This is a genomic window from Paenibacillus sp. JMULE4, assembly GCF_013337105.1.
In the GTDB taxonomy this organism is placed as follows: domain Bacteria; phylum Bacillota; class Bacilli; order Paenibacillales; family NBRC-103111; genus Paenibacillus_G; species Paenibacillus_G naphthalenovorans.
Map to the genome: position 1 here is coordinate 1 of NZ_SGWF01000015.1, position 57,379 is coordinate 57,379.

The following is a 57,379-nucleotide window of genomic DNA, read 5'->3' on the forward strand; positions in this document are numbered from 1 at the left end:
AAATTATTGGGACTATGTAATTTGAACAGAAAGAGATCATTGGTCTGAATAGCTTTAAATGATTGTCTACCACCCGGCTGCCAAAAATTCAGTTCATCCGGCTGTTCGTTAGCCAAATATTGAAACCAGTTATGATCCGTAACACCGATATAGAATTTCATATATCTTCACTCCGAAAAACGCAGCTTTAATAGTCCATTAGATTTATTCCACAATCCAACTGGAAACTCCTTCTTTCGACACCATGCTTTCACTATTATATAGCACTCCATTGACATTATTCTGTCAGCGAGTATATGTTCGCATAAAAAACCTCCGCCGCGTGTTGGGGATGTTTTATCCAAACAATTGCTTCGTCTTCTTTGCAGCATCTTTCAAAGCTGCTCGTTCCCCGGTACGCATCACGAAACCTTTTTGTAACTGTCGCGTCTAATATTCATCACGATTAAAGGAGCGAATCAATTTGTTAGTCACTTGCTTTTACGATAATGGATGCGATATGGGCTATATTTATTTGAAGCCACCGGAGGACGATGAGTTTGATGACTATGAGCGGAGCAGAAACGAAATTAGCAAGTACATAGACCCCGATCAAATTAACATTCCTTATGTGGTAGATGCACAAGTGGCTTCTAATCTTGATCAGATGGTCGTTGCCGCGAATACCTTTAAAGTAGACTATGAAAAAGGCTATGATACCGAGTATGGCAACGATATGGACGAGGAAGGGCACATTATTGGGATCGAATTAACGCTTAAACATGAAACATTTATCGAGCTTGTCAAAAATCAAGCTTTTAAGGTAATCCGAATAGAGTGGCGGAATAGAGAGTATCATCTGGTAACTTTCGACTACTCAGAGAATGTATTCAAACCGGAGAATGTCATTTATAAATTGACCGATAATGAAGATGCGTTTGTAATTGTGCAGCTTGTAAAACCGGAGAAGCTTGGATATCAGTACACAGATGAAATAGATCAGAAGCGCCCAATCGCTTTGTTCAAAGCTTTAATTTCAGCGAGAGATGATATTTATCCATTGGAATATTTATTGAAGCCACAATTTCTCTTACATAAAGACGAAGGATATCTCCTCGTTGAGGACAGAATATGGTGTGCTGCTCCCGACAAAAATCTTTGGAATTCCATCTCATCAGAACAACGTAGAAGCTTACTGGATAGCATTAGTTGTGAACAATGCTCGGCAAACATTGTTACACTGGACTGTACAGTTGATATGAAATCAAAAAATAGTTTTATTGCAAGACTGTATTGCAACCGATGCAAGCATCGATTTATAAAAGTTGTGGAATGGGGGTAAATATTTTGTAAACAAGCGTATGTTCGCATGAAAAAACCTCCGCCGCGTGTGGGGAGGTTGCTACGTCATTTGCTGATTAATTTTTCTATTTGTTCCTTTACCTTAAGAAATACTTCGGATTTCAAATGCCCGAATTTTCTAATGACGATCCGATTCGAGAAGGTGTAAATCTTATCCGCTCGGATTAATGAATCCACTTTTAATTGTCCCTCATCGAGATCATTTGCAGTAACATAAATCGAATAATCTTTATCCGTCACATTTGAAGTGATTGCTGCTACGACAATGTCTTGGTGCATTCCGTTATAAATTGTATTGGATAAAACGAGAACAGGACGTTGCTTCGTTGCCATTAAATCGGTATATGGAAAAGGGATAAGCAAAATATCACCTTGTTTATACATCGTTCCAAACCTCATCATCAACAGGATTATCCCAGAAGTCCATGCTGGTCATGCTTGCTTGTTCGAGATTCATTAATGCCTCACGTTCGCGCTTCATGTTCAAATAACCGATAAAATCAAGCACTTCTGCAGCTTCTTGTTCGGTAATACGATCAATCATGCGTTTCAATTCTTCGCGGTTCATACTCATGGATCACACCACCTTTTTCGTCCTGAAACCATTATAACACAAGTTCAGGAGATTTCAGACTTAAGCGATTCATTCCTCCCGATATATCCTTACCACGCACTCCACATGTGTTGTGCTGGGAATAGGAATGCACTTTCCCCCTTTCACTTCGCATGGACTTTTTTTGCTTATGCATCTTGCTTTGGATGCTGTTATGAAAGCCGGTTTTATAGACGAAGGTCAATTTGTACGGCTCGGGACTACCTTGATCGGGGTTCTCCCCAATAATCACTTTATCGACAATGCTTTCGAATACGTTCCGGTCGAATGCGGTCAGAAGCTCATTCGTTTGAAGCACTTTGCGAAAATGTTCAAGCCGTTTTCCCAAGTCAATTTCATCTTGCGCGGATTGCTCTAACTGTTCCTTTTCTTCGAGCAATTTAGTAAGCGAAGTATCGAGCTCCGCATACTTCTGTTCGTAAGTAGCCCTGTCTATTTTCTCATCCAGGCACAAATCAATCAGTTTGCAACGTTTTTGCTCCGTAGCCTGAATATCGCTGATAATTTTGTTCAGTCGCTTTTGATTATTCTGGTCGCTAAACACGGACTCCATTCTTTTCATAAGCTCGTCTAGCACATCCGAATTGTTGCGGCACACCAATTTGTACGATTCGACAAAAGCACCCTCAATCAGCTTTTCCTCCAAGGCTTTACTGAGAGAGCAGTATTTCTTCCCTTTTTTCGTGGCTGTCACACACTGCCAAATCACCTTTTCATGCGGGGTTCCGCTGTGCCAGTTCCGCCGCGAGAGATTGCTTCCGCAGAAAGCACATTCCAACTTGCTGCTGAAAGCAAATTTCCTGCTGTACTTGTCCCGCTTGCCTTTTGCGCCGCGGCGGCGATTCTCGCCTCTTCGATGCAATATGTCCTGCGCCTTTTCAAAAACTTCCTCGCTGACAATCGGCTCATGATGATTTTTGACATAAAACTGATCTTCCTCGCCGTAATTGTCCAATCTTCTCTTGGAAATGGGATCGACGGTAAATGTCTTTCCTTGCAACAAATCGCCTTTGTACTTCTCATTCTTTATGATACGAAGAACGGTTGTGTCCTGCCATTCGACTCTTCCGTACTTGGTTTTATGTCCCGCCTCAGTCAGTTCCTTTGCAATAACGTAAGCGCCGATTCCCGATGAGTATCGTTCAAAAATATAGCGGACGATTTCGGCTTCTTCTTGATTAACGGTTATCTGTTTCGTATTCACATCGTAATCGTATCCCAGACAACTTTGAAAGCCCACCAGTTCGCCGCGCTTCATTTTCATTTTCAAACCTTTTTTCACGTTGGCGGAGATATTCTCCACTTCCTGCTGCGCTACGGAGCTTAGAATGACAAGCAACAATTCGCCGTCCATCGTCAGCGTATTGATATTTTCGTCTTCAAAAAATACGGCGATGTTCTTTTCCTTCAACATTCGGACGTATTTCAACGTATCCAGCGTGTTTCTTGCAAACCTGGAGATAGACTTTGTGATGATCATATCAATTTTCCCATCCATACAATCGTTAATCATGCGCTGAAAATCCTCGCGCTTCGTTACCTGTGTCCCGGTTATGGCTTCGTCCGCATAAATATCGACAAGCATCCAGTCGCTGCGCTTGCTTACGAGATCGGTATAATATGCGACTTGCGATTTGTAGCTGTTCAATTGCTCCTCAGTGTCGGTACTTACGCGGGCATAAGGGGCGACGCGAAGAACATCCGATAACTTTCCGGCGTTGCGATCCGATATTTTCCGACTTGCTTTAATCACTTCCACTTCAAGAGCCATGGTGTTGTCCTCCATTCTTATTTACTCGCCATCAGTTTAATAAGAGATGGGCGAACCGACAAATGTGCGAATCAAGAAGTAAGGTCCGAAATGATGCCGTAATCCCGCATCGTTTTGTTCTTTATCAAATGAAATTCGTTTTCGGTAATCAAAGATAAAGCCAGTAACTGTCTTATCATAGCTATTTGCATGCTGTACCGGATGAGTTTATGGTTCATAATAACCTCCCATTAATCCATCAAAGCTGAAAATCAGAGATGCGCAACGAACATAACCGTATGTGCGCATCTCTGTTTTCGCCTCTGTTTTGGTTGCTTCTCTCAAATATCCTATCCGGCGGACAGTGGTTAGCCGTCCTCATAGGCTTCAAACCTCTTCCAGGATCGCTGCAAGCCGCCCCCATTGCGCTGAACTGTGGCTGGACGGAAGTATCATTATCCCTCCGCATGGGTCTTCGCCATAAATAGCACCACCATTTTTCATTGCATGGGCAAAATCGCTCGCAGTTTACCGCTTCTGATTTCAGGGCATGTAGAAACAAGAACCGGCAAAATGGTCATGGCGCGCCTGCAATCTGGCTTTCCTTTCAGGTCATGCGGGGAACGTACCGGATAAGATTTTATTCAGTTTTCAAGGATCAATGAGGGGTTGAATATAATGCTCCCATAGGTTGAGACACGGGAGAGTGATAAATAAGTTATAATGAAGCTATGGAAAAACGGAACCGATATACCTCAGAGTTTAAGACAAAAGTTGTGCTGGAGGTCCTCCGGGAGGAGCAGACCGTCAACGAGATTGCTGCCAAGTACGAAGTAAGCCCGGTTATGGTTAGCCGATGGAAAGCTGAATTTCTTGAGCGTGCTTCTGTCGTCTTTGAGAAGAAGACAAGTGAAGTCGACAAACTGAAGAAAGAGTACGAGAGCAAGCAAGAGCATCTAGAGAAGCTGGTTGGCCAACTCACGGTAGAGGTCGACTGGCTGAAAAAAAACTACGGCGGCATGAATAACATACATGTTATTTGAGCCATTGGTTTTCTAAATTTTTAAGATAATTTTGTGGATCGCGTTTAAACCGTTTGCGCATAACACTATCGCTCAACCGGTTATTCCATTTTTCTTTCTGTTTCTTGTAGCTTGTGTAGTCGACCATCCTTAAACGGGCGATTAGGTTTTCCTGTTTAAGTCCATCATCAACGAGCACAACCATCTCACCATTCCGTAAGATGTATTCGTTCCAGTTGCGTAGCCCGGTCATCCGACGGTGTCGTGTCTTCGTAGCTCGGAAGAAGCGTTCCAGATCGTTGTTCGTTCTTGGCACATGATAATGATCGTAGCAAGTGAAGAGTCCCTTCCAGAATCCCTTGCTGTAACTAAGGAGATTGTTAACCATTTCCAGATCATTCTCTTCGGTATAGGAAAGCCGAACCCAATCCAACAGCTTTGTCATTTCCCATTCAACTGTCTTGCTTGTCTTATCCATGCTGGGTTCAAGGATTTCTGCAATGTGACGGATTGGCTTCATCCAGCGAGCGACTTTCTCGTATTGTTGCTGAAGGGAATCGACTTTACTAAATATTCTGAAAACGTTTTGAAGTAGGGTGGCCCCCTTTTTTATCCAAGCATTTTTGAAGGGACGCTTGAATGGCTTGGGCCTGTTCATAGATACGCATACCGGGTAAATCTAATGGAGGATTTCCGTCTTCCAAGAGCAATGCACGTACGGCAGCAACGTAACCCTTCGCGATGCTTGCTTCTTGTGAATCCGACTGTTCGATTTTCCGCTCGACTTCACGAATGCCGCGCATGCTTTTCTTGAGCTCGGTCTTTAACTTTCGATCGACATCAACAACCGGTTTCGCGATGTCTTTTAAATAATGGTACTGGCAATATTGATAAGGCACATCGGGCAAAAGCGTCTCCATCGCTAGACGAATGGATTGCTGTCCATCACTAACAATACCGACGATCGGATAGCCTTGCTCGATGATCGGTTGGATGAGCGTTTGTAACTCGGCAGATGAACCACTTTTCATGTTTTTTGCTATTAAGACAGTACCGCTGAATACTTCACGAATTACATAAAGTGTCTCATTGCCTTTCTCTGGCTGGACGCCATCCATAGACAAGATAATACCGCCGTTTTGTTCTGTGACTTCAGCCAGCACTTTCTTCGTATGTTCAGTAAGACTAGCAGCAAGCAATGTTTGATACCGTTCATACAGATTTTGTGCGCTCCGTTCGGATGTCTGAACACCTCTCGCGTTCAATTCATCCGCAATCTCCTTGCGGGTCATATGCCGTTTGAAGCGAAGTTCACCAACTAGGCAAACAACGTCGAAGCCGTAAGGAGAATGCTTCATGCTTATTGCTTCTGCTTCCGCCGATTTGTAGTATACACCTGGCTTCGGGCAATCTGGATTTTCGCAATGGTAGGCCATGCTCCAAACGTGAACGACTTCTTTCAATGTGGCGATTTTCTTATTCCATGCTGTATGTGAACGACGTAATTTCTGTTGGCAGTGAGGACAATTCTTATGTTCAGGTCTAAAGTATATTCTCCGTTGTGGACGCAGACGGTTTTTGGAAAGCAATGCGGGTCAACTCCTTTGGAAATTTTGACCGTAATTACTTCGACAAACCGTTAGGAAGATCCTGTTAGTTATTCATGCCGCCGTAGAAAAAAAATCTGGCCTCAAATGAACCGCTCGAAGTTCGAAAAGCCATGGTGGAGCGTGATAACAATGAAATTACCATTAAGCGCCAGGCCGATCTGCTGAACGTGAACAGGACAAGCGTTTATCGCCCTAGTCAAGAGAAAAGCGAAAGCGAAGAGAATGTACAGATCATGCACCAGATCGATGAAATCTATATGAAACACCCTTACTTTGGTTATCGGCGGATGACCCGATTCCTTCGAGATCGAGGCTTTGAGGTGAATCGTAAGCGCGTACGGCGTCTCATGCAGCACATGGGGCTTGAAGCGTGTATTTGTCAACTGAAAATCCGGCCACATAATCATTTAATTTCCGGCCACGCGGCATAAAAATAAAGCTACGCCAACTGCTGTTTTTGCAACCACTCCTTTGTTTCTTTCATGCGATATGAATTTCCGTTCATGTTGACGATGTAAGACTGATGCGTCAGCCGGTCAATCATCGCAGCGGTCATCACCGGATCTTGAAAAATCTCACCCCATCGTTCAAAGGACAGATTGGTCGTAATGATCGTCGATTTACGTCCAGCCCGAAGTGACAGATGGGTAAACAATAATTCAGACCCTTCTTTATCAAACGAGATGTAACCCATCTCATCAGCTATGACCAGATCATACTTCTCGAAACGGTTCTGGAATGCACGTAGAGTCTGTTCCGACCGGCATTCCCTGATCCGGTTCACGAGCAGGGGGACGGTTGTAAACCATACTTTGTAACCCTCCAGGCAAGCTTTCAGACCTAACCCGATGCTAATGTGCGTTTTTCCAGTCCCTGGGTTTCCGGACAGAATTACGTTGCGCCCTTCTCGGATAAAATCTAGCGTTTTCAACAGTTTTAACTTCTTCTGTGCATCTTCCGGCAAGTCCCCGACAACCAAATCTTCGAGATATTTTTTGTGCGTAAATTCCGCCAACCGTATTCGGTTGTACCGGGACGCTTCCCGACGGGCATCGCATTCCTTTTCGAGAAGTTGCGTCAGAAATTCTTCGTAACTGGCGTCCCGTTGAGTCGCTTCCTGAATTTGCTCTTCCAAATGCTTACGAATCATCGGGAGCCGCAATTCTTTGCTGTATTCCAGAATCATTTCCTTCAACGCCTTGCGCGGCGAGTGGCTCATGCAGCGCCCTCCTTCGTTTCTGTCGGCCTAGTATCAAACAATTCATCGTACATGCGCAAATGCTCAACTGATCGCTCCGCAATCTCTTGGCCGGTTTCCGAATGTGTCGTCCGAACCACCGGCGCCAGATCTCGGTTTTTGGCACATAGCACTTTAATTTTATCCGTGGTTACATGGGCTGGGTGGATCCACTCCAATTCCTGAATAGCTTGCTCGATCTCCGCGAAACTGGCATCATCTCGAATATATTGCAATAGTTGTACAAATTCCTTGTTGCGTCTGGTATAATACCTTTCGTAGATTGTTTTTATCTTTTTGGGAGCCTGTTGCCACGCCGCGCTACCGGCGAATGCACCAGGTTTTTTCTTTAGCGTATCTAAATAATGGTTCAAGTCCAGCCGCCACTCATGGCTGCCGGTACACCGTACATGCTCCGCTACTTTCGTTTCTTGGTGAAAACAAAGCACTCGGGTCGAGTACACCTTGATCATGATCGATTCTCCAACCAGATGATCTGGTACGGAGTAACGATTTTGGTCCACCATAATCGTCGCGTATTTATCCGCCCGCCCGTAAAGTACACGGGCTGCGTCAAACGGGGGCGGGGAAGGCAAAAGGGTGGGGCGTTCTTCTTCCAGTCGTTCCTTCGCCGTCTGGCCGTTATTCTCGGTTTGCGGCTTTTGGTTGCGCTGAGTGCACACCTCCTGTAAATATTGGTTCGCTTCTTCAAGCGATTCAAATTCGTGCCGGAAGGCGAAGGCTTTCCGACGCACGACTTCTACGCTGCGTTCCACATGTCCTTTCTCATTGCCGCTGCGAATATTGCAAAACCGGAATTGAAAGCCGTAATAAAGCGACAGTTGGAGTAATCCTTGTGTCGGCTCCTTATCCGTTCCGACGAACCGTTTCACCGCGACTTTCATGTTGTCATACACCATGGTTCGATACACACCGCCGATATGCTGAAAGAACAGGGCATGTGCTTCTTGGAAGCATTCCGTCGTTTGCTTGGTGAACAGGTATGCAAAACGGTAATTCCCATATGCGGATGTGAAGACTGCCATCTGAAAAGTTTGAAACTTTCCATTAATTTTGAGCTTCACTTCACCCCAATCGAATTCGCAAATGTCCCCAAGCTCATACAGTGCCTTTATGTATGCTTCCTTTGGTTTTCGTTCCAAACTACGAACCGTCCGAAGAACAGTACTATAGCTGATTTGGATACCTTCGGCTTCTAGTGCCTCGAAGATATCTACCGCCTTCTTTTGCTGTTTGCGTTGCCCTTGGCTTCGCTTTACTTCGTTCTCATCCAGATGAGCCTGAATCTTAGCTGTCATTTCGTCGGTCAGTTTTCGTTTGGGTCGAATTCCGACTGTATACTTGGGCGCGGTAGTGAGGGCATCAATCAGTGCTTGGATATCCACCGAGTTGTTCCCCTCAGCTAGTAGCTGTTGTCTCCTTTCCTCATATTGCCTGATGTACTTCCCAACCGTCTCCCGATGGATCCCTGTCAATCTTGCAATCTCCCGGCGCGACCTCCCCTCATGAATATGCATCATTAATATTTGTTGCATCGTGTTCATCGCGATCATTCTCTCCCAGCCCCTACTTGTTGATTTTCTCTCCAAGTAGGTTTATCGGTTGTGGCCGGTTTTTCAATGATTTTGCTGGCCTGTTTTTAAGTTACCATAGACAGAAGCGATCTATCCGAAGCCGAACTTGAGCAAGCGATTCCACGCAAAATATGTTCGCCCCTACTTGCTTCGGGGCTTAACCATTAACCGGCCGAATCAGGTCTGGGGAATCGACATCACCTATCTCCGGATGGGGAAAGGCTTCATGTATCTGTTCAATATCATCGATTGGTATCGGTTTAAACCCGTAACTTTAGAGTCTTACACCCTTATTCACACGATTGCGTAATTTCTCATTGATTTACGTCGTTGTCGCTCGTTGTCGCCCTTGACATGGAGCCTCCAGCGGGCATGATTTTTCGCGATAGGGCGATGCGGATAACACATGCATCGCGAGGCTAACAAGCCTATCATGCCCGCCCCTCCATGTAAAGGGCTTTATCCATCATACCTTAATCACAAGCGGTTTTACGGCTTGCTGATGCATAGCTTGATGAAATTCCTGCGGGGATAGATCATACAAACTTCCATGGATCCGCCGCTGATTATAAAACAAGAGATAGTCAGATACGATACGGTATGCATCCTGATAACTCTCAAATTCATGCCTGGAGAGACACTCTTGTTCTAAAATGGCATGAAATGCTTCGATATGCGCATTTTTATTCGGCGTTTTCGGAGGAATACGTTCATGTTCTACACAATACTCCAGGCATGCTTCTTCAAAAGCATGGCTGATAAATTGCGGGCCGTTATCGGTACGAACCACGGGCAGCTGATCTTTCTCAAAGAGCCGCCGTTTCCATAACGCTCTCTGCAGGATTTGCGCAGCATGCTTCCCTTCACAAGAGAGGCCCATGTGGTAGTCGATAATCGATCGGTCGTAGACGTCAATCAGGCTGAGCAAGAAAAAGAAACGCTGCTCTGCTGCAATATAGCCGTATTTCACGTCCATCTCCCAAAGCTGATTCGAAGCGCAAATCTCACGGTTGTTCGCCAGCTTTCGGGGATATTGGATTCGCTTCCGGCGTTGTGGCTGCAGGATGCCCAGTTCCTGACACAGCCGGTATACTTTTTTCTTGTTAATGATCAGCCCATACTGTCGTTTCAGGCATACGGTTAATTTACGGTAACCGTAAGTCGCTTCTTCCCCGGCAATAAGCTCCATCAGCCATTCCTTGATCTGCTCATCGCTGACGGGACGCCGCTTATGATCCAAGGAAAAGCCGGGAATCGGCCGTCCGCCGTTATACACTCGCTCTTGCTTGAAGTGTTTCTTCCGGTAATAGTACGTCGCTTCACTGACGCCGACGATTCGCAGCACCACTGCAGCTTTATAACCCCGCGCAATCCATTTGTCGGCGATCTCTATTTTGTCCGATAGGCGGGGTTCACCTTTTTTACGAGATCACGAAGAATCGCAATCTCCAAATCCTTCTCGCCCAACAGCTTTTTCAATTTGTCGTTTTCCTGCTCTAACGCTTGAAACTCTTTGGATGATGGAGTGTAGGCTGCAACTTTTTTGGATTCTGGTGATGCGTTTTTCCAGTTTGCATGCTTCGATTGACGAATCCAACGAGCGAGCATTTTCCCGTCTATTCCATGTCGTCTTGCAACTTGGCTGGCATTGCCTGCTTCTAAGGCTTCTTGGATGAGCTGTTGTTTAAATTCAATGCTGTAACTCTTGCGCTGCATCTTTGATCCCTCCACTTTTGTTAATTCATATTGTAGTGGATAAGGAGAAAAGACTCAAAGGTAAATATGGGGCTTTAGAGGTATAGCCGCAAAGTGATCGACTACGAGCTATCCAGTACGCTTGAGAAAGGCTTTGTTTTGAGGTGTCTCAAGCGCGCATTTAGCCGCTGTAAGCCCGAGATCATGAACAGCGATCAGGGCTCCCACTTTACCAACGCTGAATACCTTGAGCTACTGGAGAAAGAAGGCGTCAAGGTATCGATGGATGGTAAGGGGCGTGCGACGGATAACAGCCGCACAGAGCGATATTTCCGCTCGCTCAAATACGAATGCATCTTCTTGAATGAATACGAAGACCCTCGCGCGCTGCGCAAAGGGATAGTTCGCTATGTCCAATTCTATAACCAAGAACGCCCTCATCAATCTCTCAATGAAGCAAAGCCCGATCAATTTTACGCGCATTCTATTGAAAAAACCGCATCCTAATTTACTAGATTACGAGAATGGAGGACATAACTTAATCCTCAAAAAATCGTGTCTTGACAATGGGGAGCATTACAGAATAGTGTCCCTCTAATATTCATTTCATTTTCAATGCAAAATCGGACCTTGGTTGCAAAACTATCGATCAGATCGGAGAGCGTTTTCTAAGAAAAAGGCGAGGGGGCTAAGGAAAACGAGACACGAGGATACGTTCTTTTGATGCCAGACGTGAAAGGGGTATTGCTACTCTGTCGAGATAAATAGGCACAGACTTTATTGGTTTAATGCATTACCGCCGTTCAGTAGCGTTAGACTCTTTACGCTGTGGTCGAGTCTGACTCACAAGCGCTTACGTTAATGGCGGTATTACGTCACCGACGAAGCACATAAGTTGTAAGTGCTGACAATTCTCCTGAACAAGCTAAATCCCCGGAACGATTATTATAACCCCCTGTGTCAGAATAGTTGTCGTACCCCTCAATTGAAAGTATAGTGAGGATAACAAGGACGAGGTGGGAGACAATGAACCAAGTGAATCAGGAATTGAAGCAGAGAGTCGTGCAACGAATGATGCCACCGAATAATGAATCGGTCAGCCAGTTAGCCAAAGAGTACGGGATATCTGAAACAGCGCTGTATAAGTGGAAGAAAGCGGCGAAGGCCCAAGGAACGATCATGCCGACAGGTGCACAATCTACAGAGCGATGGAGCACTCGAGATAAGTTTGCCATCGTGGTAGAAACAGCAGCATTAAGTGAGATTGAGTTGGCGGAATACTGTCGTGCCAAAGGGCTGTACGTCGAGCAAGTGGAAGCCTGGCGCGATGCTTGTATGAACGCCAATGGCGGGATCGCCGAGCAAGCGAGCAAGCTGCAAAAGGATCTCCGAACGAAAGAACAAGAAGTAAAGGCCCTAAGCCGCGAGCTTCAACGAAAGGAAGCGGCATTGGCCGAAACCGCAGCCTTACTGGTGTTGCGAAAAAAGGCCCAGGCGATCTGGGGGGACCAAGGGGACGAATGATCAGTGCCCCGGATCGTCAGCTAGCTGTATCACTGATTGAAGAAGCTGTTCAGGCCGGTGCAAGGGAACACCTCGCCTGTAAGGAGCTTGGACTGACCCAGAGAACCCTGCAGCGTTGGCGTCAGCATAAGATTAGCGAAGATAGGCGTCCTTATGCCAAGCGTCCTGAGCCCGTCCATAAGCTCAGCGAGGAAGAAGAACAACAGATTCTGGACGTCATCCATCAGCCTGAGTTTAAGAGCCTCCCCCCGAGTCAAATCGTTCCCGCCCTTGCCGATCAGGGAACCTATATTGCTTCGGAGTCTAGTTTTTATCGTGTGATGCACAAACACAAACAACAGCAACATCGTGGAAGAAGCAAGAAAAGAACCACCAAGCCGCTGACAAGCCACTGTGCTACTGGAGCTAACCAAGTCTGGATGTGGGATATTACGTGGATGCCAGGGCCCGTTAAAGGTCTGTTCTTCTACCTCTACCTGGTGCTAGATTTATATAGTCGCAAAATTGTCGGTTGGGAGATTTGGGAAGAAGAATCGGCCGAGCATGCGAGTCAGTTAATACGCAGAACGGTGCTTAGCGAGCAGTGTGTCATTCGCCAGCAGCCCCTTGTGCTGCACTCGGACAATGGCAGTCCGATGAAGGGGGCAACCTTATTGGAAACGCTATATAGCTTAGGCATCACGCCTTCCAGAAGTCGGCCCCGAGTCAGCAATGACAATCCCTATGCGGAGTCCATCTTCCGGACGTGCAAATACCGTCCAGAATACCCGGAGCAAGGGTTTAAAGACCGCACCGAGGCCCGTGAATGGGTGCTGCGTTTTGTACGATGGTACAACCACGAGCATCGCCACAGCGGGCTCAATTTCCTCACGCCCAGCCAGAGGCATAAAGGACAGGAGGAACAAGTATTTGAGAAGCGACGGCAGGTTTATGAAGCTGCGAAAGCCCTGCATCCAGGTCGCTGGTCAGGGGATACACGGGATTGGAGTCTAAAAGAAGAAGTATGGCTTAATCCGGAAAAAGCGACGCTTATTCAAGCTGTGCAGAAGACGCAATGATAGCTAACTTAATTTTATTAAATCGCGACAACTATCTTGACAAATACCGTTATCCCAGTTCACCTACTTCTAAACTGCATCGAACAATCAGCAAGCCACCCGCTAATAAGATCAATTTTTAATTCCATTACTGATGCAGTTGTAAGATATTTAAACTGTTGTTCTAGCTTATTCTGAAAATCATCGAGTATTTCGAAAAATAACTTAGAGTTAATTGAACTGTCTGTATTCATTTTAGTTTTTAGGGATACCTGCTTTTTATACGATTGCTCCAGCATGTAAATTTCTTCATAGACCTCAGGGTAAGAAACACGTAATATTCTTAGAATTTCAATGCCTTTAATGTAGGAATCTATGTAAGTATTAACAATATCATTGAAATCCTCATCAGACTCTTCAACATCTCCCATTACTGCTTTAACCTTTCTTTTAATATTGCCGGCTTTCTCAGAATCGCATTTCGACCAGTCGGGACTAGTAGTATGGTAAATTGCAAAGTTAAGTTGCATATCCGTCAATGTTGTTCGAATGATTTTAGATATTTCCACTTTAAAGTCTTCTGCTTGCTTAATGACTATTACAAAATCATCATCTATATAATCATAATTATTTGGTTCGGATTCTTTCTTCAGAAGCACTTCTTTACGTTTAGTCTCTGCATGTGTAACAATTCTTGAATCCCTGTACTGAGGAATTACAAAATGCCATTCTTTTATTTTGGGCACACCCAATTCCTTTAATCTTTTGGCATATTTGGGCGATATCAATTTGTTTATATCTGCTGTCATTTTATCTCTTAGATGATCGTGCAATTCATCATCAGAATACTCACGTTCAGGGCAATAACATTGATAAACCCTTCCATGACGTGTAAATCCCTCAATACCAGCATCACCTCCATGAACTGCTGGAATTTCGGTGAAGTGCTCATCTTGGTATTTCATCCTGTAACAAGAGGTAATTAGACTTTCCCAAGAATCACCGTTTAAAGGTCCTTCAATAAAATTTAAGATCATTTATCTGTACCACCTAATAACTTAATAGAGATAGAACTACTTTTATCTGCTTCTTGGCGCAAAACTTTTATATCAACCATAAATGTAGCGAGTGAGCAAGCGTAACGAATTTCTGCCAATTGAAAAATAGAAAATACTTTCACAACGATTACCTCTTTATCGAAAAAAAATAATCGTTCATTTACTCGAGGTAGGGTACCAGTACTCATAATATTAATCCTCCACATAGAACTGACAATGGCTGTCGTGCCAAAATACCGCCCGTTACCAGTCATATAAAGCAAGCTCGATCCGTAAAGAATTAACTGGAGAACAGTATAAAATAATTCCGACCTGTTTTGATAAAACAAATCGTCATGCATATAATTACATATGTTCATGAAGACCCACCTTTCGCTACTCCCGAAAGTTACCTATTTGACAAAAGGGGACTTTATTCCTTCTTTTTCGCAATAAACGCGCTTTCCACAGCCAAAGTTTATTGAAGCCAACACTTGATAACCGCCCGTGAACCAATTTTGTCCAGCAAGAAGATATATGCTTTATGGGGCACGCTAACGCGAATAAGGCTCAGAACTTGAGCCTTATCTTTTCGGAGGATCAATTTGCGTTCGTAGAATGCGATCTGCCAAACAGGACTTGTTTATCCAAATCGAACAATTCCTCTTAGGGCAGATGATGTTTAATCGTTTCAGGTTATTCCGGCGTAAATCCAATATCCTGTTCTTTACCTAAGATCGCTAACATGAAAGGTCGGAACTCTACGGATAGCATTTCATTGCTGTTCTCCGAAGCTGCGCATGAGAAGGTCGGAACTCTACGGATAGCCATTTCATTTATTATGTCTTTCTGTTCACTTGTAAAGCGGTATATGTCGGCCTGTTGCTCCGCAGTCCTGCTGGCAATCGTAATATGCAAAATGTACTCGTAGTTGGTAATCGTTTCTTCGCTGGTGCTCCCGTCTTCATGTTCTACCGTCATTGTTTCCTTATGTTCTATCGTTTCAACGTGAGTTTCTATTGGATTCATATCCCAAAAAACGGATTGGATTATACCGATTCTTGTTGCATCGAGCGTAGCCACATCCATTCCATTTTCAGCATCCATGACGGTCTTCACGGCGAAGACGGCTATAATATCCATCCAATTATCCATTCGAGTATTGTCCGCGCTGCCAGGATAATGAATTTCCACCCGGTCTACAGGGTCGGCTGATTGCTGTACTTCTTCCAGTCTGGCGGCAAATTCATCGTCCATTTGTTCAACAATTTGGGAAAGCGGCTTTACATCGGCGTCCGTATTTTCGCCGGATACAAAGATGCCAAAGGGAGAGGAAATGACTGCGGCTACCGCCATTACAATGCACAACAAGATGATAACGGAACTACTGATCCCCAAAAGCGCCGTCAATCCCTTGACGAGCAGGGCGGTTGCTTTTGCAACCATTCTAATGATCCGAAGATTAAATCTCGCGGCGGCTTGTGCCCTTTGAACAGATCGGCGGGCAGTCATCACCATTTGTACTGTCCGCCGTGCCGTTTTGAACGCATTCATTTTCCCTTCGGCTTGCGAATCCGGATGATTATTAGTCTGACCCAGTCGTTGCCCGGTTTTAATAAATAGGGGTAATACCTTGAATTTTCGTTCTTTACGTTTGATCGTTGAACCTGCTTGTTTTGATATAGCGGAGGGGATACGGGATAACGCTTGTCTGAAATGTCGTGGCTTCAATCTTTCCGGCGTTAGCGTTTTAGGGTGATTGCTTCGTACATTTGCTGAATGAGATGCCGCGGCGGTGATGATTATTTCATTTTTTACGACGGACTTTGGATGTCTAACGTCCATTCTTAGCATCTGGTCAGGAAAGCTGTTTTTTTGAGAACGATGCAAAAGCCGGGCATTGACCCGGCTTCGTACAAAGCGTTGTTTTCCCGGTAGTTGATCAGAAGGCAAAAGGTATTTTCCATCGAACGGCTCACGGGGTTGCATCCTACGGGTAAATCGCAGTGTACTCATGTTAGAAGCATCGGCATTCGGGGAAAGTCGGGAATCGTTAACGGGATTTTTTCTCGCCTTCATAACCCCGTCTGTCGTTTTCTTATACTTTTTTACGGGTAACCCACTCGATTGTGGATTAGCAGCATCTTCAACTGGAGTTGCCCTCTTTTTTGAATCAACCGAATCAGTCTGCTGTTGGTCTTCATGCGAATGCCCATTTGAGCCATTGTTTTAATTGACGATGCGGTGCGGTGTTGCGCAAATTCAACAGGAGATGGGGAAGTCGACTCATCGTTGTCTGTATGATTCTTGACTCGGACACCCGTTTTCCTTACTCGTTCCATTAAATTTTTGAACCTATCCAGCCGTTTTATGTTTTTTACAACAACCCTCGTTTTAATTTCTTTCATCTTCTTATGCACCCCCGACAATCGGTATCTGTTCAGCGGGTTTGTTCAGATAGCCGTTTGAAAATCTTTTCCTGACTTCGGAAATATTCCGGATAACGAAGATGAATTGCCTCGAAAAAGAAAGGGGCGTAGCTGCAATCGAATAATTCGTTGGGAGTGGAGAAGCGTTCCCCACCTGGTTCGGTCCACCCGTTCCATAGATTAAAGGCGAGCCGACATATTCGAATGGAACTGCCGGTTTGCCATGGGGCCGAAAGGCCCTTGGGATTAATGCCGCCGTTAGAAAAATCAAACAAATCACGTACATGACTCCTAGTTTCCCGGGAAATGCCCAATGTGTAAAAAAGCGCACGATGATAGCCGTCGTTGCATTTCCTTTCAGCCAGCATTTGATGATAGAACCTCTCGTGTTCTTCATCCCGAAATCGAATAGGATGCATCGATACTTGCCCCTCTCACCGAGAATGATGAGCGGCTGGATGCAACCAGCCGCTGTCTGAAAAGATCCTCTATATAACATTTCATTCTGACGGGAAAACCGGACCCAATGACGAAAAATCACATGTTTTTGAGTAGACGCTCCATTATCTTTAAGCCTTGTTTAATAGATTTACGAACGGCCCGTTCATCGACATGCTCAGCTCTGGCAATAGCGACTTTGCTCATGCCTAGAAAAAAGTGTGCATAAATTCGTCTGGCCGATTTCTCCGGCAACTGGCACAACGCTTCGTAAAGCTGTTGCCGGGAGAGCTTGCGTTCATAGTACTCCTCCGGCGAAATCGAAAGAAAAAGAACGTCCTTCTCAATTCCATCGTTTCGATCCAGCGAGTAATACGCCCGGTGACGATACGTGCGCAGTTTGTATGCGCTTTCAATTAATTCAAACCGATGCAGCTCCTGAGCCACCTCGTCATCCACTTCAACCCATACATCCGTTTTCCAAAAAGGATATATGTCTTTCAAATTGATCTTTTTCATACTCGTCCCTCCGTTTTGGTTTGTTTGATCAATCAAAACAGAGGGGGGAGAGCGACAGCCGACGCTTCCTGACAAGCGGGAAGGACAACAAAAAAGACCTTGCCGCAGAGCGTGCCAACGCTTGATTGCGACCAGGTCTGATCGTAAGACTTGATAAACTTGATTCCACGCATGCCGATGAATCATTCGCCGCTTGTTATTATGTGTCGTCGGGATACATCAACATCAACTCCCTTTCTCACCTGGCAACACCGTGCGAGAAATTGTGCGGGCCTTTGATGGTTGGCGTTGCCCTATGTTTAGTTCAACTCCTTTACATTCGGAATATAGTCGACGACTGCTGTATCAGTAACAAAATAAAAAAAGCGCCGTATTTCTTCCCACTGGGATAGCAGGGAAAGAAACGGCGCTTGATGAAAGGGACAACCAGTCTTCATGATGCTTGTGGTTGCACAACCTGTCCACACTAACATCATAACACGGATCATGTGCATAACGCGTGCAGACTTTGTGCAAAAAGAGAGCAAATCCAGTGCTGCGTTCGGTGCATGTTCGATGCAGTTCCGGCGCTTCCTTTCGAGCAGTTACTTACTTTTGTCTCCACTTCAACAAATGCTCGATGTGTTGAATCAGAAAATCTAAATCTTCTTCGGAACAATGCTGTAGCATTTGGCCAATCTGGGACAACGGCTCTGGAAGTTCGCGATTCTCAAAAACAAATAACTGAGACAAATCCATGCGCAAACCAACAGCCAGTTTATAAATATTATCCAATGAAACGTTCTTTAGCCCGCGTTCAATTTGTCCGATATAATTAGGATGGAGGTCTGCCCGCTCTGCAAGCTGCTCTTGCGTCCATCCGTATTGTTCCCGCAATGTGCGAATGCGCTGACCTAACGAATCCCGAATTGAGTTCACATTTCCACCACCTTATTCTTTCAGCTTATAAGGCAGAGTAAGTCAAATGAACATTCGATAGATTCGCTATTCTCAGTATCCAATGTATGTGTTATAATCTCCTCAATACTCATTGAATCAATTGGCGAGACATTAATCGTATTTACTGGGATTGGACGTAACGAATAAAAACGTATTAAAATGAAAAATGGACGCAAAAAAAGAAGATGCGCATATGCATCTTCTGAAACCGGTCAATCATTTTGGGACGAATCCAAATCCAACAAAACCGCCCGATCTTTGATTTTCATATAGATTTTGTGCAATGTTCGCTTTCGAAGGTAGAAGTACGCGCGGCGGGAAAGTGCTAGGCGGCTCATGGCGTCTGAAAGCGCCAGTTGATCCATATATCGTAACCGAATGAACAAGCTTTCTTCCGGGGTGAGAGCCGAGAAAGCATAGTCGATCAAACCGATTCTGGATAGCAGCAACGGGATTTCATGTTCGGTGATTTCGATACGTCGTATAACCGTCCGTAAAACCGTTTCCTGTTTTCTGCCGCTGCTGTGAGCCGCAACCATTTGTAGCGTACGCGTTAATTCAGGGATGTAGGACAGTTCTGACTGCATGTACTTCAGTCTCGCCTTCCAGTCCTTGTAAGACTTCAGCCATAATTCTACTTTCTCATAGGGGACGGGGTGCTGGGTCAGCGTCATCACAACTCCCTCCTTGCTGTGCATGCTGCCTGAAATTGTTCCGCCAGCCTGCCTGTTAATCGTCATGATTATAGGTTGTTCACGCTCCGTTTTCATTATCATCGTCCCTTCTCTAGTAAAGTGGAGGAAGCAGTAAGGATGCCATTTTTCGCAACTTAAGTCAATTTTTGATTCTCACCTCCTACAAACTTGGTAATAAAATTCCTCTGTAGATACCTGCATTTGTCCACATTTTACCAATAATACATTCGAAAGAGGAGGGTGATTTTTCCCTCATACCAACAGATCATTGGTTGTCAAACCATCGCGAAACGGCTCGAATCGGAAACGAATCGCTAACAGGTGATGCGATCTAGTTGATCGTACAAGCCCCTACGTTTCGCTTTTTCCGCTGCTTCGCGAATGGAAGATACGTCGAATTTGCGAATGATATTGCGAACATGCGTCTTCATTGTGTTAGACGTGATTCCGAGCAATTCTCTAACTACCGGTTGTGTATAGCCCCAACCGATCAACTGCAAGATTTCTTTTTCAGTAGGAGTCAGCATTCGATGCAATTCCCTTCGCTTAACAAGTCCAATTTCATTACGGATGATGGATGCAACATCGGCGTGAAGGGAGGATTGCCCTTGATACGCTTCCCTGACGGCACTTGCGACATCCACATAATTGATCTTGGTAATATAATTGATCGCTCCGGCCAGCATTGCATCCACAATGATCTCGGGCTGGTAGAGTGAAGTCAAGATAATGATTGGCAGTGATTTGATCTTCAACACTTCGGCAATTGTATCCAATCCATCCTGTTGCGACGAATGTAACACCGGGTCATGAATCATTACGTCTAAATCCAATTGCATACTGGCTCGAATAGCCGATTCTTTGTTTGTTGCAATATGAGATATACTCATATCCGGCTCAGCATCGATCAACGCCGTCAACCGTTGTTGCCATACGGGGTCGCTGTCCACCAGCAATACTTGTATCCTGCTTTCTTGCCAGCGCATGACTTCTTCAACTTTTGCAGCATAGCGTACACGCTCCTCCATATATCATCACCTCGTATTCATTCTAGAATCACGACAAAAAGACACGTACCCTCAAACGGCCGTGTCTAGTTTTTCGTAGATGTGAGATTTGTGAGGGTAACCCGGCGATCATTGCAATAGTGCAGAAGACCCGTGGCTTTGCGTCCCAGCCTTTCGATCTGGTTTGCCATTTTTCCTATTATTTCTTCCAAATCATAGCCTTATAATACCATAATTTTTATTTTTCTGGCACCGCCCTAAGTCCCACGTGTTTAAATGTGTTGATATTTGTCGATTCTATATCATTTCATATCGAATGATACAGGATAAACTATAGAAGCGTCACAAATTGTAAGTTCGCGAAAAATTTCTTGATCACACAATAGGTCTAATCAACTACTCGTGGCTCTCACTCTGCATTATTTTTCCGTTGGCACCTCCCATGATTTACATTAGAGTCCAATATGTCAAGGTATCGCTTATGCCCAGCACTATAAATAACACACCCGCAAGTTTTTGTATCCACAACCCCCACCTTTTGGCACGCTTAACAATGACTCGATCTAACCCGAAACCTACAGCAAACCCGGCAATTAGTAAAAACGGCATTGCGGTACCGATTGCAAAAACAGATGGCAACACTACGCCATATGTTGATTGCAATGCCAAAGGCATAAGCGAACCGAAGAACAAAACAAACATTGTTGGACAAAATCCTAGCGAAAATGCAATCCCCATTAGAAAGGCTCCGCTCCTTCCTCCGGTTCGATCGGCCAATTTTTCAAAAAATCCTGCCACTCGAGCCCCAAGTTGAAAAGGAAGCCGAATCCAGCCAAGCAAAAACAATCCGATTAAAATCAATAACGGCCCAAGCAGCTTTCTTGCAAAAGAATATAAAGGGATCATGTCAGTGGATATCTTTTGACCGAAAAACCAAAACAAAGCACCGAAAATACTGAATACAATCATCTTCCCTAATAAATACATGAACGTTTCGGGCCACGACAACCTTGCTTGCGCTTGACGCTGCCCAAAGTAAGTAATAGCCGCAACGTTCGCTGACATTTGACAAGGAGCAACCGAACCAACAAAACCGAGAAACAGCGCCGCAAGAAAGGCGATATCAGTGTTCGCCGCGTTAACGAATGGTTCGCTAAGGAAGGCGCTAATTTTACTAAAAAAGGAGTACATTAACTATTCACCCCCCAAAATCCGTTAAATAGATTTGGCAGTTATGCTTTCATCACACATCGAACCTTGACAAGCATCTATTATAAACTACATAACGTAGTGTTTCGCGGATACATAAAAGCAGTCTATTTTATTTCCAGAATAACTGCCGCTTTATCGTTCACCGCAGTCTCACATTTCCAATTTATTTTATTCTTGCTTCAATTACTAGGAACAGTTCCCTACACATCGACGTCGTTTGCACCACTCTGAAACCTGCTTGTTCAACGGTTTCAAGTGTATTGCGGTTTAAATGACAACCAACACATAATCGTTTCCAAACGGGCGTTAACCAGTCTTGTATTTTACCAAGGACCAGATGATTTAACCTTACGTGTTCAAAAATTAAAATCGTTCCTTCAGGCTTGCATACTCTATGGATTTCGGCCAGAGCTTTCGCCGGGTCAGGTATCGTACATAATACTAGTGTTCCAACGATTGAATCGAACGAATTGGTTGGATACGGTAGTTTTTGGGCATCTCCCGGTACCACTTCGATCGGAACTGTAGCTTCACGTGCTTTAATTAGTTGCTCCTGAAAAAGTCGATTTTCAAAAATAGTTTCGGGTTGCTGGCTGGGTTGTGAGGGGGAACTTTCCCTAATGATCGGTTTCCATGTTAGTTTTGGAGCATTTTTGCCGCTCTTTGCAGGTTGTGGGTCAGAATCCCGAAGCCGACCCAGCATTTTGAGCCGACAAAGCCCCGATACCTGCTGCGGTTCAAACCGTACTTCCGCTTGAGAAGACTAATCTTCGCTTCTCCAGCTGCACGGTAACGCTGCAAGTCTTTGAACCATAATTCGTTTTCGTACTCGGATCGGGCAATGCCTTTTTTGCCCTTTCGCGGCAAGCTAGCTCGCTTCACACCAAGTTCGGTAATGGCCGTTTCGTTCTTCTTGCTTGAGAAACCGCGGTCGGTCGCTACAGCTTGCGGCGCTTTGCCGAATTGCTTGATATGCGCCTGTACAGCGGGAACGAGCAGTTCATCATCCGAGGGGTTCCCCTCGTAGACAGCGTAGCCGGTCACAAAGCCGCTTTCCGTCTCGTCGATTCGCACCTTGTAGCCGAACTCAGTTCCTTTGGCCAGCTTACCTTTCTTAATCGGTCTTGCTTCCGGGTCAAAGAAACTGACGATCCGATCTGCGATGATTCGATTGCCGGAAACGACCTGTTTGGCTTGTTCCAACAACTTGCCGGTTAGCGTGACCGCCTCGGTCAGTTTGGTTTTACTTTGTCGAAGAGCAGCTTTGCCCTTGTCTTGCAGTTTCTCGATAACGGTTTGCGCCTTGTTCACAACGTTCTCGGCTACTTCGATTACGCTCCCAGTGATCCGGTCAACTTCTTCCCAAGATTCACGGGTGCGGCGACGTAGAACTTTCGCGATGGACAGAATCTTTTCCTTGATTTCTGCCGTACGATCTTCAAAGCCTTGAACAGTGTGGGAGGCGACTTTCCGGATTTTCTGAATCGTTCGAGTGATGACTTTTACGCCATCTTGCAACAGCGTAGCGTCTGTCGGGTGATGGATATCGGATTCCACAACCGTCGTATCCGTGCGCAATTTGCGGGTTTTCAGAACGGCTTTTTCCTCACACTGCTTTACGAGTGCGGCATTGATGTCTTCGACGATCTTGTCGCCGTAGCGTTTGCGGGCATAGATGAGCGTAGACGGGTCGGGCATCGGTTCGTCGATGGCAAACCGGCAGAACATTCGCCATGTGATGCTGTCACCGACTTCCTTCACGAGTGACTCGTAGCCCAAATTGTATTTATGCTTCAGGACCATAAGACGGATGTACTTTTCAATTGCAAGCGTAGGACGGCCGCTTTTCTTGCCTTTCGGGTGCAACTCAGTAAACGGTTGAAGAAAACGGTCGTCGTCCAGTAATTGATCTATGATTGCAAGCTCGACCGGCAACTTTCTAACAGATTCCGGGAGAATGGCATCCCAGATGGTCAATTGCTCGTCTCGAAGTTTCAACATTTTCTTCACCTCTTGGAAGGATTCCCGAGGGCTTCTGTTGAACTCCTATAGCAAAGGAATTCTTCCCTCGGGGTGTGGAACTTTGTTATCTCGACAATAACAATTTCCATTTTGAGGTGCTGAATTCCTTTTAATTATGCTCAAAACACCCTGACTTTTTCAGGGGAAACTAATTAGGGATTGCTCCAACATCATTGGATCTGGCTCTATTGCAATGACTTGATCTGCAAACTCATAGTACAAAAAGTTAATACCCGTACCTGAGCCAATTTCCAGCACTTTTCCTTTCGCCTTAGAAAGAAGCTGTTTTCTTATCCGGCCGAATATTTTTGTTTCTAGCGGCTGCATCAACCGATCATAATATTTGTTGAATAATTTATCCATTGCAGCCTCCTGATCATAAACTGCTCACGAAGCAATTATTGTAATAATCGATTTATCCGGATGAGGATATCTTGTTCTTTCATCTCACCAATAAATTTATCTTTGATCACGCCAGATGAATCTACGAAAAACGTCGTGGGATAAGACATAACATTATATTTGTTTCGGATTTCGTTGTCGTTGTCGATAATGATCGGAAACGTAATCGCGTATCGATCAATAAAACTTTGTACTGTAACCCGGCTTTCACTTAAGTTAATGCCAAGCACTACCACATTGTCGTCTTTCCATTGATCATATTGTTTTTGCAGAGCCGGCATCTCGTTCACACATGGCGGACAAAACGTACCCCAAAAATTGATTACCAGTGCTTTCCCTTCATAGTCTGCTAATTGATGAACCTGTTGATCCAAACCAAAAAGCTTAAACTCGGGGGCTTTTGAGCCAATTTTTACGGAAGAATCTGATCTAAATAACGCTGATCCAATTGTATAAGCTCCAATTACCAATACGACCGACAATACAACAATTTGAATCCATCTTCGATTACGTTTCACTGTTATTCTTAAACCCCTTTTCCTTTATCCGCAATTTTCCTCCAGTTCATCCCTTCATCCAAGGATATATATACATCCAGATTAAAAGTGGCGAAAACAAGTTCTTTGGTATTCGTTGGGTTCTGTGCAATATACGATGCTGCATCTTCAACAAGATCTGGAATATTCACCTCAACCAACTGTTTCTGTTGCAGATCCATTTGATAAATAACCCCTTTTTGTTTGTAGCTGCCAACGATTATATTTCCTTCCATACCAAAGGTAAGAGAAGTTACCTGTAGATCGGCTATTTTTTCGAATTGGTTGCCTGAATCTTTGGATACATACAACGCTTTTGTCGTTCCAACTGCAACGATTGAATCATCGGACGGGTGAACAGCTAAAGATGTCAGTTCGGACAGTTCAACATCTATTCCAGTCATTTCGCTTTTGTTCCATGTCTTTGCATCGTCTTTGGAATAATATAATCCCGTTGTTGTTAACCTAGAGTTCGGCTCCGGGTTAACTGCGTAAATGGTGTGCGTCTTGTAACTTGCACTCATTAAATGAAAATCAATTTCCCCATACAAATCCAGGATTTCAAAGCTTTTACCTTCATCTGAACTTTTTACAATTCCAAAAGGATTCCTTTTATTCGAACCCTGTGCCGGATGCCCGCTGCTATAAAAACCGTTGTCCACAGTGGTAAATCCCATATAATCGTGTTTTTCTCCTTGACCGTCTGACCATTTCCCTTGTGAGTAAACTTTCAAACCGAGGTGAGAAGGGATTAAAATTCGCTGTCCGTCCCCTGAATAACCGAGACCATGGACATGCGTCAACGTAATCGTTTTTGAAGCCGTTCCCTGCAAAGACAACACGCCGCTAATGATGACCGCGATTAGAGATGCGACCCATGCCCACCTGAATCCGGTTGCTATTTTGGTCCACTTCTGTCGCTGATATCGGTCTTCCTGCCTCTTCACATCTTTGAGCTGCTTTACTTTGTGGGATGCGTTCCAATGTAATGCAAAGAATAGAACAAATAATGCACCTGTTCCAATTAATAATGTGTTCATAATGAAATTCCCTTCTTCTGTAATGATGTAGTCAAATCTAATGCAACTGAACATTGTCTCATATTCGTTTCTTTCTATATAACAAATAAATTAATAATAAACAAAAAAGCGAAATTAATAGTCTGGGATAATATTCGCCGATGCGAATCAAATCATGTCCCACCATTGTCTCCAACGCAATGGAAGGGGCTTTGCCCAGCGAAGTAATAAGAAAAAAATCGGTAAAAGGCATTCGCGAGATCGCTGCGGCAAAAGTTATGACGCCGGAAGGAATCAGTGGAGTCAACCGAGCTATAAACAGAATCATTGCCCGACGACTGCGGCCCGCCTCGTTAAATCGTTGTAACCATTTCCAATTCTCTTTTTTTACTTTCTTTTGCTTACCGAACCCCCATCGATACAACCAGAATGAAACTGCTGCCCCAAGTGCTTCCCCTGCCAAGGAAAGAAAAAATCCAGGGATAAATCCGAATACAACAGCGTTAGCTCCTGATAAAAACAGGGTGGGAACGAGTCCTAATATACTGATCAGAATGTTGATCAGTAAACTAATCAGGATGGCCCATACCCCATAACTTCTTAGCCATTCTGCAATAACATCGACATTAAATAAAGGGGCCATCCGGTTTATTAGCCTTTCTGTAAGAAATCGGGTTTACCGCCAATCGTTTGTTCAAACTTCAAAGTGAAATTTCTATCGCAACCTATTACCAAGTCTCATTGTAGTATTTTAACCCGTTTTTATACTACTCATTGTAGTGTAATGTCGAGTTAGTGTCAATTTGCGCAGCCATGCTTACCTGTCTTATCGTTTAATTTATCTTGTAAATTTGAATGATTTATGAACACGGCAACTCTATTAACTATTAATCTCTCAATTCGTTTTCCCTATCTCTTTTTGTATATTGGAAAACATTCCATCCAACCCCCTCCTATCGCACATGTTACCATGGGTGAACAAGCAAGTTATATATCTTTAATTTTTGGAGGGATTCTATGAAAAAGATCGCAGCAATAGGGTTGATAACCAGCACTCTAGTTGTAAGTCCTCTCTTCTACCAAGGACAAGCTTATGCCGCTTCGCAAAATCAACAGGATATTAAGCTAACAAACATTTCTTCGGTCAGGCATAGTGTGATCAGTAGCGGGAAGAAATATTTAGGAACTCCTTATGAATTTGGGTCGAGCCGTTCTAACACCAGGACATTTGATTGTTCCGATTTTGTCAGACAAGCCTACCTGGAGGGAGCCAAAATTAAGCTTCCGGCTGATTCGAGAAAGCAAGGGGATTATGTAAAGAAGAATGGAACAGTCACAACAGATTGGCGAAAACTAAAACCAGGGGATATTATGTTTTTTATGTCCTATAAAGGCAGCAAAGATTCGAATTATCGCGGGATCGATAAAAGTAAGGAACGTATTACACATAACGGTATTTATCTAGGGAATGGAAAAATCCTTCACACTTATTCCAAAAAGTCGGGTGGAGTCAGAATCGATACGATTGAAGGTAAACAGTGGGAAAAGCGCTTCTTGTTCGGAGGAAGTATTTTAAAGTAACAAATAAAAATGACAATGTTATCTCAGTGATAATATTGTCATTTTTTGTTGCCCCTTCTCTTTAGACATATTCGCTTACAACTGGTCCGATACCGCTATTCTAGCGTCACCGTTTCATTCCGTGTTTTCGCGTCACGCGCATGAACACATGTTTGTTTCGAACAAAATTGTTTAATTCCGTCCCAATATCCCCAGATACAATTCTTACATTTCTTTGGTTGCTTTGGTTTTTGTCCAGCAAACAAACCTAATCCCCCTTCAAGTTTGGTTCATCAGTTAAATGTATCCATATTTGGTTTGTATTATTCAAAAAATACTTTTACAAAACTTGTTTTAGGATAGATGATCTCATAAGCCATTTGCATAAAGTGTGTCGTGCTAAATCCGAGTAGTTAGTAGAAATATAGTGTTTCAATATTTAGTGATATTATGATGCAAGTCGCACATACTCACACGTATCAATGCAATGGACAACGGAATGGATTACTGGAACAACATGATGAGAATTTTTTTAATAGTTCAGTTGTGATGCTTGAAGTGGCCAACGTCTATATAAATACTCCCATCGCCGAAAATCCCATACTTCGTTGACCGTGGCGGGTGTATTGTCGAAGAAAGTCGCATTAATTGAACTAAACATCCACAAACAACATGCAGATCGAGAAATGAAGCGTAGACGAAGCGAACGCCGAAGCCGATAGTTATTGCCGCCCGACCTTCGCTATTCGAAGCGAACCCCCCGCTTAGCTGACCTTTAAATGTAACGGAAAGTGGCGGGGCTTCTTCAATTACTTACTATTTCTGATCTTCAACAATCTAAGGCTATTTAGCGTAACGATCAACGTCGCGCCCATATCGGCGAAAACCGCCATCCACAACGTAAGCCATCCGGGAACAATAAACGCCAATGCAAGAAGTTTTATACCGAGCGAAAACGTAATGTTTTGTTTAATTATCGTTAGGGTTTTACGGCTTAATCGAATTGTATATGGTAATTTACTTAAATCATCCGCCATAAGCGCAATATCTGCCGTTTCAAGTGCCGTATCTGTACCGGCGCCACCCATTGCGATACCAACCGTTGAAGCCGCAAGCGCTGGCGCGTCGTTTACGCCGTCGCCGATCATTGCGACATTGCCGTAATCTTTGCGAAGTTGCTTGATATAGTCTAATTTATCTTGTGGCATTAGATCGGCTTTAACGTCCGTAACATTCAGTCGTTGCCCGATAGCTTCGGCGGTTGCTTGATTGTCGCCCGTAAGCATAATCGTCTTCTTGATGCCAATTTCGTGCAGTTGTTTGATAACGTCTTCACTGGAATCGCGTACTTCGTCAGCAACGGCGATTAAGGCAAGAACTTGTTGTTCAGTACCCAATACCATAACTGTTTTCCCCTGCTTTTGAAGAACTTCGATACGCTGATTCGTTTCAACATTCATATTGGAATGAAGTTCTGTGAAAAGTTTCGGACTTCCGATGTAATACAATTCCCCGTTTACCTTCGCTTTTACACCTTTGCCCGTAATGGACTGAAAGTCTTCAACGGTAAGTGATAAATCGGCGCAGATGCTTTCAGCTTTTCGAACAATCGCGGAAGCAAGCGGGTGTTGCGACCCTTTTTCGATAACTGCCGCGATAGCAAGCAATCCCTTTTCGTCTATCGTTCCGAAAGTTTCAACGTTAGTTACTTCCGGGAAGCCTTTTGTCAAAGTACCTGTTTTATCAAAAGCGATTGCTGAAAGGCGTCCAGCTTCTTCAAGGTGAATACCGCCTTTGATAAGAACGCCATTCTTTGCCGCGTTACCAATAGCCGTAACAATCGAAATAGGTGTTGAAATAACTAACGCACAAGGACAACCGACGACGAGTAGCGCCAATCCCCTATAAACCCATTCGCCCCAATCGCCACCAAGGATAAGCGGAGGAACAACGGCAATACCTAACGCCAAAATCATAATCGCGGGCGTATAGTATTTCGCGAACCGATCAACGAACGCTTGCGAAGGTGCGCGTTCCGCCTGTGCTTCTTCGACAAGGTTGATAATTTTTGAAATCGTCGTATCCTCGACTAATTTTGTAACTTTAACTTCAAGCAAACCTTCTTCGTTTAAGGTTCCCGCAAATACTTCATCGTCAATTGTTTTAGATACGGGAACGGATTCGCCTGTTATCGCGGCTTGGTTAATCGTTGATGTCCCTTTAATAACAACGCCGTCCATCGCAAGTTTTTGTCCCGGTTTCACGATCATAATATCGCCTACTTGAATATCGTCAACGTTAACCATTAGTTCAGCGGAACCGCGACGTATTAGCGCTTCTTTCGGTGCAATGTCCATAAGGGAACGAATGGATTGACGGGCTTTTTCCATCGAGTAGCGTTCCAGAACTTCACTGATAGCGAATAGAATGACGACCGTTGCGCCTTCGCCCCATTCGCCGATAGCCGCGGCGCCGATAATTGCTACGGTCATAAGCGTGTTCATATCAAAATTAAGACGGAAAAGATTCTTTATACCTTTAATGAATAATGCGTACCCGCCAATTATGATCGATGCGCCGTATGTTATTGAAGATAGAATGCTTTCTTCCCCGTATTGTTCACCAAGTAAATAACCCGCAACCAGTAGAACGACCGAAAGTAATACATTCCAGTTTGCTAACCAAAATGGTTTTTTCTTCTCGACTACACGTTCTTTTTCTGGCGTAACTTTTAAGTTCTCGAAAGCGCCAGCTTTTTCAAGTTCTTGAACGCTTGTCTTGCCGTAAACAGTTATTTTTGAAGCACCGAAGTTAACTTGTGCGTCCTTTACACCGGGTAAGTCCTTGACGTTCTTTTCAAATTTCCCCGCGCAATTGGTACATGTAAAGCCTTGCACGCGGAAAACATTTTTATTTTCTTCACTTATAGCGTTATTTTCTACATTACTTGCCATTAGTAATCAAATCCCCCGAATGTGTGGATGCTAACTGTACCAATTGACGAACATGATCGTCTTCTAACGAGTAGAACACTAATTTGCCTTCCTTACGGTTTTTCGCTAATCCAAGTTGATTTAACGTCCGTAAGTGGTGCGAAGCCGTCGCCATTGTTGAACCGATAATATTCGCGACGTCGCAAACGCAAAGTTCATCTTCTTCACAAAGGGCGAAGGCGATCTTCATACGTGTTTCGTCGGCTAATACCTTAAACATTTTGACCATGCCGTGAATATTTTGCCCTTCAAGCGATTTTTGTACCCTTTGAACCTTGGGTTCGTCATAACAGTAAATATCACAAGTGTCTTTTTCCTTTTTGCTCATTCCGTCACCCCTTCAATCAAACCTTTATTTGATTATTATCATAGCACGATCTTTTTATACATTCAAATGAAAATTTGACTGTGTTTAAAAAAGGCTTCAACCATATTTGAGTATAATTCCACGACATGGAAAAAGCGCTACAAACCAGGGAGTTTTTTTGTCCCTTGTTATAGCGCTTAGAATCGATGTAAAAATACAAAGAAGAGGCATATGCCCCTTCCGTATTTTAAACATGCTGTTTTTGTTGCAAATTTTCAACCTGTCGATGTAGTTCGTTATTCCGTTCCTTTAATTCGTTCAACTCGTTAGTCACTTGTTCAAGAGAATGACTGTTATTTGAGTTTCCGGCTTTATGATCGCCATGCATTCCTTTCATCATCCATATCATCATTATTGGACAAACAAGCATTAACAACCAGTACCAATTCATCTTACCTTCACTTCCTTTCTTGGTTATCTTATATGAGTTTTTATAACTCAATTGTAATTCCTAATTATGAGATCCCTGTGTAGAAGTTGTTGAAATCAAGTTTTTTCCACATTAATATTTAGGACATTCCATACATATTTTTAATATACAAGCTATCATTTACTGGAGGGCAAAAAATGACGAACACTTTCTTTTTCCTGGGTATTTATTCCGTTTTAACCATATGGATTCTTCGATTCATTATCGTTTTCCGCCATCGTTTATCCTGTATGGCCGGTATGATGGCTGCAATGGTGCAGGGAATGACAATCGGTTTAGGCGTAGGGACGCTGCTCGTTATATGGCTCCCGGGTGAAATCTTTCATGCAACAATAATTAGTATGTTAATCGGGGGAATCATCGGGACAGTTTCTGGAATCCCTATTAGTATTATGGCCATATTGGACGGACTTTTATCGGGTATCATGGGCGGCATGATGGGCACAATGTTTATGGTCATGATCCCTACATCATATACAATTGCAGCCATAAAAATCATGTCAGTTCTTTGTACCGGTGTGCTGTTTCTTTTATTTCTGATGTTACAGGGAGAAATAAAGCTAGAACATTTACAGAAAAGATCATCATTATTGTCCAAACCAGTCTCTATGTTTGCCGTAATCGTTTTGTTTGCAGTCATAATTATTTTGGGTGTAGGGAGCGATTTACACAATAACTACTACGGTAAACAATACAATAATACAGCTGATCCTAACGCTACGCATGAACACCAACTAGAGAAGAATTTACCAGACCTATCCAAAAATGAACTCGCAATAATAGCGAATGAATTTTCATTTTCCCCATCCACAATCCACATGAATGCGAACGAAAAAATAAAGATTATTTTGTATAACGCGGGAAATGTTGAACATGACTTTGAAATTGTCGGAACTGATATTCATGTCCATGCAAAACCAGGGCAAAGAAGCAGTGTAATCGCCACTCTGGAGAAAACAGGTGAATACCGAGCAGTGTGTACATTGCCTGGCCATCAGGAGGCTGGAATGATCTCTGCCGTTCGTGTTCATCCATTATAGAACAATATTGATATTAAGACGTAGGATTTTTATCCGTGTTAATGCTGCGTATAAATGAGGTTACATTACCCAAACAACAAGACCCTTGCGGGTTATTAACTTCACAGCCACAACGCTTGGCTTGTACCTGCATGCGTATATGTTCTATGGGGCGTTGGTTTTTTAGAGTTGCTTCCGTTAGGCGTTTTCTCGTCCATCCAAAACAGTAGCAAACCGGCACATTCAAAGCCTTGTTTTTCTGAAATACAGATATTTTGAGGTCGTCTGAAACGTAAGTTTGATCATTGCTGAAATAAACTACTTCACATGAGGAATTTGAGCAGAATGTGTATATCAATTCACTGTCTATGGTTTCTAAGGCTTTTGGTATAAGCATTGCTTTGAGTGTAATAAGAGGAACGTTCTTGCCCTTTTGCTGACAAATAGGGCAATAATTAAGATTCGACTTTTCCAACGATGATGATTGACAACATTCGTTCAATGATGACCACTCCTTAATGTCCGTAGAAACACGCTAATCTTACTCGCTCGGCTGCGATTGATCAATATGGCTCGGAATTGCATACCCGTCATAAAGTACTGATGTCATCATCCCAGAACTCGCATGGTTGAGATCGTGGCAATGAAACATCCACTCTCCGGGATTATTTGCAATGAAAGCCAACTCATACTTCTCGCCCGGTTTTACAACAAGTGTATCTTTGAAGATCGCCCCGTCTTCAACCGGTGAGCCATCCTTACTTAATACTTGAAAAAAGTGTCCATGCAAATGCATAGGATGATCGAACATCATATCTTTGCTTTCTAATGTTACTTTAATAATATCCCCTCTCTTCACATCAAGCGGATCGATATCAGGATATGTCCTTCCATTAATTGTATAGATCATCCCCATTCCTTTCATTCCATGCGACAGCACCATCTTGTATTCTTGATCATATTTATTTGATGCAAGAGAAGCATATTCTGTTGCAATCCCGGATCCAGTCAATGTAAAGATTCCGTCATACTCCGTTTCATCCAATGTTTTCTTGGATGTTCTATTAATTAATGGAATGATTAATCCATCTGCAGCAGGCGTATTTAACATCTCTCTTATAAAAAGCTGCTATCGGGCGCAGTAAATTCCACATCGTATCTTTCCCCTGGTCCAACGGGCAAAAGCTTATTTTGGATTATTTGCGGATCCATTACTGCCTGCCCATCAACCGCCACGACTCTATATTCGATCGAACCCAAGTTCATATAATGGGTTATATATCCTGCATTTATAAAACGCAACCGCACATTCTCACCCGTTTGAATTTCGTACGCAGAAATCAAATCACCAGACTTGCCATTTACAGTGAAAAGATCATCATTGGAGCTTCCCATCATACCCTTTGATCCTGCTTTTCCCTTACTATTCATCTCATCCAGGATAAACGTATAATCTCGGTCCAACTCCGTTTGCCGGTCGCCCTCCACGATCAGTGCACCATATAACCCAAGATCCACTTGCTCGGCACTTTTGTAATGGGAATGATACCAATAGGTGCCTGGAACGGTTGCTGTAAACCTGAATCCGTGATAGTTCTTCTGTGAAAAAGAAGAAAAAGAAAGGAAATCGCATCTCCGATGGTGAATTTTAAAGGAACCATGAATGATCCACTTTCACCTGCGAGGTGCTACATATGAGAATCCAATTCACCCAATCTAAGGAAATTCTGTTGACTACGCATGCTGGCCTGGCCACCGTCGGCGCCTTGCTTTCCCATACCCGATTGCCGCAGCGTCTCAATCGCTCCACCGTGAAAGGAATGGAGAACCCGATTCACAGTCATGGCGATGTCATGACCAGCTATCTTGGCTTGCTTTGCCAAGGCAAAAGCGACTTCGACCACATCGAACCTTTCCGAAAAGATCCCGTATTCCAAACCTGCCTCGGTGTCCGCAAGGTGCCGTCAAGCCCGACGCTCCGTCAGCGTCTGGATGCCGCAGCTCAAACGATGAATGCCAACTGGAACGAGATCCTGCTTCAAGAATCCGCCGATCTGATTCGAAACGTAAAAGCACCTGTAACCGGACTGACAGCAGGCGAGCATACGGTGATTCCGCTGGATATCGATGTCTCTCCGTTCGATAACTCCGGTACGAAAAAAGAGGGTGTTTCGTTGACCTACAAAGGCACGTTCGGCTACGCCCCCATTTTCGCCTACCTCGGACAGGAGGGGTATAGCGTGAATGTGCAGCTTCGGGAAGGCAGCACGCACAGTCAGAAGGATGGCGCTGATTTTCTGCGCGAAAGCATCCAGTATGCCCGGCGCATCACGAAAGAGCGCCTTCTCGTGCGGATGGATTCCGCTCACGACAGTCTGGAAAATCTGCAGGTGTGTCATGCTGAGCCAGAGGTCGATTATATCATCAAGGTCAATCTGCGCAATACATCCAAGGAAAGTTGGCTACGGATCGCCGAAGACAAGGGCATGGCCTGTGAGCAGCGCCCCGGCAAGACGGAATACATGGGCGTGATCGCCTTTCCCGAAAAAGGCTTCGATCAAGCCCTTCGTCAAGTGTTTCAAGTGATCGTACGGACGATCGACCGTGAAGGTCAGATGCTCCTGTTCCCGGAAATTGAAGTGAACGTCTATTGGACTTCTCTTACCTGCTCGCCGTGGCGTGTCATCGAGTTGTATCGCGATCACGGCACGAGCGAACAATTTCATAGTGAGCTGAAGACGGATCTGGATTTGGAGCGACTGCCCGCCGGCAAATTCGATACCAACGATCTGGTTTTGCACGCGGGGGTGTTCGCTTACAACCTGCTCCGCATCATGGGGCAGGAAAGCTTGCGCCAAGACGATGCTCCGATTCGGGGAGGCGTACAACGTCGCCGCATCCGCACCGTGATTCAAAACATCGTGTACATCGCGGCTAGAGTCAGCCGACACGCTCGTCAAACGATTTTCAATTTTGGGCGATACAGTCCCTGGTTTCAGACCGTACGACGAGTGTACCAAGCGTTTGCCTGAATCCATTTTTCGCCATCCAGACCAACCCAAACTGCTCTTCCCTGTTCCGGCCTTACCGTAAACAGCAAGGCTTATTGAGCATGCCTTGCTTGATGGATTCTGTCATTTGTAGATTTGTTTTCATCACGAATCTTTAGCTGATGGGGGGATTTCCGATTACTTTTTTCCATATACTGCCCTCTCTGGCGGAGTGGACTTAAGTTTGTCACGGATTCAGGTGTAAATGAATACTGAAAACTCTCTCCAGGTTTCACTGCGTTCTGTGTTACCCCGGGTACTCCATCCATATCTACCGGAACAGGATATCCATGCCAGTGGATGGTTACGGGCTGATCCAGCTCATTCTTCAAATTGACTTCTACCTGCTGCCCTACTTTTACACGGATTTCTTGGCCGGGTACAGTTCCGTTATAGGAATAAAGGTTTAGTTTTATTCCCGACGAGACCTCTTGTTTGTGCAACGATATTATATGTGATCTTATCGCCTTCGATTTGAGGCCTTGTATAAAAGGTATCATCGATTGGAAGTATTGAAAACTGATTAATATCCACTTCTTTCCGTTGTCTTTTTTCACTTGTGGGTTCTGATCGATTCATCATTCCCATCATTGAACAAGAACCAAGGACTGAGGCAATGAGAAGGATTAGAATTGCTTTATAAATGTTTTTCAACCGCTAGTCCTCCTTCTTAACGTGCTCGTATTTTAACGGATAGTTACTTCTCGAGGTCCCCCGTCCATTTAGCCATACCGCCGTCAAGATTATAAACCTGGTTATAACCATTCTCTAACAAAAGGTTCCCACTTTCCACTCCCATACGACCGGTATGACACACAAAGACAATTTCCTTATCCTTAGGCAGTTCAGTATACCTCAACTGAATCTCCTCAAAAGGAATGTTTATCGAGTTGGGTACTCTACTATTGGAAAATAATTCGGGTTCCCTTAAATCGACAATGACCATATCTTTTTTACTGTTGATCATATTCGTGAGCATCTTAGTATCCACGATTTGCAGTTCAGGTATAGTTTCTAGGGACTTGTTCGTTGTTAAAAACTTGATGGAGGCCGCTCCTAACATAACTACAATCAATACAAGTAAGACAAACCACTTATTTCTTATCACAAGCGACCCTCCTTTTAATGAATTTGTTCTAACTTGGGCGAAAGATCTTCGGGGTCTTTTCGTTTCTGTCTTAAAGTGAAGATCATCATGATTACCAGACTAATTACAATCACAACTACACTCGTCCATTGTCCTGCTGTCCAATTAAAAAGATATCTAGGAGAGTCACCTCTTAAAAACTCCAGCATAAACCTTCCGATCGCATACAAGATGTTATAAGATAAGAACAAAAACCCTTTAGGCCATGTTTTATTTTTCATGATCAATAAAATCGCAAATACAATGAAATCCCACTGACCTTCCCATATCTCGGCTGGCCAAAGTGGTTGCGGACCGTATTCGGCATATGCCATTGTGCCTTCCGGATAAACGATGCCAAAACTTGAGCCTGTAGGTGATCCATACGCATCTCCATTTAAAAAGCAAGCGATACGACCGATAGCCTGGCCAAATATAATAGCTGGCGCCATCGTGTCCGCCAGCTCCCAAAATGAAATCCGAGCCACTCGGGCGTAAATCGCCGCAGCGATAAATCCACCTACTAGCGCTCCTTGAATGGCAATACCTCCGTTCCAAATAGCAGGTATCTCCACTAAATGTTTGGAGTAATAGTCCCATTGGAAGAAGAACACATGCCAAATTCTTGCAACCAAGATTGCTCCGATTAGTACATAAAACATCATGTTTGGAATATGTTTGCGATATGTTGTCCCTTTTGCTAAATAATACGCCACACCCATGGCCAACATGATGGCTAAAGCAACGACCAATCCATATGATCGAACTTGGAAATCGCCAATCGAAAAAAGAATCACTCTCATCCTATACCCTACCTTGCCCTATAATTGTTTTGCAAATTAGGCGTTCGCCCAAAAAAACAGTCCCTTACCGCATCCGGGTCTAAATCCACCGCAAAGCAGAGCGCTTCAAACCATTCTGTTTGTATAAACGATAATGCATCTTGTTTAATCTGAAAATATTGTCCTGTTCTCTTTGCTCGAATTTTCAGATCGGATTTGGTCAGCAACAGCATTTCCTGGATCAGAAGATAATACCCACGCGGCATCATGTTGATCTTCATCCCTTTCGCTTATTGATGTCTGTTCATGATGTTTCAATCTGTTTAAGAACATGGAAGATATAAATCCCGCTGCCATCATCAACAAATACACGATTTGTTGTCCAGATAACCCTAGTAGAAAAATTGCTTTCGGCTTAAATAACGACACTAGCATCAAGCCTGCACCAAAATAAGTTAAAAACAGAACAACTATGTTTCCCGAACCGACCTTCGACCGTTGTCTCCACAAGTAAATGAGCATGGGAACTGTAATAAACAGCATGTAAACATTGATAGGATGATATTTAAACTGAGGGCTTTCAATCGAAATTCCCCAAGGCAACGAAGTAGCCGAACCGTATTGCCATCCAATCAAACTGTATACGAGGACTGACGTGATGGTTCCAATAGCAAGCAGGTCACCAATAAAAAAAGCCGGAACTTTCAATCGCCGTATACTTATGGTCATGTAAAATACGGCAACCGTAACTCCTATCCATAATCCCGTTGAAGAACCAATCATAGTAATTAATCGATACGGGTTACTCCATAAAATAGACGGCGAGAAAAGCAAGGGGCTGAATTTCCAGACGAAGAATACGATAATAAAACTATTGAAAAGCTTATCAAGAATTGGACGATCATAGAAAGGGGAGTTTTTGATTAGCTTTTGCAGTACATAGTAGCCAACCATTCCTGAAAACCCCATCAGCAGCCAGTCCAATTTAATCATAAAGGGTCCAAATTGCAGTATTTCCGGCATAACCCTTTGCCCCCTAACGAATAAGTCGCTTAAATTTACTTTCCAAATCTCGGGAATCTACAACTCCGATTACCTGATCCACAATGACGCCTTTCCCATTTACAAAAAAGGTTGTTGGAATTGGCCTGATCTGATATCGCCCAGACACTGTTCCTTCCGGATCCAGTAAAACGGGGAAATCAAAACCGTATTCCTCCACAAAAGCTTTTGCTCCATCAATACTGTCGCCGACAGTAACGTTTACTGCATAAATCTCGATCTGTTCATTATATTTTTCATACAGTCTCACCAAATCGGGCGCCTCAATCCTGCATGGGCCGCACCATGATGCCCAAAAGTTAATAACAACGGGTTTGCCATTCAAGTCATCAAAAGAATACGCCTTCCCATCAAGTCCAGTTAGTGAAATCTGCGGGGCTCGATACCCTACTTTGGGCAGTTCTTCCTTATTATTTGGTGATGGCGATTGATAAACAGCCGCAACGGTGAGAACAACAATAGTCGCTAGCACTATCCATTGTTTTTTCATCCTTTTCCTTCTCTCCATTACCATATTCAAAAAGTTATATTTTCCAGCATACTACTTCCTTTTAAAATCCTGTAAATCCACCGAATAACTGAATCAAGAAAATCGTAATTTTTGTCATTTGGTCCGTATACAACAGAATTCCGGTCAATACCATCAAGGCCCCACCAATTTTCATCAAGATGCCTGAATATTTAAGTATCGATTTTAATCGTCCGATAAAGAATGCCATCACGAAAAACGGAATAGCAAAACCAATTGTGTAAGCAACGGTATAGATAATTGCCTGATTCGGATTGGCCACTCCAAGCATAATCACCGCCGACAAAATTGGTCCGACGCAGGGTGTCCAACCCGCCGCATACGTTATCCCGACAAGTACGGAACCAAAATAACCAACTGGCTTGTTCTTGAAAGTAACTCTCGCGTCTTTCATTAAGAACTTGGGTGTAAAAACTCCAAGCATAACCAGACCCATAACAGCGACCATAATACCTCCAAGTTTGCGTATCAGGTCTTGATAATCAGTAAATAAGTTTCCTATGAAACTAACTGAGATACCGAGAGCAATAAAAATAATTGAGAAACCGATCATAAAAAACACCGTATGCATCATCGCTTGCCGGTGGAGCATTCCTTTACCTTCTTGCAAATCTTTTACAGAAATACCTGTAATGTATGATAGATAAGAAGGATACAATGGAAGACAGCAGGGCGAAATAAATGATAAAAGACCTGCGCCAAATACAAGCCAAATGCTTAAATCTGCAGCATTCAAAAAGGTTACCTCCCTTTTCACACTACTGATTGTAGTGTAAATTGTTTTGAAAAGGGCGGGCTTACGAACACCCACCTAAAATAATGCTACTCATAATAAATATAAGAGATAGGGTCAGTAACAACGGTTTAAAGTCAGACATGGGAACATGGATCCGCTGTTTCGGTTCAAGAACTTGCATAATTCGATAATTGATTGCATTTTCTGCAAAGTAAGCAACTGCAGTAGAGTGCTGCATCTTGCCTACTTTTGATAGCTTTAGTAGAACATTGCCTAAATAATACTCCGTCCCCATTTGCTTAATGGCGAATCGGTCGGCAAGCAATTCCTTCCATGTCTTAAAATCACGTACCATCGCCTTCATCGTCGGTATATACCCTAACCCGTCAAGGATCAAAGCTAACAGGAACATTTTCAATGGGTCACGATTCCGGCAGTGGTACCACTCATGAAGCAGAATGGCTTCTACTTCATGATTGGAAAACATGCTCAATACTCCGGTTGAAACAATAATTCGGGGCTGGAAGAATCCTATTGTTAGAGCAATAAACTTCTCATCATTAACAACAATGAACTCTGTCCCCCACTTTTTATACTTATCATTCAGTTGTTTGGTAAGTTTCGTATGTTTCTTGCTATGAAACACCCTGAGCCATTTTTGGGTTAAACGTAATTGCTTGTAAAGACGCCAGATCATTTTCCCAAACGTATATAAAATGATCACGTTGATCAAAAATTTTATGACATTATGGGCTACGGTTTCTTCCTTTAATGCACTTATACAATATTGGAAAAAGTTCCAGGGAAGGCGAACATCCCATAGTTGATGCGCTATATATAGGCCCATTTGTACTAAAATCATAACACCGACGAGTAACAAGGAACCGAAAATGAAATTTATTCGGAATACAGGATTCATAAATCTTTCCTGCTTTTCAGTTGATTTAATTTATCCGATAATTTATTGATCAATTCAGAGTCGGCATCCTCCAACGCATCAATCATGTGTCCCACAACAAGATCACCAAATTCTTGAATGAGGCCATCTGTAACCGCCTTAGTTTGTACGTGCAGAAATTGTTCTTTCGTTTGCACAGGTTCGAAAACTGTCACCCTATTCCTGCCTTTTCCACGTGTATCTTTACTAAGGTGCCCTTTTTCCAGCAATCGATTCATTACGGTCATCACTGTGTTAAACGAAATAGGACTTTCCTGATTTAAAATTGACTGCACATCCTTGATACTCATACCATCGGACAACCACAATATGTTCATAATCTTGGCTTCGAGTGGGCCGAAAAAACGATTTAATCCTTCTTCATTCACATTAAACTTCTTCACATTTGTCATTTTCTGCCCCCCCACACTACAAATTGTAGTCTATTAAATACACTGTGTCAATCGCTCACAAATCGGGCAAAAATGAATCCGGCCTCCCTACATAAGTTCTACATAATCATGTATTATGATTAGTTTGTGATAAATGTTATAGACAAAAGTATTGAGGATAGGGAGGAAGCATTATGAAGATTGGTACACGTTTTAAATTAGTATTCGTTTTTGCAATACTTGCTGTTTTGCTTACAGCCTGCTTTGATTCGAAGGATTCGATGGAAGGAATGGATCACTCGAACATGAATCAATCCGGTATGACCAATACGGATAGCAGCAATCAGTCTAATGTAAATACACAAGATAAAACATCAAAGATGACAACCTTAAAGGGGAAGGAATTTACGCTTACCGCAAAAACAAGCAATTTAGAAATCACTCCTGGAAAAACGTTGCCTGTATGGACATTTAATAACTCTGTGCCAGGCCCCGAATTTCGTGTTAAACAAGGCGACACCGTCAAAATCACATTAAAAAACGATTTGCCTGAACCCACTACGATACATTGGCATGGTTTACCTGTTCCCAACGAAATGGACGGCATTCCGGGTGTAACTCAAAATGCTGTACAACCTGGGAAGTCATTTGTCTATGAATTTAAAGCTACTGTTCCCGGCACTTACTGGTACCATTCTCATCAAGACGGTGCTAATCAAGTGGATAAGGGCCTCTACGGTGCGTTTATTGTTGAAGGAACAGATGAGAAAGTGGATCGGGATTATACGTTAGTTTTAGATGAATGGATGAGCATGGGCGATATGGACATGTCATCAATGGACAATAGCAGCATGAACATGGATATGTCATCGATGGATCATAGCAACATGAATATGGATTCTTCAAAAGACCAGGCATCGAGTGAAAATAACATGGACCATGGAAATATGGGTGATGATGCTCACGGTTCTTCGGCTGAAGGTCATGATATGAGTATGTACGATATATATTCAATCAATGGGAAGTCGGGAGACTCGATTGATAAACTTATAGTGAAAAAGGGCGAAAAAGTTCGCATTCGACTCGTTAACGCTGGATTACTTTCGCATAATATCCATTTACATGGGCACGAATTTAAAGTCGTCTCTACTGACGGACAACCGATCAACAATCCTGCTTCTATCAATGATCAGGTCATTTCGATTGCTCCGGGAGAACGCTACGATCTCGAATTTGAAGCGAACAACCCCGGGCAATGGTATATCGAAGATCACGGAGATGATCCGCGTGTGAAAGGCATGAAGGCCATCATTGCCTACGAAGGCGCAAACGCAGATACAGACAAGCCAAACGAAACTGCCGCGCTGCCAATCCTTGATTTGACACGTTATGGGCAATCATCAAATTCAGTGTTCACATTGGACCAAAAATATGATTTAGAGTACACGATGGATCTGAATACGGATCAACAGAGTGGACAGCAGGTCTATACGATTAATGGAAAAACATATCCCGACACTGAGAAAATCAAAGTCAAAAAGGGAGACCTCGTCAAAGTCCGATTAGTCAATAATTCCAAGACCGACGATCATCCCATGCACCTTCATGGTCATTTCTTCCAAGTTCTTAGCAAGAACGGTAAGCCTATAGAAGGCTCACCCATCGTGAAAGACACACTTAATTTGAAACCAGGAGAAGAATACGAAGTGGCTTTTGTTGCGGATAATCCAGGAGACTGGATGTTCCACTGTCACGAACTTCACCATGCTGCAGCAGGTATGGTTACGCATTTGCAATATACCGACTATAAGAGCGATTTTGTACCTGATCCGAATGCCGGCAATAAGCCTGAATAACCTTAAATGGCCTGATCTTACGCCTTAAATTAGCGTAAAATCAGGCTGTTTTTTGCAGGTTGTTATTTTGTTTTCGCCCAGCTCTCACCACCGTCTTTACTTTCATATACCGAATACCTTTCAGTCACAATTAACAGACGGTTGGCGTCTTTCTTCGAACCTTTGATCCCAAGCGGCATTTCTCCATTCAAATCGACTAGCATTGGCTTCCAAGTTGTTAAGTCGTTCGATCTTTGAAATCTGCTTTCATTCATAGTAATGATTTCCCCGGTTGGCGTAATAAAAATTTGAAATGTCGGCTCATTACCGATCTTCGTCTCTTTTATATTGTTATCCATTATATCGTAACGGTACAGCCCGCTTTCTGTGCCGGCAATAATGGATGAAGATTGACCGGGTGCAATTGCTATAGAATATGCAGCTTGAGGAATAACACCTACCTTCGTCCAGGTATTCCCACCGTTGTTGGATTCATACAGATTGTCTCCTGGACCAGCAAGCATTGTATAAAGATGCTCAGGGTTATTTGTATCCATGGCCAAAAGGTGCGCATCCGGTTCATTTGGTTTTTGTTTATTCGGTAGCCCGTCTTCGGCCACATCCCAAGTCTTTCCACCGTCTAATGATCGCTTAACAAAACCATGACCGGAAACTATCATTTTTTCCGGATTTGTTGGATCGATTTCCAGTCCCATTACGTCGTTACTTTGCAAAGGTTGTAATGTGCGTAACCATTTCCCGTTGTTATATTCATAAACACCTGTATGCGTTCCTAACCAGACAGTTGATTCATCTGCAGAATAGCTAAAGACATGAGGATGCGTTGCCGAGCCGGGTTTTAACTCGTCCGCTGAGCTTGTCCTATTTATGATTCCCCAGACAGCCACGCCTAAAATTCCAATCATAACGATCGAAAATACCCACCCTATACTCAAAGAAGATCCTTTTTTCTTACTGGCCATATTTATCTCTTCTCCTTCAGTTACTAATCCAAATTTTTAGGAAGTTGAATATAAACAATAGTTCCATGGTTGCTTTCAATCCATACCGATCCATGGTGGGCTTCGACTATTTTTTTCACGATTGTAAGACCAATACCTCCACCCCCGGATTTTCGATTTCGCGATTTGTCCCCCCGATAAAACCGTTCGAAAACATATGGCAAATCTTTAGGCGAAATACCTGATCCAGTATCACTCACAGTGATAAGAACACTTTCCCCCTTATCCGTCGCTTTTATTTCCACATATCTATTTTCCGGGGTAAATTCCAAAGCATTGCTTAACAGATTAACAAGAACTTGAATAAGACGTTCCTTGTCAACCTGTATGATGATTGAGGGAGCACTTTTGACTATGAGTTGAACATTTTTTTGCATGTAGGCAGCTGATACCACGCTTACTCCATGTTGGATCAACTTACTTATGTCTTCTTGTTTCAAAGATAATCGAAATTGGGAGGATTCTATATGTGTGAGTTGCTCCAAATCAGCAACCAAACGAATTAATCGCTCGATTTCTTCATAACAGGCTTGAATCCGCGACGGTGTCGGTTGCCAAACTCCATCTTGGAATGCTTGCATGTGACTTTTTAACGTTGCAAGCGGAGTACGCAATTCATGTGCAATATCTTGAGTCATTATTTTGCGCAAATGTTCCTGATTTTGCAATTGTTCTGCAAGTCGATTTAATGAGGCTCCCAGATCCGCCAACTCGTCATTTCCTTTAATGTTTGACCTTGATTCTAAATGTCCATGTGTCATTTTTTCCGCAACATGTTTCATTGTGATCAGCGGCGCAGATACTCGTTTCGCTATATATAAGCTAATACCGATGGTCAAAAGAAGCGCTACCAAAAATGTCCAAACGATGGATTGAATCAATGCTTGTTCTAAATGATAAATAAGCTGAGAAAAATCGTGAGTCATTCCCATCGACTGGTTCTGATACATCAAGAAGTGATAATGCGTCTCAAATATAAGACTTATACTAACGAATACGAGTATGGCTGCCACCGTAAAAATAAAAATGAAGGAAAGGCGGGCACGCAATCCGGTTTTTCTCATCTAGTACCACCCATAAAGCGATACCCAACACCGTAAAGGGTAACGATATATTCCGGTTTTTTAGGATCCGGCTCAATTTTTTGACGTAAATTTTTAACATGCTGATCAATGGACCGAACATCCCCCGCATAATCAAAACCATACACTTTTTCCACCAATTCTTCTCTTGTAAAATGTCTTTGAGGATGTCGGGCTAAAACCATCAGCAGTTTATATTCGTTCGGAGTTAACACAATCGGAGCTCCATTTAAATATACCTCATGGCGTAAAACATCGATAATAAGCTCGCCATCGTTAAAAGAGACGCGATCAGCAAGTAAATAACTGTCATCGGAACGTCGAAGGATTGCCCTAACCCTGGCAACCAACTCTCGAACATCAAAAGGCTTAATCAAATAATCATCTGCACCAAGCGAAAGACCTTGTATCCGATTATTTTCTGAAACCTTTGCGGTAAGCATAAGAATGGGAACGGAGCTTTGCTGACGAATTTTTTGGCATACTTCTTCTCCAGGAATATCCGGAAGCATCAAATCCAGTATGACCAAGTCGATTGCCGTTGATTCGATAAACGATAAGGCTTCTATACCCGTTCCCGCCTCAACGACGTTGTACCCCTCCTTTACCAAATAAGAACTAATGACATCGCGGATTTTTTCCTCATCATCGACTATTAAAATGCTCTTCATACCCTATCATCCTCGCAATTAATCTACTCTGTAGGATAGCGCCTGTTTTCCTAAGGCTTCCCAACTCTCAATAAATTGTTTCTTATCGACTTTAATTCCTTTTTGATTTTTTCGCGGGTCGTTTATAAACACATGATCATTGTCGTAACCGACCAAGAGCACCGTATGCTCTTGAAACGTCGTCCGGATCGGCCCAAGTGGGGAATCCCACACCATCCATTGCTTTTCAGACGGCTTCGTGTATGAAACGGTTGTCCAAACCAGAACCGGAAAACCGTCAGATACTTGTTGCTCCAGTTCATCAAAGTCTTTTCCGGTAAAATCAATTCCGGTTGGAATATATTTGATAAGTAATTCAAATAATGCCGTGTGATAAATACCGTATCCTTTTTTCTTGCCTGTTATATCTCCTACAAAACCTAAATTCGGGTTTCCCCAATAGCGGATGCTTCCGTCTTTATTATACTCAATAGGCGTAGGATCCTGTTTTAGTTCGGGAAGCAAATCCATTTTACTTTTATCGATGCCGTAAAAATTGAACATCATCGTTAATGTTGCAATTTCACATCCGTTATAAAGTTCGGGTAACTGAAGAACGACAGGTGCGTCAATAAAGGCCGATTCGAGCTTTTCTTTTTTCTGATCAACATTATCACTTTCATTATAATCATCTTTATTTTCAGTTAAGATAGCGACGGATTGTCGCATGTCATCGGGATTAGAACCTATCAAAAACTCCTGATCAGTTATCTTTAAATACAATAACAACGTAAAGAACGCGCTTGTCATAACAAGGCCGATGACTAATATTGTTGCAAATATGTACTTCAGAGTTTTCAACATACTTTCTGCCTCTCCCGTTGTACAACCACTCATAATAAATTTAAAAATTTAATACACTACATATTGTAGTATATATTTGGATAATTGTAACTACCTGTTCTCACTTATTTATAAACCAATTTCGGATGCACAATGTATAGCAATCCGTAAACAGCGGCCCCGATCATCATTGCAACGGTAAATCCCATTGTCATGGAAATCATTACGGAAAGAAGGGAACCGGCTACTGTCATCAATCCGTTTATCGCCCAACTTACCGCCGTCTGCCGTTCCGAAACTTGAGTTAAACCATAAGGAAAGGGCATACCCATAAAAAAGCCCAGCGGGAATAACAATATCGCTGCAACTGCTATTCGATAAATCAAAGGCAAATAAAACATTTGCTCATTGTACCAAGTAATTCCCGAATTCACTCCTATCGCAAGAATTGTTATTATCAGTAAAGGGACAAATCGTTTCGTTTGTCCATTGAACCATATCCCGGATAACAAACTCCCGATTCCACCGGCAATCAGTAAAATACCCAGAACCAATACAAAAGACAACGTAGGATGGCCTAACGGTAAAATAAGCCGTTGCACAAGCGTTGTTTCAATGATAATAAAACCGATGGCAATACCTGAAAAATAGGCGGTCCCTCCGTATCCGTTTTTCGTTATTCTAGCAAAGACAAATACGAACAAAAATGTCAGAACTACGATCCAAATAAACGAATAGGGGATTTTTCCTGTTTTGTTATAAAAGAACGGCATATCGTCGCTATTCGCAGCCAAGTTGACTTTCTGATCGGCTAATAACTTACTTAACGAAGAGTATTGATCATTTACATGAGGAATGTGAATCGGAATTTGCTGTATGCTCTCCGTTTCCGATTTTAAACGGTTGGCTAACATTAACGAAATCGGCCGCTTGTTAATGATCAACAGAGGCCGTGTTATCACGCTTCCCCCCATACCCCAAACCTCGTGTCCAAGATGCTGAAACGTACCAATCACTGCAATGTGATCACTTATTCGATTGTTGGTAACCCCTTCGCTTTTAAGGGATTTTTCAACAGCAGTCATAACCTTCGCCAATTCCATTTCGTTATGAAGCAGAAAGGCAAGTCTTCCGCCCGGCTTTAACTTCTTTAGATATTCTCCTACCGCTTCAACTGTAAACATATAGTTTTCTGTTAAGGTCATACCCAAAGCGTTTTCTGACTCCTTTTTTACCAACGATAAGTAAATTAAGTCATACTGATTTTGGGTTTGCCGGATATAGTTACGGCCATCGGACACGATTTCCCTAACGCCAGGCTGTTTAAATACATTGCCTGAAAAAGATGACATTGCCTCAACAGCCCGAAAACTTCCTGGATTGATATCGACTGCCTCAATCTGCTCAAAACCGGCCATTTTTGCAGTCAGGACTTCTTGTCCCCCGCCAGCACCAATAATTAAGACCCGTTCTTTTGTAACATCTTGAAAAGCAAGAAAACTCGTTGTCCATCGCAAATAATCGACCTGCTGCAAATCGCCTGTATATTTCGAAATTGGCGATACTGCTCCGCCATCGATCGTGATATATAACAATTGCCCATCTCCCGCGTCGTATACATCTGTGCGAGAAAATGAATTCCAATCCGAATAAACAATGTGAGTGTCTTTTTCACCTAAAAACAAATTTGCCGGGCTCGTTTGGTAAGCACGAAATGGAAGAAAGTTAGTAAAAGGTTGAACTAAGTTGAAAATCAAGATAGCAAGACCCGTTATATATATATTTTAATGGGTTTGCAGCGGTTTTGACGCTGCAAACAAAACTAATGAACACTAGCGCCGCTGATATTAGACTGACCATTTCGATCGGACCTAGTACATCCATTAACCATATAGAAATACCGCACCAATTCCGGCACCGGCTAAATCGAAAAAATATATCGTCCGAATATTTTCACGTTGCCCCTGCATGATTGCGGCAAGCAACGAACCACCCGCGAAAAAAGGTAAAAGTGCTACAGCCGAATAGAACCATATATTCTGATAAGGAAGCACATATATTGTTAAAACTGAAATAATCAACAGGATAGCAAATAGCCCTAACCATTCATTGCGGTTTCTAAAGACGAATCCTGAAGATTTGTAGGCTAAAAACCCGCCAAGACCGATTCCTAATGTTGCCAGGGAAATCGTTAAAAAGACGAAGTTATAATCCAGTATCACCGAAAAAAAACGGGAGAGGAATACTTCATATACTAAAAAAGCAAAAGCCGATGAAAATGTAATCAGCATATCTTTACGATCGCTTCGCTTCAATGACATAGTTCCCCTTCATAAGGTAATCCTGTTAATATTAACAGTTTGGTCAAATCGTGATGACCTTAAAACCAAGCAAGGGGTGATGTTTTTATAATATCTTTCCGGATTAATTAAATGAAAGGAAGATGGTTCTCTGCCCTCACGAATATAGATGTATCATTTGGGAATTATACATCAAGAAGTAACCAACGATATAAGGAGGAGTGTTATTCCATGCCAGTCACAACGCATACTGCACAGCATCACCAATCTTGTATCGACACATGTAATGCCTGCGTACAAGCTTGTGAACATTGCCTAACCGCGTGTTTGAATGAACCGGATGTGCAGGCAAGAATTCAATGCATTCAGTTGCTGCGGGATTGTGCAGATATTTGCTCAATCTCATCTCAATTCATGTCACGTAACAGTCCCTATGCCAAACAAATCTGTAATATCTGCGCAAGCATTTGTGATGCTTGTGCGGCGGAATGTGCGAAGTTTAAAGACGAACACTGCCAACACTGCGCCGAACTTTGCAGAAAATGCGCTGAAGAATGCAGAAAAATGGCAGCTTGACTGAGATAGGGGGACGGTTGTCCCCCTTTCAGTTATCCCTCTTTTTTTATTTGGATTTTTCTCTAATTTTCGAAAATTTGTTTAGATAATTTTTTTTGCTTTCTCTTTTTCCTTAAGATTAGAATAACGACCGTAAGAATTAACATAAACATAAATGTTATACTGGTGCTGAATGGGGATGATGCTGCCTTTTTTTCAATTGAAGGATCTTCCGTATTATCTCGTTTAAGTTCTTTATTATTATTGATTTCCAATTCTTTTGAATATTTTTTTTCCGTCAAAGTTCAAAACAACGATTAGGAAAGCAGAATCATCGATCTGGATATCAAATTTTTCGTCTTTATCGCTTGTAAAGATTAATTGTTCCGGGATTACAAAACGGTCGATATAAGACTCAAATGCTGAGGGATTTAAAGTAATCTTATTGGTTTGAAAATGTTCAAATCCATAGTCGAACAATTTTACCATATCACCGTAAGCTAATTCTGACGAATCGGCTTTCAAGGTAACGGCAATCCATTCTGAATTCCCTCTCTTGACAGAGGCAACCAACGTGTTTCCGGACTGACTCACATATCCGTTTTTTACACCTGTTGTTCCTTCGTATCGCCATAGTAGTTTGTTATGATTATAGAGTGTTGTTTCCCATCCTTTCCCGATCCACTCCATTTCCTTTGTTCCAACGATGGAACGAAATATCGGGTTTTTCATCGCGTATTGCGTAATAATTGCCATATCATAAGCAGTTGTTTGATGTTTTTCATCAAATAGCCCATGCGGGTTTTGAAAATTTGTGTTCTTAACTCCAACCGTATCCCTGACAAATTGATTCATACGTTCTGCAAATTGGGCTTCACTTCCATCAAAATATTCCGCAATCGCTGTTCCCGCATCATTGCCTGAATTAATAAGCAGTCCTTGGACAAGTTTTAATAATGTAACCTGTTCCCCTTCAAGTAAATAAACTCTCGTACCAATAACATTTCTAGCTGTTTCGCTAACGGTTACAATATCGTCCAAATTGCCCTCTTCTATAGCTATTATCCCTGTTACGATTTTCGTGATACTTGCGGGATACATTAAGCGATTACTTTCTTTTTCATACAATATGGTGCCTGTTGCTCCGTCAATTAAGATAGCAGCTTCGCTGTTGAGCGAAAAATGCTGATCATCTTTCGTTGCATATACCGTATTTTGAAAAACGAATATGAACGAGACGAATAGAAGAAAAAAATGATAGAATGTTTTCACTGAACTTTTCCTTTTCATGAACGGAATTGAAAAAATACACTACTTATTGTAGTGTATTAAAAAGTGCAATGTCAAGATCTTAAGATCCTTGAAATATCCTTTGTAATATTTTGAAAATGCATATCGCTTTAGTTTTTATCTAAGAATTACAGTATAGCAGTACAAAGTTAAAATAACTTCGGACTGCTATACTATTTCCTTGGCATCCATTTACTTTATTTATACAGCGATTATAAGATATAACTAAATTGGATTTTCCTAAAATACCGCTCAGCACCAACCTTATACTGTTCTTTCACTAGTAGTCCCCTCTGAAATATTAAGCTGCTTCAGCAACTTCTCGTAATTTTTCCAGCGATATACGTTCCGCATATCTGGCGTAGGTCTCTTTCTTTTTTCCGTTCTGCTGAAAGTCTGTAATCAATCGGGTGACTGCAGGAATAAGCTGTTCTGCTCTAAGGCCAGGTACTAACAACTGCGCAAGCCGCGCCTTCAAACCTTTGGCATCGCCACCAACATAGAGATCATATCTATCTTTCATTTTCACGATAGCAATGTCTTTTAGTAAAGGCTCGCTCGTACCGAGCGCACAACCTGCATAACCAATCTTCAATGGACTGGGAACTGGATGACCGACAATTGCCTTATCGAGTGTTTCGGCTACATCCAACCCTGCATCCTCTGCTCCTCTGCAAAAATTGCATGCAATTAAACTTTTCGAATAAAAGCCTGCAGGGTGAATCTCCAAGCCTGCTTCCTGCAATTGTTTCTGCACTTCTTGCACACGTTCTTCTTGCAATGCCACATAAAGCTGCTTGAATGTCGTCATTTCAATCTGGGCATCTTCCCCTACGATGGAACCTAGCAATGCAAGCTGGTTAGGCTTAAATATTGTACCACCCACTCCAAACCCAGGTGTTACGGCAAATTTCTGAAAAGCCATTTGATTTTCACTCTCCCTTTTCAATATATATGAAGCTTAGTTCAAACTTAAATTTTCACTCTCTGCAATCTCAATGCATTTAACACTACGGAAACGGAACTGAACGCCATTGCCGCTCCAGCCACCCATGGCGCCAACAAGCCAATTGCCGCAATCGGGATTCCAGCGGAGTTATAAGCAAGAGCCCAGAATAAATTCTGCCTAATGTTCCGCATTGTCTTACGGCTCATAAATATCGCATCAGGTATACTATTTAAATCACCACGCATCAATGTTACATCAGCTGCTTCCATGGCTACATCGGTTCCAGTACCGATCGCCATCCCGATATCCGCCAGTGCCAGGGCTGGAGCGTCGTTGATACCGTCGCCAACCATCGCCACCTTTTTGCCTTGCGACTGTAATTTCTTGACCTCTTCCGCTTTTCCCGCTGGCAACACTTCGGCCAACACATTATCAATACCGACTTGCGATGCAATGGCCCGAGCCGTCCGCTCGTTGTCCCCCGTAATCATGATTACTTCTAGTCCCATCCGCTTGAGGCGATCAACAGCCGTTTTTGAAGTCTCTTTAATCGTATCAGCCACGGCTACTATTCCGGCATATTGTTGATCGATCGCAATAAGCATCGCTGTTTTCCCTTCCTGCTCTAACTTCGACATCTGATCGAACGCCTGCTCCGCAGTTACGCCATACTTGGCCATTAAACGGCGGGTACCGGCCAAGATCACCTTTCCTTCTACAACAGCGCGGATGCCGTATCCCGGGACGGCTTCAAACTCGCTAGCTTCGGGAAGTTCCAGACCTCTCCCCTTAACACCTGACACGATCGCCTCCGCAAGCGGGTGTTCCGAACTCTTCTCAGCTGCACCGACTAGGCGCAGGAAATCCGATTCCTCCATATTATCGACCCATACATCGGTCAATTCCGGCTCACCTTTTGTAATCGTGCCGGTTTTGTCCAAGATGATCGCCTCGATTTTATGCGTCGATTCCAAATGTTCTCCGCCTTTGAACAGAACGCCCATCTCTGCTGCACGACCGGAGCCCGCCATAATTGAGGTTGGCGTTGCAAGACCTAACGCACACGGACAAGCGATAACAAGGATAGCTATCGATTTTTCCAATGCACTGGCAAAATCGCCTGGTGTTACAATGAAGTACCAAACCCCAAAGGCTAAAACCGCAATGGCGACTACAATCGGTACAAAGATGCCGGAGATGCGATCCGCTACCCGTTGGATCGGCGCTTTCGAACCTTGTGCTTCTTCCACAACTTTAATTATTTGAGCCAGCGCTGTTTCCTTACCGACTTTTGTTGCCTTTACTCTCAATCTTCCGTTCTTGTTAACGGTCGCTCCAATGACAAAGTCGCCTACGTTTTTCTCTACGGGAATACTCTCTCCGGTTAACATCGATTCATCTACGGATGACGTTCCCTCGACCACTTCTCCATCTACGGGAACTTTCTCACCCGGCTTCACAAGTACGATATCTCCGGTCACTACTTCTTCAACCGGAATGGTCAGTTCCTGTCCATCGCGCACGACTAGCGCGGTTTTGGCTTGTAAGCCCATAAGTTTTTTGATCGCTTCGGACGTTCGTCCCTTCGCCTGAGATTCGAATAGTTTTCCGAGAACAACCAATGTAATCAATACGGCGCTTGTCTCAAAATACAGATCCGGTCCATGATGTGCAGCATCCGCAGATGATGCCCACACAATCGATAAATACAAACTATAGAAATAGGCTGCAGACGTTCCTAGTGCAATAAGCACATCCATATTGGCGCTTTTGTTACGTAAAGCCTTAAAGGCACCCACATAAAACTGCTTTCCGATATAAAACTGGACTGGGGTGGCAAGTGCCAATTGGAACCACGGATTCATAAATAATTCAGGCATCCAGATCCACGATGTGAATGAAAAGTGGCTAACCATCGACCACAACAACGGCAAACTTAATAGGACTGAAATGAATAGCTTACGCTTTTGATGTATTATCTCTTGATGCCGATGTTCCTCCAAATTACTTTGAGCTTGTTTTGGCATTGCTTTATAACCTAGTTTTTCTACTTGGTTCTGCATATCGGCGACAGTAACTTCCGTCGGGCTATATTCCACATGAGCTGTTTCCATCGCAAAGTTGACAGTTGCATTCGTAACACCCGGCAGCTTGTTAAGCGATTTTTCAATCTTGTTTGCACAGGCTGCGCACGTCATACCACTAAGCTGCAGGTCGATTGTTTCCTTTGCCGTCCCGTACCCCAGTTTTTGTATGCTTTGTTCCATTTTTGAAAGATCCATTACTGTAGGATCGTACGTTATCGTCGCCCGCTCCATCGCGAAATTAACATTGGCCTCTTTAACCCCTTCCAACTTATTCAAGCCTTTTTCAATACGATTCGCACACGCGGCGCAGGTCATACCAGTAATTTGCAGGGAACTTTGCTTCAATTCGATTTGATTGGATTCCATCTGTAGTCACCTTTTCATGTACCCATGGGGGGTATAATTTTGAGTAAAAAATGATGGAAAATAGTCACTCGATGCGAGTGACTACTTCGTTAAATTTCAAACCACATCATAGCCTTGCTCTTCAATTTCATGTTTGATTTTCTCAAGATTAACGTTATTTTCATCATACTGAACCTGAACTGTACCATTTTTTAGATCAACTTTTGCGGTTACCCCAATATTTCGCAGTGCTCCTTCAATAGAATTTACACAATGATTGCAAGACATGCCTTCCACTTTCAATGTTTGATTTTGCATGTTACGGGTCTCCTTTATTTGAAATTTACTTCATTAAAGTATTCATTGTTTTCAATAGTTCTTCAATAACCTCGACTTCACCATCTTGTATTCGTTCCACAACACAGCTTTTTAAATGTTCGGCCAATAACAGTTTTCCTACGCCGTTCAGAGCGGATTGAACCGCGGCAATTTGATTCAAAACATCATCACAATAAGTATCCTTTTCGATTAACCCTTTTATACCTCGGACCTGTCCTTCAATCCGATTTAATCGAGCTGTTAGTGCAGCTTTCGTTTTACTGGAATGATGACTTTTCCGTTCATCTAAACTCGAACAACAATGTTCTTGAACATCTGTAACCCCAGTTTGTATGATTTCCACTAAATTGCACCTCCTTGTATTTATAGTATACCCCCCTATGGTAATTGTCAATCATTATTATCCGCAAATTCGGGTGTTTGCGCTGAAGCAATTTTCTAATAACGATATAGACAGTAAATCCGGATACCGCAATAATCAAAGCCATTCCAATAAACATGACGATTCACATTCCGAACATACCATCCATCATCCAGTTCATTAATCCGTCCCTTATGTCACTATTTTTTCGAACAGTAGTTTTTTTTCTACGGCGGCATGAATAACTAACAGGATCTTCCTAACGGTTTGTCGAAGTAATTACGGTCAAAATTTCCAAAGGAGTTGACCCGCATTGCTTTCCAAAAACCGTCTGCGTCCACAACGGAGAATATACTTTAGACCTGAACATAAGAATTGTCCTCACTGCCAACAGAAATTACGTCGTTCACATACAGCATGGAATAAGAAAATCGCCACATTGAAAGAAGTCGTTCACGTTTGGAGCATGGCCTACCATTGCGAAAATCCAGATTGCCCGAAGCCAGGTGTATACTACAAATCGGCGGAAGCAGAAGCAATAAGCATGAAGCATTCTCCTTACGGCTTCGACGTTGTTTGCCTAGTTGGTGAACTTCGCTTCAAACGGCATATGACCCGCAAGGAGATTGCGGATGAATTGAACGCGAGAGGTGTTCAGACATCCGAACGGAGCGCACAAAATCTGTATGAACGGTATCAAACATTGCTTGCTGCTAGTCTTACTGAACATACGAAGAAAGTGCTGGCTGAAGTCACAGAACAAAACGGCGGTATTATCTTGTCTATGGATGGCGTCCAGCCAGAGAAAGGCAATGAGACACTTTATGTAATTCGTGAAGTATTCAGCGGTACTGTCTTAATAGCAAAAAACATGAAAAGTGGTTCATCTGCCGAGTTACAAACGCTCATCCAACCGATCATCGAGCAAGGCTATCCGATCGTCGGTATTGTTAGTGATGGACAGCAATCCATTCGTCTAGCGATGGAGACGCTTTTGCCCGATGTGCCTTATCAATATTGCCAGTACCATTATTTAAAAGACATCGCGAAACCGGTTGTTGATGTCGATCGAAAGTTAAAGACCGAGCTCAAGAAAAGCATGCGCGGCATTCGTGAAGTCGAGCGGAAAATCGAACAGTCGGATTCACAAGAAGCAAGCATCGCGAAGGGTTACGTTGCTGCCGTACGTGCATTGCTCTTGGAAGACGGAAATCCTCCATTAGATTTACCCGGTATGCGTATCTATGAACAGGCCCAAGCCATTCAAGCGTCCCTTCAAAAATGCTTGGATAAAAAAGGGGGCCACCCTACTTCAAAACGTTTTCAGAATATTTAGTAAAGTCGATTCCCTTCAGCAACAATACGAGAAAGTCGCTCGCTGGATGAAGCCAATCCGTCACATTGCAGAAATCCTTGAACCCAGCATGGATAAGACAAGCAAGACAGTTGAATGGGAAATGACAAAGCTGTTGGATTGGGTTCGGCTTTCCTATACCGAAGAGAATGATCTGGAAATGGTTAACAATCTCCTTAGTTACAGCAAGGGATTCTGGAAGGGACTCTTCACTTGCTACGATCATTATCATGTGCCAAGAACGAACAACGATCTGGAACGCTTCTTCCGAGCTACGAAGACACGACACCGTCGGATGACCGGGCTACGCAACTGGAACGAATACATCTTACGGAATGGTGAGATGGTTGTGCTCGTTGATGATGGACTTAAACAGGAAAACCTAATCGCCCGTTTAAGGATGGTCGACTACACAAGCTACAAGAAACAGAAAGAAAAATGGAATAACCGGTTGAGCGATAGTGTTATGCGCAAACGGTTTAAACGCGATCCACAAAATTATCTTAAAAATTTAGAAAACCAATGGCTCAAATAACATGTATGTTATTCATGCCGCCGTAGTTTTTTTTAAGTCCATTTTTCTCATACCAAAAACACTAAATTTCAATGAAAAATGACACATACCCGGAGGCAGTGTCTAGACGTACCTTATAGCTAATGATATTTTCAGACCAGAGGCGTTAATCACAACGTCCTTTGGATATCGCGGATTAACGGCTTTTTTTCCACGCAGGCTATAAGCCGCTTCTCGATATCTGAAGCGATAGCCATCAGTTCATCGTTCTCTACAAGTCCGATTAAAGCCGTAGGCTTCGGCAAGCCGATCCGGGTACTCCCGCTCTCTTCATAAACGGCAAGCTTACATGGGAGGAAATAACCAACCAAAGCATTTTCTGAAAGCACACGTTTGGCTTCATTTGGATTGCATACTTCAAGAATATGATAAGTATTGTCAAAATCAACACCTTTCTCATGAAGTTTTTCCTGCATATCTAATTGCCAGAGGACACCGAATTTTTCTTCCTTTAGGTTTTCAGTAAGGGCTGAAATTGCTTCTTTAGGCGTTTTTGCTGTCTTAACAGTGTAATGGAACATGACTTTTCCTCTTTTCCCTGTTCAACTCGCCCGCGATGAAGACAATCGCAAGTAAGTCCTTTTATTTAACATCTAATGACCCATAGCCGGCATTTCCGACATGCCGTTTTTAGAATTTCCCTCATGTTGCCCATGTCCTTCGCCTGTGGAAGAAATGATCTCCAGCATATCGTCAATTTCTCCTTGTGCAGCCCTATTCAACGATTGTTCATCGCCGACTAACCAAGAATGGTTATACGGCCCTTCCGTTGGAGATTTCTTATATTTGGGTTGAACCGTCATCATGTAATCCATGACAGTGTCCGGCATCTTCTCCTTATCAGTCCAAAGAATAGGAGCATGTTTGCCCAGATGTGAGAAAGGCGCTGCTGCGAGAGCCAATGATGCTGTATTCAGACTAATAAACGAAAAGTTATGTCCCGGTGAAGTGATTCCCCATCCAAATCCGGTCTCGGGGTCTTTATATTTAGCAAATGCAACGGCATTTTCATAAGGGTCGTTTCCAGAGATCCGAACGACCTTTCCGTACTGTCCTAATTGTTTTTCAACATTTTCGGATATAATGCTCTTTGGTCCCAATAAATAAATAGATGCCTTTCCATTTCTAAGC

At 43.1% G+C, this 57,379-nt stretch carries 64 protein-coding genes, 2 pseudogenes and 1 riboswitch (1 of these 67 cut by a window edge); of the genes and pseudogenes, 13 read left to right on the forward strand and 53 right to left on the reverse strand.

The annotated features are described in order from the left end of the window. Positions 1-463 precede the first annotated feature (463 nt). A complete protein-coding gene (locus EXW96_RS16100; RefSeq protein ID WP_174349709.1) occupies positions 464-1,321 on the forward strand; it encodes a hypothetical protein in 858 nt (285 codons plus the stop codon). Between the two features lie 65 nt (positions 1,322-1,386). On the opposite strand, the gene EXW96_RS16105 is transcribed toward EXW96_RS16100, so the two are convergent. The 3 genes from EXW96_RS16105 to EXW96_RS16115 are packed head-to-tail and all read right to left on the reverse strand — an operon-like array spanning position 1,387 to position 3,725. Continuing rightward, positions 1,387-1,725, reverse strand: coding sequence for a type II toxin-antitoxin system PemK/MazF family toxin (locus EXW96_RS16105; RefSeq protein WP_174349710.1), 339 nt, complete (start codon positions 1,723-1,725; stop codon positions 1,387-1,389). After that, a complete protein-coding gene (locus EXW96_RS16110; protein ID WP_174349711.1) occupies positions 1,718-1,915 on the reverse strand; it encodes a DUF2281 domain-containing protein in 198 nt (65 codons plus the stop codon). Before EXW96_RS16110 ends, EXW96_RS16105 begins: the two co-directional genes overlap by 8 nt. A 31-nt stretch (positions 1,916-1,946) precedes the next feature. Then, positions 1,947-3,725: a recombinase family protein gene (locus tag EXW96_RS16115; protein WP_174349712.1), complete on the reverse strand. Its 1,779-nt coding sequence runs from the start codon at positions 3,723-3,725 to the stop codon at positions 1,947-1,949. 710 nt (positions 3,726-4,435) lie between these two features. On the opposite strand from EXW96_RS16115, the gene EXW96_RS16120 reads away from it, so the two are divergent. After that, a complete protein-coding gene (locus EXW96_RS16120) occupies positions 4,436-4,747 on the forward strand; it encodes a transposase (RefSeq protein WP_375256429.1) in 312 nt (103 codons plus the stop codon). Here EXW96_RS16120 and EXW96_RS16125 read toward each other — a convergent pair. Next, positions 4,740-5,246, reverse strand: coding sequence for a hypothetical protein (locus EXW96_RS16125; RefSeq protein WP_054820364.1), 507 nt, complete (start codon positions 5,244-5,246; stop codon positions 4,740-4,742). The two genes, EXW96_RS16120 and EXW96_RS16125, sit on opposite strands and share 8 nt — an antisense overlap. 46 nt (positions 5,247-5,292) lie before the next feature. Further along, a complete protein-coding gene (locus EXW96_RS16130; RefSeq protein ID WP_254611176.1) occupies positions 5,293-6,162 on the reverse strand; it encodes a transposase in 870 nt (289 codons plus the stop codon). 284 nt (positions 6,163-6,446) lie between these two features. On the opposite strand from EXW96_RS16130, the gene EXW96_RS16135 reads away from it, so the two are divergent. Further along, a complete protein-coding gene (locus tag EXW96_RS16135) occupies positions 6,447-6,767 on the forward strand; it encodes an IS3 family transposase (protein ID WP_174349713.1) in 321 nt (106 codons plus the stop codon). 8 nt (positions 6,768-6,775) lie between these two features. On the opposite strand, the gene istB is transcribed toward EXW96_RS16135, so the two are convergent. Together istB and istA are read right to left on the reverse strand one after the other, a co-directional pair. After that, positions 6,776-7,555, reverse strand: coding sequence for an IS21-like element helper ATPase IstB (gene istB / locus EXW96_RS16140; RefSeq protein ID WP_174349575.1), 780 nt, complete (start codon positions 7,553-7,555; stop codon positions 6,776-6,778). Further along, positions 7,552-9,147, reverse strand: a complete 1,596-nt coding sequence (gene istA / locus EXW96_RS16145) for an IS21 family transposase (RefSeq protein ID WP_155615814.1) — start codon at positions 9,145-9,147, stop codon at positions 7,552-7,554. Before istA ends, istB begins: the two co-directional genes overlap by 4 nt. A 103-nt stretch (positions 9,148-9,250) precedes the next feature. Between istA and EXW96_RS16150 the strand changes: the two are divergent. Further along, a pseudogene (locus EXW96_RS16150) lies at positions 9,251-9,424 on the forward strand (IS3 family transposase); the annotation flags it as partial. A gap of 210 nt (positions 9,425-9,634) precedes the next feature. Here EXW96_RS16150 and EXW96_RS16155 read toward each other — a convergent pair. Together EXW96_RS16155 and EXW96_RS16160 are read right to left on the reverse strand one after the other, a co-directional pair. Next, a complete protein-coding gene (locus tag EXW96_RS16155; RefSeq protein ID WP_141336822.1) occupies positions 9,635-10,561 on the reverse strand; it encodes an IS3 family transposase in 927 nt (308 codons plus the stop codon). Next, positions 10,558-10,884, reverse strand: a complete 327-nt coding sequence (locus tag EXW96_RS16160; RefSeq protein WP_141336823.1) for a transposase — start codon at positions 10,882-10,884, stop codon at positions 10,558-10,560. Before EXW96_RS16160 ends, EXW96_RS16155 begins: the two co-directional genes overlap by 4 nt. A gap of 90 nt (positions 10,885-10,974) precedes the next feature. On the opposite strand from EXW96_RS16160, the pseudogene EXW96_RS16165 reads away from it, so the two are divergent. Beyond that, positions 10,975-11,370: pseudogene (locus EXW96_RS16165) on the forward strand (transposase); the annotation flags it as partial. A 519-nt stretch (positions 11,371-11,889) separates the two neighbouring features. Then, a protein-coding gene (locus EXW96_RS16170; protein WP_254611337.1) for an IS3 family transposase occupies positions 11,890-13,445 on the forward strand; the annotation gives its coding sequence in 2 pieces (ribosomal slippage) (positions 11,890-12,355 and positions 12,355-13,445; 1,557 coding nt in all). 59 nt (positions 13,446-13,504) lie between these two features. Here the strand turns inward: EXW96_RS16170 and EXW96_RS16175 are convergent. From EXW96_RS16175 to EXW96_RS16245, 16 genes are all read right to left on the reverse strand, one after another. Next, entirely contained in the window at positions 13,505-14,461 is a 957-nt protein-coding gene (locus tag EXW96_RS16175; RefSeq protein ID WP_127608011.1) for a hypothetical protein, read from the reverse strand. Continuing rightward, the gene (locus EXW96_RS16180) at positions 14,458-14,670 is read right to left on the reverse strand and encodes a hypothetical protein (protein WP_127608012.1); all 213 of its coding nucleotides are present in this window, start codon (positions 14,668-14,670) and stop codon (positions 14,458-14,460) included. The genes EXW96_RS16175 and EXW96_RS16180 overlap by 4 nt, the downstream gene beginning before the upstream one ends. Positions 14,671-15,157: 487 nt before the next feature. Then, entirely contained in the window at positions 15,158-16,540 is a 1,383-nt protein-coding gene (locus EXW96_RS16185; RefSeq protein ID WP_174350968.1) for a hypothetical protein, read from the reverse strand. Positions 16,541-16,569: 29 nt separating this feature from the next. Next, positions 16,570-16,869, reverse strand: coding sequence for a hypothetical protein (locus tag EXW96_RS16190; RefSeq protein ID WP_174350969.1), 300 nt, complete (start codon positions 16,867-16,869; stop codon positions 16,570-16,572). A gap of 32 nt (positions 16,870-16,901) precedes the next feature. Beyond that, on the reverse strand, positions 16,902-17,309 hold the full coding sequence (locus EXW96_RS27595; protein ID WP_127608014.1) for a DUF6075 family protein: 408 nt from the start codon (positions 17,307-17,309) through the stop codon (positions 16,902-16,904). A 118-nt stretch (positions 17,310-17,427) separates the two neighbouring features. Beyond that, a complete protein-coding gene (locus EXW96_RS16195) occupies positions 17,428-17,847 on the reverse strand; it encodes an RNA polymerase sigma factor (RefSeq protein WP_127608015.1) in 420 nt (139 codons plus the stop codon). Positions 17,848-18,435: 588 nt separating this feature from the next. Next, on the reverse strand, positions 18,436-18,765 hold the full coding sequence (locus EXW96_RS16200; protein ID WP_054796026.1) for a helix-turn-helix domain-containing protein: 330 nt from the start codon (positions 18,763-18,765) through the stop codon (positions 18,436-18,438). Positions 18,766-18,998: 233 nt separating this feature from the next. After that, positions 18,999-19,556, reverse strand: coding sequence for a hypothetical protein (locus tag EXW96_RS16205; protein ID WP_174350970.1), 558 nt, complete (start codon positions 19,554-19,556; stop codon positions 18,999-19,001). 239 nt (positions 19,557-19,795) lie between these two features. Continuing rightward, complete coding sequence (locus EXW96_RS16210; protein WP_127608016.1) at positions 19,796-20,509, reverse strand: response regulator; 714 nt, start codon at positions 20,507-20,509, stop codon at positions 19,796-19,798. Positions 20,510-20,601: 92 nt separating this feature from the next. Beyond that, positions 20,602-20,687, reverse strand: a riboswitch (cyclic di-GMP riboswitch). A gap of 248 nt (positions 20,688-20,935) precedes the next feature. Continuing rightward, entirely contained in the window at positions 20,936-21,679 is a 744-nt protein-coding gene (locus EXW96_RS16215; RefSeq protein ID WP_127608017.1) for an urease accessory protein UreH domain-containing protein, read from the reverse strand. Between the two features lie 184 nt (positions 21,680-21,863). Further along, a complete protein-coding gene (locus EXW96_RS16220) occupies positions 21,864-22,403 on the reverse strand; it encodes a class I SAM-dependent methyltransferase (RefSeq protein WP_174350971.1) in 540 nt (179 codons plus the stop codon). Next, on the reverse strand, positions 22,337-23,701 hold the full coding sequence (locus EXW96_RS16225; RefSeq protein WP_074730239.1) for an ISNCY family transposase: 1,365 nt from the start codon (positions 23,699-23,701) through the stop codon (positions 22,337-22,339). Before EXW96_RS16225 ends, EXW96_RS16220 begins: the two co-directional genes overlap by 67 nt. Before the next feature lie 159 nt (positions 23,702-23,860). Continuing rightward, the gene (locus tag EXW96_RS16230) at positions 23,861-24,085 is read right to left on the reverse strand and encodes a class I SAM-dependent methyltransferase (RefSeq protein WP_174350972.1); all 225 of its coding nucleotides are present in this window, start codon (positions 24,083-24,085) and stop codon (positions 23,861-23,863) included. A 35-nt stretch (positions 24,086-24,120) separates the two neighbouring features. Further along, a complete protein-coding gene (gene resA / locus EXW96_RS16235) occupies positions 24,121-24,642 on the reverse strand; it encodes a thiol-disulfide oxidoreductase ResA (protein WP_127608019.1) in 522 nt (173 codons plus the stop codon). Positions 24,643-24,650: 8 nt separating this feature from the next. Further along, positions 24,651-25,700: a F510_1955 family glycosylhydrolase gene (locus EXW96_RS16240; protein WP_164751823.1), complete on the reverse strand. Its 1,050-nt coding sequence runs from the start codon at positions 25,698-25,700 to the stop codon at positions 24,651-24,653. 58 nt (positions 25,701-25,758) lie between these two features. Then, positions 25,759-26,322, reverse strand: a complete 564-nt coding sequence (locus EXW96_RS16245) for a TVP38/TMEM64 family protein (protein ID WP_127608021.1) — start codon at positions 26,320-26,322, stop codon at positions 25,759-25,761. Positions 26,323-26,696: 374 nt separating this feature from the next. Here EXW96_RS16245 and EXW96_RS16250 point away from each other — a divergent pair, with 374 nt between their 5' ends. Beyond that, the gene (locus EXW96_RS16250) at positions 26,697-27,260 is read left to right on the forward strand and encodes a C40 family peptidase (RefSeq protein ID WP_127608022.1); all 564 of its coding nucleotides are present in this window, start codon (positions 26,697-26,699) and stop codon (positions 27,258-27,260) included. Positions 27,261-28,048: 788 nt separating this feature from the next. On the opposite strand, the gene EXW96_RS16255 is transcribed toward EXW96_RS16250, so the two are convergent. The 3 genes from EXW96_RS16255 to EXW96_RS16265 all read right to left on the reverse strand — a co-directional run bounded on the left by EXW96_RS16255 (position 28,049) and on the right by EXW96_RS16265 (position 30,990). Further along, on the reverse strand, positions 28,049-30,193 hold the full coding sequence (locus EXW96_RS16255; RefSeq protein WP_127608023.1) for a heavy metal translocating P-type ATPase: 2,145 nt from the start codon (positions 30,191-30,193) through the stop codon (positions 28,049-28,051). After that, positions 30,183-30,560 (reverse strand): ArsR/SmtB family transcription factor, encoded by a 378-nt coding sequence (locus tag EXW96_RS16260; RefSeq protein WP_054796030.1) that lies wholly within the window; start codon positions 30,558-30,560, stop codon positions 30,183-30,185. Before EXW96_RS16260 ends, EXW96_RS16255 begins: the two co-directional genes overlap by 11 nt. Positions 30,561-30,786: 226 nt before the next feature. After that, on the reverse strand, positions 30,787-30,990 hold the full coding sequence (locus EXW96_RS16265; protein ID WP_054798818.1) for a DUF2933 domain-containing protein: 204 nt from the start codon (positions 30,988-30,990) through the stop codon (positions 30,787-30,789). Positions 30,991-31,166: 176 nt separating this feature from the next. Here EXW96_RS16265 and EXW96_RS16270 point away from each other — a divergent pair, with 176 nt between their 5' ends. Then, positions 31,167-32,069 (forward strand): cupredoxin domain-containing protein, encoded by a 903-nt coding sequence (locus EXW96_RS16270; RefSeq protein WP_127608024.1) that lies wholly within the window; start codon positions 31,167-31,169, stop codon positions 32,067-32,069. Positions 32,070-32,082: 13 nt separating this feature from the next. Here EXW96_RS16270 and EXW96_RS16275 read toward each other — a convergent pair whose 3' ends face one another. From EXW96_RS16275 to EXW96_RS28300, 3 genes are read right to left on the reverse strand one after another with little or no spacing between them, the layout of a single operon-like run. Further along, positions 32,083-32,550 (reverse strand): putative iron-sulfur cluster-binding metallochaperone, encoded by a 468-nt coding sequence (locus tag EXW96_RS16275; RefSeq protein WP_127608025.1) that lies wholly within the window; start codon positions 32,548-32,550, stop codon positions 32,083-32,085. 39 nt (positions 32,551-32,589) lie between these two features. Next, a complete protein-coding gene (locus EXW96_RS28090; RefSeq protein WP_174350973.1) occupies positions 32,590-33,159 on the reverse strand; it encodes a multicopper oxidase domain-containing protein in 570 nt (189 codons plus the stop codon). A 5-nt stretch (positions 33,160-33,164) separates the two neighbouring features. Next, on the reverse strand, positions 33,165-33,716 hold the full coding sequence (locus EXW96_RS28300) for a multicopper oxidase domain-containing protein (RefSeq protein WP_309225132.1): 552 nt from the start codon (positions 33,714-33,716) through the stop codon (positions 33,165-33,167). Between the two features lie 26 nt (positions 33,717-33,742). Here EXW96_RS28300 and EXW96_RS16295 point away from each other — a divergent pair, with 26 nt between their 5' ends. Continuing rightward, positions 33,743-35,080 carry an IS1380 family transposase gene (locus EXW96_RS16295; protein ID WP_027093557.1) on the forward strand — a complete coding sequence of 446 codons (1,338 nt, stop codon included), beginning with the start codon at positions 33,743-33,745 and terminating at the stop codon, positions 35,078-35,080. A gap of 71 nt (positions 35,081-35,151) precedes the next feature. On the opposite strand, the gene EXW96_RS28585 is transcribed toward EXW96_RS16295, so the two are convergent. From EXW96_RS28585 to EXW96_RS16340, 9 genes are all read right to left on the reverse strand, one after another. Further along, the gene (locus tag EXW96_RS28585) at positions 35,152-35,598 is read right to left on the reverse strand and encodes a multicopper oxidase domain-containing protein (protein ID WP_174351047.1); all 447 of its coding nucleotides are present in this window, start codon (positions 35,596-35,598) and stop codon (positions 35,152-35,154) included. After that, positions 35,489-35,752 (reverse strand): hypothetical protein, encoded by a 264-nt coding sequence (locus EXW96_RS16305; protein WP_164751825.1) that lies wholly within the window; start codon positions 35,750-35,752, stop codon positions 35,489-35,491. Before EXW96_RS16305 ends, EXW96_RS28585 begins: the two co-directional genes overlap by 110 nt. A gap of 43 nt (positions 35,753-35,795) precedes the next feature. After that, positions 35,796-36,206, reverse strand: a complete 411-nt coding sequence (locus tag EXW96_RS16310; RefSeq protein ID WP_236595681.1) for a rhodanese-like domain-containing protein — start codon at positions 36,204-36,206, stop codon at positions 35,796-35,798. A gap of 14 nt (positions 36,207-36,220) precedes the next feature. Then, a complete protein-coding gene (gene lgt, locus EXW96_RS16315) occupies positions 36,221-37,027 on the reverse strand; it encodes a prolipoprotein diacylglyceryl transferase (protein ID WP_127608027.1) in 807 nt (268 codons plus the stop codon). Between the two features lie 144 nt (positions 37,028-37,171). After that, the gene (locus EXW96_RS16320; protein WP_127608028.1) at positions 37,172-38,029 is read right to left on the reverse strand and encodes a prolipoprotein diacylglyceryl transferase; all 858 of its coding nucleotides are present in this window, start codon (positions 38,027-38,029) and stop codon (positions 37,172-37,174) included. 13 nt (positions 38,030-38,042) lie between these two features. After that, entirely contained in the window at positions 38,043-38,558 is a 516-nt protein-coding gene (locus EXW96_RS16325) for a TlpA family protein disulfide reductase (RefSeq protein WP_127608029.1), read from the reverse strand. 61 nt (positions 38,559-38,619) lie between these two features. Next, complete coding sequence (locus EXW96_RS16330; protein WP_127608030.1) at positions 38,620-39,333, reverse strand: cytochrome c biogenesis CcdA family protein; 714 nt, start codon at positions 39,331-39,333, stop codon at positions 38,620-38,622. Positions 39,334-39,394: 61 nt separating this feature from the next. Beyond that, a complete protein-coding gene (locus EXW96_RS16335; RefSeq protein WP_127608031.1) occupies positions 39,395-40,252 on the reverse strand; it encodes a M56 family metallopeptidase in 858 nt (285 codons plus the stop codon). After that, the gene (locus tag EXW96_RS16340) at positions 40,249-40,683 is read right to left on the reverse strand and encodes a BlaI/MecI/CopY family transcriptional regulator (RefSeq protein ID WP_127608032.1); all 435 of its coding nucleotides are present in this window, start codon (positions 40,681-40,683) and stop codon (positions 40,249-40,251) included. The genes EXW96_RS16335 and EXW96_RS16340 overlap by 4 nt, the downstream gene beginning before the upstream one ends. 173 nt (positions 40,684-40,856) lie before the next feature. On the opposite strand from EXW96_RS16340, the gene EXW96_RS16345 reads away from it, so the two are divergent. Next, positions 40,857-42,518: a multicopper oxidase family protein gene (locus EXW96_RS16345; protein WP_127608033.1), complete on the forward strand. Its 1,662-nt coding sequence runs from the start codon at positions 40,857-40,859 to the stop codon at positions 42,516-42,518. Positions 42,519-42,580: 62 nt separating this feature from the next. Here the strand turns inward: EXW96_RS16345 and EXW96_RS16350 are convergent, their stop codons facing one another. From EXW96_RS16350 to EXW96_RS16375, 6 genes are all read right to left on the reverse strand, one after another. Beyond that, positions 42,581-43,480 carry a WD40/YVTN/BNR-like repeat-containing protein gene (locus EXW96_RS16350; protein ID WP_127608034.1) on the reverse strand — a complete coding sequence of 300 codons (900 nt, stop codon included), beginning with the start codon at positions 43,478-43,480 and terminating at the stop codon, positions 42,581-42,583. A 23-nt stretch (positions 43,481-43,503) separates the two neighbouring features. After that, positions 43,504-44,583, reverse strand: a complete 1,080-nt coding sequence (locus EXW96_RS16355) for a sensor histidine kinase (protein WP_127608035.1) — start codon at positions 44,581-44,583, stop codon at positions 43,504-43,506. Next, positions 44,580-45,272, reverse strand: coding sequence for a response regulator transcription factor (locus tag EXW96_RS16360; RefSeq protein ID WP_127608036.1), 693 nt, complete (start codon positions 45,270-45,272; stop codon positions 44,580-44,582). The genes EXW96_RS16355 and EXW96_RS16360 overlap by 4 nt, the downstream gene beginning before the upstream one ends. 18 nt (positions 45,273-45,290) lie before the next feature. Then, entirely contained in the window at positions 45,291-46,115 is an 825-nt protein-coding gene (locus EXW96_RS16365) for a C39 family peptidase (RefSeq protein ID WP_127608037.1), read from the reverse strand. Positions 46,116-46,219: 104 nt separating this feature from the next. Further along, positions 46,220-47,851 (reverse strand): spermine synthase, encoded by a 1,632-nt coding sequence (locus EXW96_RS16370; RefSeq protein WP_174350975.1) that lies wholly within the window; start codon positions 47,849-47,851, stop codon positions 46,220-46,222. A 126-nt stretch (positions 47,852-47,977) separates the two neighbouring features. Continuing rightward, entirely contained in the window at positions 47,978-48,409 is a 432-nt protein-coding gene (locus EXW96_RS16375; RefSeq protein ID WP_174350976.1) for a spermidine synthase family protein, read from the reverse strand. A 216-nt stretch (positions 48,410-48,625) separates the two neighbouring features. Here EXW96_RS16375 and EXW96_RS28775 point away from each other — a divergent pair, with 216 nt between their 5' ends. Continuing rightward, complete coding sequence (locus EXW96_RS28775) at positions 48,626-48,970, forward strand: four-helix bundle copper-binding protein (RefSeq protein ID WP_127608039.1); 345 nt, start codon at positions 48,626-48,628, stop codon at positions 48,968-48,970. Between the two features lie 240 nt (positions 48,971-49,210). On the opposite strand, the gene EXW96_RS16385 is transcribed toward EXW96_RS28775, so the two are convergent. The 5 genes from EXW96_RS16385 to EXW96_RS16405 form a co-directional block, all read right to left on the reverse strand. After that, a complete protein-coding gene (locus EXW96_RS16385) occupies positions 49,211-50,221 on the reverse strand; it encodes a D-alanyl-D-alanine carboxypeptidase family protein (protein ID WP_309225125.1) in 1,011 nt (336 codons plus the stop codon). A gap of 319 nt (positions 50,222-50,540) precedes the next feature. Further along, positions 50,541-51,164, reverse strand: a complete 624-nt coding sequence (locus EXW96_RS16390; protein ID WP_127608041.1) for an NAD(P)/FAD-dependent oxidoreductase — start codon at positions 51,162-51,164, stop codon at positions 50,541-50,543. 47 nt (positions 51,165-51,211) lie between these two features. Next, positions 51,212-53,641 carry a heavy metal translocating P-type ATPase gene (locus EXW96_RS16395; RefSeq protein ID WP_127608042.1) on the reverse strand — a complete coding sequence of 810 codons (2,430 nt, stop codon included), beginning with the start codon at positions 53,639-53,641 and terminating at the stop codon, positions 51,212-51,214. A 96-nt stretch (positions 53,642-53,737) separates the two neighbouring features. Continuing rightward, positions 53,738-53,938, reverse strand: a complete 201-nt coding sequence (gene copZ, locus EXW96_RS16400) for a copper chaperone CopZ (protein WP_054798833.1) — start codon at positions 53,936-53,938, stop codon at positions 53,738-53,740. Between the two features lie 25 nt (positions 53,939-53,963). Next, positions 53,964-54,302 carry a metal-sensitive transcriptional regulator gene (locus tag EXW96_RS16405; protein WP_372814415.1) on the reverse strand — a complete coding sequence of 113 codons (339 nt, stop codon included), beginning with the start codon at positions 54,300-54,302 and terminating at the stop codon, positions 53,964-53,966. Positions 54,303-54,786: 484 nt separating this feature from the next. Here EXW96_RS16405 and EXW96_RS16410 point away from each other — a divergent pair, with 484 nt between their 5' ends. Both EXW96_RS16410 and EXW96_RS16415 read left to right on the forward strand, forming a co-directional pair. Then, positions 54,787-55,656 (forward strand): transposase, encoded by an 870-nt coding sequence (locus tag EXW96_RS16410; protein ID WP_254611176.1) that lies wholly within the window; start codon positions 54,787-54,789, stop codon positions 55,654-55,656. A 46-nt stretch (positions 55,657-55,702) separates the two neighbouring features. Further along, the gene (locus EXW96_RS16415) at positions 55,703-56,209 is read left to right on the forward strand and encodes a hypothetical protein (protein ID WP_054820364.1); all 507 of its coding nucleotides are present in this window, start codon (positions 55,703-55,705) and stop codon (positions 56,207-56,209) included. A 149-nt stretch (positions 56,210-56,358) separates the two neighbouring features. On the opposite strand, the gene EXW96_RS16420 is transcribed toward EXW96_RS16415, so the two are convergent. Both EXW96_RS16420 and EXW96_RS16425 read right to left on the reverse strand, forming a co-directional pair. Further along, the gene (locus tag EXW96_RS16420; RefSeq protein WP_127608043.1) at positions 56,359-56,769 is read right to left on the reverse strand and encodes a DUF302 domain-containing protein; all 411 of its coding nucleotides are present in this window, start codon (positions 56,767-56,769) and stop codon (positions 56,359-56,361) included. Between the two features lie 72 nt (positions 56,770-56,841). Further along, positions 56,842-57,379 carry the end of a cell wall-binding repeat-containing protein gene (locus EXW96_RS16425; RefSeq protein ID WP_054795925.1) on the reverse strand. It continues 716 nt past the right edge of the window, so the window shows 538 of its 1,254 coding nt (coding positions 717-1,254); the start codon falls outside the window, past its right edge — the gene reads right to left on this strand; the stop codon is at positions 56,842-56,844.

Coding starts and splice junctions, on each gene's coding strand:
- EXW96_RS16390 (WP_127608041.1), bottom strand. CDS start 51,164: ATGGCTTTTCAGAAATTTGCCGTAACACCTGGGTTTGGAGTGGGTGGT.
- EXW96_RS16260 (WP_054796030.1), bottom strand. CDS start 30,560: ATGAGCAAAAAGGAAAAAGACACTTGTGATATTTACTGTTATGACGAA.
- EXW96_RS16365 (WP_127608037.1), bottom strand. CDS start 46,115: ATGTTGAAAACTCTGAAGTACATATTTGCAACAATATTAGTCATCGGC.
- EXW96_RS16115 (WP_174349712.1), bottom strand. CDS start 3,725: ATGGCTCTTGAAGTGGAAGTGATTAAAGCAAGTCGGAAAATATCGGAT.
- EXW96_RS16125 (WP_054820364.1), bottom strand. CDS start 5,246: ATGAAGCCAATCCGTCACATTGCAGAAATCCTTGAACCCAGCATGGAT.
- EXW96_RS16230 (WP_174350972.1), bottom strand. CDS start 24,085: ATGGATAAATTATTCAACAAATATTATGATCGGTTGATGCAGCCGCTA.
- EXW96_RS16220 (WP_174350971.1), bottom strand. CDS start 22,403: ATGCTGGGTCGGCTTCGGGATTCTGACCCACAACCTGCAAAGAGCGGC.
- EXW96_RS16265 (WP_054798818.1), bottom strand. CDS start 30,990: ATGAATTGGTACTGGTTGTTAATGCTTGTTTGTCCAATAATGATGATA.
- EXW96_RS16395 (WP_127608042.1), bottom strand. CDS start 53,641: ATGGAATCCAATCAAATCGAATTGAAGCAAAGTTCCCTGCAAATTACT.
- EXW96_RS16160 (WP_141336823.1), bottom strand. CDS start 10,884: ATGCAGCGCAAGAGTTACAGCATTGAATTTAAACAACAGCTCATCCAA.
- copZ (WP_054798833.1), bottom strand. CDS start 53,938: ATGCAAAATCAAACATTGAAAGTGGAAGGCATGTCTTGCAATCATTGT.
- EXW96_RS16135 (WP_174349713.1), top strand. CDS start 6,447: ATGGTGGAGCGTGATAACAATGAAATTACCATTAAGCGCCAGGCCGAT.
- EXW96_RS16190 (WP_174350969.1), bottom strand. CDS start 16,869: ATGAAAGAAATTAAAACGAGGGTTGTTGTAAAAAACATAAAACGGCTG.
- EXW96_RS27595 (WP_127608014.1), bottom strand. CDS start 17,309: ATGCATCCTATTCGATTTCGGGATGAAGAACACGAGAGGTTCTATCAT.
- EXW96_RS16245 (WP_127608021.1), bottom strand. CDS start 26,322: ATGGCCCCTTTATTTAATGTCGATGTTATTGCAGAATGGCTAAGAAGT.
- EXW96_RS28090 (WP_174350973.1), bottom strand. CDS start 33,159: ATGTTAAATACGCCTGCTGCAGATGGATTAATCATTCCATTAATTAAT.
- EXW96_RS16175 (WP_127608011.1), bottom strand. CDS start 14,461: ATGATCTTAAATTTTATTGAAGGACCTTTAAACGGTGATTCTTGGGAA.
- EXW96_RS16255 (WP_127608023.1), bottom strand. CDS start 30,193: ATGGCAAGTAATGTAGAAAATAACGCTATAAGTGAAGAAAATAAAAAT.
- EXW96_RS28775 (WP_127608039.1), top strand. CDS start 48,626: ATGCCAGTCACAACGCATACTGCACAGCATCACCAATCTTGTATCGAC.
- istA (WP_155615814.1), bottom strand. CDS start 9,147: ATGATCGCGATGAACACGATGCAACAAATATTAATGATGCATATTCAT.
- EXW96_RS16270 (WP_127608024.1), top strand. CDS start 31,167: ATGACGAACACTTTCTTTTTCCTGGGTATTTATTCCGTTTTAACCATA.
- EXW96_RS16350 (WP_127608034.1), bottom strand. CDS start 43,480: ATGGCCAGTAAGAAAAAAGGATCTTCTTTGAGTATAGGGTGGGTATTT.
- EXW96_RS16420 (WP_127608043.1), bottom strand. CDS start 56,769: ATGTTCCATTACACTGTTAAGACAGCAAAAACGCCTAAAGAAGCAATT.
- EXW96_RS16340 (WP_127608032.1), bottom strand. CDS start 40,683: ATGACAAATGTGAAGAAGTTTAATGTGAATGAAGAAGGATTAAATCGT.
- EXW96_RS16415 (WP_054820364.1), top strand. CDS start 55,703: ATGAAGCCAATCCGTCACATTGCAGAAATCCTTGAACCCAGCATGGAT.
- EXW96_RS16110 (WP_174349711.1), bottom strand. CDS start 1,915: ATGAGTATGAACCGCGAAGAATTGAAACGCATGATTGATCGTATTACC.
- EXW96_RS16185 (WP_174350968.1), bottom strand. CDS start 16,540: ATGAAGGCGAGAAAAAATCCCGTTAACGATTCCCGACTTTCCCCGAAT.
- EXW96_RS16250 (WP_127608022.1), top strand. CDS start 26,697: ATGAAAAAGATCGCAGCAATAGGGTTGATAACCAGCACTCTAGTTGTA.
- EXW96_RS16120 (WP_375256429.1), top strand. CDS start 4,436: ATGGAAAAACGGAACCGATATACCTCAGAGTTTAAGACAAAAGTTGTG.
- EXW96_RS16205 (WP_174350970.1), bottom strand. CDS start 19,556: ATGAAAACGGAGCGTGAACAACCTATAATCATGACGATTAACAGGCAG.
- EXW96_RS28585 (WP_174351047.1), bottom strand. CDS start 35,598: ATGATACCTTTTATACAAGGCCTCAAATCGAAGGCGATAAGATCACAT.
- istB (WP_174349575.1), bottom strand. CDS start 7,555: ATGAGCCACTCGCCGCGCAAGGCGTTGAAGGAAATGATTCTGGAATAC.
- EXW96_RS16240 (WP_164751823.1), bottom strand. CDS start 25,700: ATGAACACATTATTAATTGGAACAGGTGCATTATTTGTTCTATTCTTT.
- lgt (WP_127608027.1), bottom strand. CDS start 37,027: ATGAGAGTGATTCTTTTTTCGATTGGCGATTTCCAAGTTCGATCATAT.
- EXW96_RS16360 (WP_127608036.1), bottom strand. CDS start 45,272: ATGAAGAGCATTTTAATAGTCGATGATGAGGAAAAAATCCGCGATGTC.
- EXW96_RS16355 (WP_127608035.1), bottom strand. CDS start 44,583: ATGAGAAAAACCGGATTGCGTGCCCGCCTTTCCTTCATTTTTATTTTT.
- EXW96_RS16105 (WP_174349710.1), bottom strand. CDS start 1,725: ATGTATAAACAAGGTGATATTTTGCTTATCCCTTTTCCATATACCGAT.
- EXW96_RS16335 (WP_127608031.1), bottom strand. CDS start 40,252: ATGAATCCTGTATTCCGAATAAATTTCATTTTCGGTTCCTTGTTACTC.
- EXW96_RS16345 (WP_127608033.1), top strand. CDS start 40,857: ATGAAGATTGGTACACGTTTTAAATTAGTATTCGTTTTTGCAATACTT.
- EXW96_RS16215 (WP_127608017.1), bottom strand. CDS start 21,679: ATGTACTCCTTTTTTAGTAAAATTAGCGCCTTCCTTAGCGAACCATTC.
- EXW96_RS16210 (WP_127608016.1), bottom strand. CDS start 20,509: ATGGAGGAGCGTGTACGCTATGCTGCAAAAGTTGAAGAAGTCATGCGC.
- EXW96_RS16225 (WP_074730239.1), bottom strand. CDS start 23,701: ATGTTGAAACTTCGAGACGAGCAATTGACCATCTGGGATGCCATTCTC.
- EXW96_RS16320 (WP_127608028.1), bottom strand. CDS start 38,029: ATGCCGGAAATACTGCAATTTGGACCCTTTATGATTAAATTGGACTGG.
- EXW96_RS16130 (WP_254611176.1), bottom strand. CDS start 6,162: ATGGCCTACCATTGCGAAAATCCAGATTGCCCGAAGCCAGGTGTATAC.
- EXW96_RS16195 (WP_127608015.1), bottom strand. CDS start 17,847: ATGAAAAAGATCAATTTGAAAGACATATATCCTTTTTGGAAAACGGAT.
- EXW96_RS16180 (WP_127608012.1), bottom strand. CDS start 14,670: ATGAGTACTGGTACCCTACCTCGAGTAAATGAACGATTATTTTTTTTC.
- EXW96_RS16410 (WP_254611176.1), top strand. CDS start 54,787: ATGGCCTACCATTGCGAAAATCCAGATTGCCCGAAGCCAGGTGTATAC.
- EXW96_RS16295 (WP_027093557.1), top strand. CDS start 33,743: ATGAGAATCCAATTCACCCAATCTAAGGAAATTCTGTTGACTACGCAT.
- EXW96_RS16325 (WP_127608029.1), bottom strand. CDS start 38,558: ATGAAAAAACAATGGATAGTGCTAGCGACTATTGTTGTTCTCACCGTT.